This is a genomic window from Pseudomonas sp. BJP69 (assembly GCF_007633355.1).
Classification (GTDB): Bacteria; Pseudomonadota; Gammaproteobacteria; order Pseudomonadales; family Pseudomonadaceae; genus Aquipseudomonas; species Aquipseudomonas juntendi.
Genome location: NZ_CP041933.1, coordinates 5,185,601 through 5,242,084, shown reverse-complemented (window position 1 = coordinate 5,242,084; position 56,484 = coordinate 5,185,601). Strand labels below are relative to the sequence as shown.

Annotated in this window: 50 protein-coding genes (2 of these 50 only partly in view); 29 read left to right on the top strand and 21 right to left on the bottom strand. The window is 64.0% G+C overall.

Features of this window, described 5'->3' with window-relative positions:
• On the bottom strand, nucleotides 1-1,330 hold the 5' portion of the coding sequence (locus tag FPB55_RS24430; protein WP_144189473.1) for a coniferyl aldehyde dehydrogenase. The gene continues 101 nt to the left of window position 1, outside the view; the window shows 1,330 of its 1,431 coding nt (coding positions 1-1,330); it begins with the start codon at nucleotides 1,328-1,330; the stop codon falls past the left edge of the window.
• Between the two features lie 151 nt (nucleotides 1,331-1,481).
• Between FPB55_RS24430 and FPB55_RS24425 the strand changes: the two genes are divergently transcribed.
• Nucleotides 1,482-2,147, top strand: a complete 666-nt coding sequence (locus tag FPB55_RS24425; protein ID WP_029887460.1) for a TetR/AcrR family transcriptional regulator — start codon at nucleotides 1,482-1,484, stop codon at nucleotides 2,145-2,147.
• Between the two features lie 48 nt (nucleotides 2,148-2,195).
• Entirely contained in the window at nucleotides 2,196-3,050 is an 855-nt protein-coding gene (locus FPB55_RS24420) for a sulfurtransferase (RefSeq protein ID WP_064314825.1), read from the top strand.
• A 33-nt stretch (nucleotides 3,051-3,083) separates the two neighbouring features.
• Here FPB55_RS24420 and FPB55_RS24415 read toward each other — a convergent pair whose 3' ends face one another.
• The 6 genes from FPB55_RS24415 to FPB55_RS24390 all read right to left on the bottom strand — a co-directional run bounded on the left by FPB55_RS24415 (nucleotide 3,084) and on the right by FPB55_RS24390 (nucleotide 10,376).
• Nucleotides 3,084-4,076 carry a hydrolase gene (locus FPB55_RS24415; protein ID WP_115294988.1) on the bottom strand — a complete coding sequence of 331 codons (993 nt, stop codon included), beginning with the start codon at nucleotides 4,074-4,076 and terminating at the stop codon, nucleotides 3,084-3,086.
• 60 nt (nucleotides 4,077-4,136) lie between these two features.
• Complete coding sequence (locus FPB55_RS24410; protein ID WP_144189471.1) at nucleotides 4,137-5,534, bottom strand: pitrilysin family protein; 1,398 nt, start codon at nucleotides 5,532-5,534, stop codon at nucleotides 4,137-4,139.
• Nucleotides 5,531-6,865, bottom strand: a complete 1,335-nt coding sequence (locus tag FPB55_RS24405; protein WP_054881135.1) for a pitrilysin family protein — start codon at nucleotides 6,863-6,865, stop codon at nucleotides 5,531-5,533. The genes FPB55_RS24410 and FPB55_RS24405 overlap by 4 nt, the downstream gene beginning before the upstream one ends.
• A gap of 70 nt (nucleotides 6,866-6,935) precedes the next feature.
• Nucleotides 6,936-7,538 (bottom strand): 16S rRNA (guanine(966)-N(2))-methyltransferase RsmD, encoded by a 603-nt coding sequence (gene rsmD / locus FPB55_RS24400; protein WP_047149610.1) that lies wholly within the window; start codon nucleotides 7,536-7,538, stop codon nucleotides 6,936-6,938.
• On the bottom strand, nucleotides 7,538-9,028 hold the full coding sequence (locus FPB55_RS24395; RefSeq protein WP_115294980.1) for a pitrilysin family protein: 1,491 nt from the start codon (nucleotides 9,026-9,028) through the stop codon (nucleotides 7,538-7,540). The genes rsmD and FPB55_RS24395 overlap by 1 nt, the downstream gene beginning before the upstream one ends.
• Nucleotides 9,021-10,376 (bottom strand): pitrilysin family protein, encoded by a 1,356-nt coding sequence (locus tag FPB55_RS24390; RefSeq protein WP_029886168.1) that lies wholly within the window; start codon nucleotides 10,374-10,376, stop codon nucleotides 9,021-9,023. The genes FPB55_RS24395 and FPB55_RS24390 overlap by 8 nt, the downstream gene beginning before the upstream one ends.
• A 231-nt stretch (nucleotides 10,377-10,607) precedes the next feature.
• Here FPB55_RS24390 and ftsY point away from each other — a divergent pair, with 231 nt between their 5' ends.
• The 4 genes from ftsY to rpoH all read left to right on the top strand — a co-directional run bounded on the left by ftsY (nucleotide 10,608) and on the right by rpoH (nucleotide 14,742).
• Complete coding sequence (gene ftsY, locus FPB55_RS24380; RefSeq protein ID WP_029886167.1) at nucleotides 10,608-12,080, top strand: signal recognition particle-docking protein FtsY; 1,473 nt, start codon at nucleotides 10,608-10,610, stop codon at nucleotides 12,078-12,080.
• Nucleotides 12,081-12,082: 2 nt separating this feature from the next.
• The gene (ftsE, locus tag FPB55_RS24375; protein WP_009684915.1) at nucleotides 12,083-12,754 is read left to right on the top strand and encodes a cell division ATP-binding protein FtsE; all 672 of its coding nucleotides are present in this window, start codon (nucleotides 12,083-12,085) and stop codon (nucleotides 12,752-12,754) included.
• On the top strand, nucleotides 12,751-13,776 hold the full coding sequence (ftsX, locus tag FPB55_RS24370) for a permease-like cell division protein FtsX (protein WP_029886166.1): 1,026 nt from the start codon (nucleotides 12,751-12,753) through the stop codon (nucleotides 13,774-13,776). Before ftsE ends, ftsX begins: the two co-directional genes overlap by 4 nt.
• Nucleotides 13,777-13,887: 111 nt before the next feature.
• A complete protein-coding gene (gene rpoH, locus FPB55_RS24365) occupies nucleotides 13,888-14,742 on the top strand; it encodes an RNA polymerase sigma factor RpoH (RefSeq protein WP_009684917.1) in 855 nt (284 codons plus the stop codon).
• 75 nt (nucleotides 14,743-14,817) lie between these two features.
• Here the strand turns inward: rpoH and mtgA are convergent, their stop codons facing one another.
• The gene (gene mtgA / locus FPB55_RS24360) at nucleotides 14,818-15,528 is read right to left on the bottom strand and encodes a monofunctional biosynthetic peptidoglycan transglycosylase (protein WP_009684918.1); all 711 of its coding nucleotides are present in this window, start codon (nucleotides 15,526-15,528) and stop codon (nucleotides 14,818-14,820) included.
• A gap of 64 nt (nucleotides 15,529-15,592) precedes the next feature.
• On the opposite strand from mtgA, the gene FPB55_RS24355 reads away from it, so the two are divergent.
• From FPB55_RS24355 to trmB, 4 genes are all read left to right on the top strand, one after another.
• Entirely contained in the window at nucleotides 15,593-15,964 is a 372-nt protein-coding gene (locus tag FPB55_RS24355) for a DUF423 domain-containing protein (RefSeq protein ID WP_009684919.1), read from the top strand.
• Nucleotides 15,965-16,066: 102 nt separating this feature from the next.
• Complete coding sequence (gene thiS / locus FPB55_RS24350) at nucleotides 16,067-16,267, top strand: sulfur carrier protein ThiS (RefSeq protein ID WP_009684920.1); 201 nt, start codon at nucleotides 16,067-16,069, stop codon at nucleotides 16,265-16,267.
• 54 nt (nucleotides 16,268-16,321) lie between these two features.
• A complete protein-coding gene (locus tag FPB55_RS24345; RefSeq protein WP_009684921.1) occupies nucleotides 16,322-17,134 on the top strand; it encodes a thiazole synthase in 813 nt (270 codons plus the stop codon).
• 9 nt (nucleotides 17,135-17,143) lie between these two features.
• Entirely contained in the window at nucleotides 17,144-17,866 is a 723-nt protein-coding gene (gene trmB, locus FPB55_RS24340; RefSeq protein WP_009684922.1) for a tRNA (guanosine(46)-N7)-methyltransferase TrmB, read from the top strand.
• Nucleotides 17,867-18,708: 842 nt separating this feature from the next.
• Here trmB and FPB55_RS24335 read toward each other — a convergent pair.
• The 8 genes from FPB55_RS24335 to FPB55_RS24295 form a co-directional block, all read right to left on the bottom strand.
• On the bottom strand, nucleotides 18,709-19,035 hold the full coding sequence (locus FPB55_RS24335) for a DUF3392 family protein (protein ID WP_009684924.1): 327 nt from the start codon (nucleotides 19,033-19,035) through the stop codon (nucleotides 18,709-18,711).
• Between the two features lie 9 nt (nucleotides 19,036-19,044).
• Nucleotides 19,045-20,220 carry a radical SAM family heme chaperone HemW gene (gene hemW, locus FPB55_RS24330; RefSeq protein ID WP_144189470.1) on the bottom strand — a complete coding sequence of 392 codons (1,176 nt, stop codon included), beginning with the start codon at nucleotides 20,218-20,220 and terminating at the stop codon, nucleotides 19,045-19,047.
• Nucleotides 20,217-20,813 (bottom strand): RdgB/HAM1 family non-canonical purine NTP pyrophosphatase, encoded by a 597-nt coding sequence (gene rdgB / locus FPB55_RS24325; RefSeq protein WP_033690803.1) that lies wholly within the window; start codon nucleotides 20,811-20,813, stop codon nucleotides 20,217-20,219. Before rdgB ends, hemW begins: the two co-directional genes overlap by 4 nt.
• Before the next feature lie 128 nt (nucleotides 20,814-20,941).
• A complete protein-coding gene (gene metW, locus FPB55_RS24315; RefSeq protein WP_009684928.1) occupies nucleotides 20,942-21,562 on the bottom strand; it encodes a methionine biosynthesis protein MetW in 621 nt (206 codons plus the stop codon).
• Nucleotides 21,563-21,569: 7 nt separating this feature from the next.
• Nucleotides 21,570-22,709, bottom strand: coding sequence for a homoserine O-acetyltransferase (locus FPB55_RS24310; RefSeq protein WP_009684929.1), 1,140 nt, complete (start codon nucleotides 22,707-22,709; stop codon nucleotides 21,570-21,572).
• A gap of 88 nt (nucleotides 22,710-22,797) precedes the next feature.
• A complete protein-coding gene (locus FPB55_RS24305; protein ID WP_009684930.1) occupies nucleotides 22,798-23,388 on the bottom strand; it encodes a YggT family protein in 591 nt (196 codons plus the stop codon).
• A 10-nt stretch (nucleotides 23,389-23,398) separates the two neighbouring features.
• The gene (proC, locus tag FPB55_RS24300) at nucleotides 23,399-24,217 is read right to left on the bottom strand and encodes a pyrroline-5-carboxylate reductase (protein WP_047149608.1); all 819 of its coding nucleotides are present in this window, start codon (nucleotides 24,215-24,217) and stop codon (nucleotides 23,399-23,401) included.
• 38 nt (nucleotides 24,218-24,255) lie between these two features.
• Nucleotides 24,256-24,951: a YggS family pyridoxal phosphate-dependent enzyme gene (locus FPB55_RS24295; protein ID WP_009684933.1), complete on the bottom strand. Its 696-nt coding sequence runs from the start codon at nucleotides 24,949-24,951 to the stop codon at nucleotides 24,256-24,258.
• A 65-nt stretch (nucleotides 24,952-25,016) separates the two neighbouring features.
• On the opposite strand from FPB55_RS24295, the gene FPB55_RS24290 reads away from it, so the two are divergent.
• Nucleotides 25,017-26,012 carry a PilT/PilU family type 4a pilus ATPase gene (locus FPB55_RS24290; RefSeq protein WP_125854346.1) on the top strand — a complete coding sequence of 332 codons (996 nt, stop codon included), beginning with the start codon at nucleotides 25,017-25,019 and terminating at the stop codon, nucleotides 26,010-26,012.
• Between the two features lie 309 nt (nucleotides 26,013-26,321).
• On the opposite strand, the gene FPB55_RS24280 is transcribed toward FPB55_RS24290, so the two are convergent.
• Nucleotides 26,322-26,945: a C40 family peptidase gene (locus FPB55_RS24280; RefSeq protein WP_009684936.1), complete on the bottom strand. Its 624-nt coding sequence runs from the start codon at nucleotides 26,943-26,945 to the stop codon at nucleotides 26,322-26,324.
• Between the two features lie 166 nt (nucleotides 26,946-27,111).
• On the opposite strand from FPB55_RS24280, the gene FPB55_RS24275 reads away from it, so the two are divergent.
• A complete protein-coding gene (locus tag FPB55_RS24275) occupies nucleotides 27,112-27,531 on the top strand; it encodes an NINE protein (protein WP_009684937.1) in 420 nt (139 codons plus the stop codon).
• A gap of 96 nt (nucleotides 27,532-27,627) precedes the next feature.
• Here FPB55_RS24275 and FPB55_RS24270 read toward each other — a convergent pair whose 3' ends face one another.
• From FPB55_RS24270 to FPB55_RS24260, 3 genes are all read right to left on the bottom strand, one after another.
• Complete coding sequence (locus FPB55_RS24270; RefSeq protein ID WP_047149606.1) at nucleotides 27,628-28,326, bottom strand: SPOR domain-containing protein; 699 nt, start codon at nucleotides 28,324-28,326, stop codon at nucleotides 27,628-27,630.
• A 1-nt stretch (nucleotide 28,327) separates the two neighbouring features.
• Nucleotides 28,328-30,064 carry an arginine--tRNA ligase gene (gene argS, locus FPB55_RS24265; protein WP_009684939.1) on the bottom strand — a complete coding sequence of 579 codons (1,737 nt, stop codon included), beginning with the start codon at nucleotides 30,062-30,064 and terminating at the stop codon, nucleotides 28,328-28,330.
• A gap of 232 nt (nucleotides 30,065-30,296) precedes the next feature.
• On the bottom strand, nucleotides 30,297-32,516 hold the full coding sequence (locus tag FPB55_RS24260) for a primosomal protein N' (RefSeq protein ID WP_115295388.1): 2,220 nt from the start codon (nucleotides 32,514-32,516) through the stop codon (nucleotides 30,297-30,299).
• 167 nt (nucleotides 32,517-32,683) lie between these two features.
• Between FPB55_RS24260 and rpmE the strand changes: the two genes are divergently transcribed.
• The 3 genes from rpmE (at nucleotide 32,684) to FPB55_RS24245 (ending at nucleotide 35,170) form a co-directional block, all read left to right on the top strand.
• The gene (gene rpmE, locus FPB55_RS24255) at nucleotides 32,684-32,899 is read left to right on the top strand and encodes a 50S ribosomal protein L31 (protein WP_009684941.1); all 216 of its coding nucleotides are present in this window, start codon (nucleotides 32,684-32,686) and stop codon (nucleotides 32,897-32,899) included.
• A gap of 2 nt (nucleotides 32,900-32,901) precedes the next feature.
• Entirely contained in the window at nucleotides 32,902-33,723 is an 822-nt protein-coding gene (locus FPB55_RS24250) for a thermonuclease family protein (RefSeq protein ID WP_144189468.1), read from the top strand.
• Between the two features lie 178 nt (nucleotides 33,724-33,901).
• On the top strand, nucleotides 33,902-35,170 hold the full coding sequence (locus FPB55_RS24245; protein WP_009684943.1) for a malic enzyme-like NAD(P)-binding protein: 1,269 nt from the start codon (nucleotides 33,902-33,904) through the stop codon (nucleotides 35,168-35,170).
• Nucleotides 35,171-35,325: 155 nt separating this feature from the next.
• On the opposite strand, the gene FPB55_RS24240 is transcribed toward FPB55_RS24245, so the two are convergent.
• Nucleotides 35,326-37,779, bottom strand: a complete 2,454-nt coding sequence (locus FPB55_RS24240; protein WP_009684944.1) for a penicillin-binding protein 1A — start codon at nucleotides 37,777-37,779, stop codon at nucleotides 35,326-35,328.
• Between the two features lie 178 nt (nucleotides 37,780-37,957).
• Between FPB55_RS24240 and pilM the strand changes: the two genes are divergently transcribed.
• The 14 genes from pilM to gspD form a co-directional block, all read left to right on the top strand.
• A complete protein-coding gene (pilM, locus tag FPB55_RS24235; protein WP_054881139.1) occupies nucleotides 37,958-38,839 on the top strand; it encodes a pilus assembly protein PilM in 882 nt (293 codons plus the stop codon).
• Nucleotides 38,836-39,372 (top strand): PilN domain-containing protein, encoded by a 537-nt coding sequence (locus FPB55_RS24230; protein WP_009684948.1) that lies wholly within the window; start codon nucleotides 38,836-38,838, stop codon nucleotides 39,370-39,372. Before pilM ends, FPB55_RS24230 begins: the two co-directional genes overlap by 4 nt.
• A gap of 11 nt (nucleotides 39,373-39,383) precedes the next feature.
• Nucleotides 39,384-40,382, top strand: a complete 999-nt coding sequence (locus tag FPB55_RS24225; RefSeq protein WP_047149614.1) for a pilus assembly protein PilP — start codon at nucleotides 39,384-39,386, stop codon at nucleotides 40,380-40,382.
• Nucleotides 40,306-41,574, top strand: a complete 1,269-nt coding sequence (locus FPB55_RS24220) for a type IV pilus secretin PilQ family protein (RefSeq protein WP_050492206.1) — start codon at nucleotides 40,306-40,308, stop codon at nucleotides 41,572-41,574. The genes FPB55_RS24225 and FPB55_RS24220 overlap by 77 nt, the downstream gene beginning before the upstream one ends.
• Nucleotides 41,575-41,578: 4 nt before the next feature.
• Nucleotides 41,579-42,097 carry a shikimate kinase AroK gene (gene aroK / locus FPB55_RS24215; RefSeq protein ID WP_009684951.1) on the top strand — a complete coding sequence of 173 codons (519 nt, stop codon included), beginning with the start codon at nucleotides 41,579-41,581 and terminating at the stop codon, nucleotides 42,095-42,097.
• A 97-nt stretch (nucleotides 42,098-42,194) separates the two neighbouring features.
• A complete protein-coding gene (aroB, locus tag FPB55_RS24210) occupies nucleotides 42,195-43,292 on the top strand; it encodes a 3-dehydroquinate synthase (protein WP_009684952.1) in 1,098 nt (365 codons plus the stop codon).
• A 15-nt stretch (nucleotides 43,293-43,307) separates the two neighbouring features.
• Entirely contained in the window at nucleotides 43,308-44,897 is a 1,590-nt protein-coding gene (locus tag FPB55_RS24205; RefSeq protein WP_054881140.1) for an AAA family ATPase, read from the top strand.
• Between the two features lie 373 nt (nucleotides 44,898-45,270).
• The gene (gltB, locus tag FPB55_RS24200; protein WP_047149603.1) at nucleotides 45,271-49,716 is read left to right on the top strand and encodes a glutamate synthase large subunit; all 4,446 of its coding nucleotides are present in this window, start codon (nucleotides 45,271-45,273) and stop codon (nucleotides 49,714-49,716) included.
• 123 nt (nucleotides 49,717-49,839) lie between these two features.
• Complete coding sequence (locus FPB55_RS24195; protein ID WP_009684959.1) at nucleotides 49,840-51,258, top strand: FAD-dependent oxidoreductase; 1,419 nt, start codon at nucleotides 49,840-49,842, stop codon at nucleotides 51,256-51,258.
• 194 nt (nucleotides 51,259-51,452) lie between these two features.
• Nucleotides 51,453-52,517 (top strand): uroporphyrinogen decarboxylase, encoded by a 1,065-nt coding sequence (hemE, locus tag FPB55_RS24190; RefSeq protein ID WP_009684960.1) that lies wholly within the window; start codon nucleotides 51,453-51,455, stop codon nucleotides 52,515-52,517.
• A gap of 197 nt (nucleotides 52,518-52,714) precedes the next feature.
• Nucleotides 52,715-54,172 carry an N-acetylglucosamine-binding protein GbpA gene (gene gbpA, locus FPB55_RS24185; RefSeq protein ID WP_238706609.1) on the top strand — a complete coding sequence of 486 codons (1,458 nt, stop codon included), beginning with the start codon at nucleotides 52,715-52,717 and terminating at the stop codon, nucleotides 54,170-54,172.
• 51 nt (nucleotides 54,173-54,223) lie between these two features.
• Entirely contained in the window at nucleotides 54,224-54,736 is a 513-nt protein-coding gene (locus tag FPB55_RS24180) for a cytochrome b/b6 domain-containing protein (protein ID WP_029886142.1), read from the top strand.
• Nucleotides 54,737-54,741: 5 nt separating this feature from the next.
• A complete protein-coding gene (locus FPB55_RS24175; protein ID WP_029886141.1) occupies nucleotides 54,742-55,236 on the top strand; it encodes a type II secretion system protein N in 495 nt (164 codons plus the stop codon).
• Nucleotides 55,233-56,484: the 5' portion of a type II secretion system secretin GspD gene (gspD, locus tag FPB55_RS24170; RefSeq protein WP_144189467.1), read on the top strand. The gene runs 590 nt beyond the window's last position; the window shows 1,252 of its 1,842 coding nt (coding positions 1-1,252); the start codon lies at nucleotides 55,233-55,235; the stop codon falls past the right edge of the window. Before FPB55_RS24175 ends, gspD begins: the two co-directional genes overlap by 4 nt.

The following is a 56,484-nucleotide window of genomic DNA, read 5'->3' as shown; positions in this document are numbered from 1 at the left end:
TGGCCTTGCTGAAGGTCAGGAAGCCTTCGTGGCCGTGGTAGTGCCCCATGCCCGAGGGGCCTATGCCACCGAACGGCAGGTCGTCCTGAGCCACATGCAGCAAGGTGTCGTTCAGGCATACCCCGCCGGAATGGCTGTGCTGCAACACCTGTTGCTGTTCGCCACGGTCGTAGCCGAAGTAGTACAGCGCCAAGGGCCGCGGGCGCTGGTTGATGTAGGCCAGCGCGTCATCGAGCGTGTCGTAGGGCACCAGCGGCAGCAGCGGGCCGAATATTTCGTCCTGCATGACCTGCATGGTGTCGTTCACCTTGGTCAGCACGTGTGGCGGCAGGCGCCGCCCTTGGCGTGTCTCGTGGGCGTACAGGTCGGTCACCTGCGCACCTTTGCCGCGCGCGTCCTGCAGCAGGTGCTCAAGGCGTGCCAGTTGCCGGGGGTTGATGATGGCGCTGTAGTCAGGGTTGTCGGCAATGCGAGGGTACATGCGCCGCACGGCGGTGCCGTAGGCATCGGCGAAAGCATTCAGGCGCTCGCGCGGCACCAGCACGTAGTCGGGGGCGACGCAGGTCTGGCCGGCGTTGAGCGTCTTGCCGAAGGCGATGCGCTCGGCGGCTGTTTCCAGCGGTACGCTGGCCGACACGATGGCCGGGGATTTGCCGCCCAACTCCAGGGTCACCGGCGTCAGGTTTTGCGCGGCCGCCAGCATGACCTGGCGGCCTATGCTGGTGGCCCCGGTGAACAGCAAGTGATCGAACGGCAGGCGAGCGAACGCCTGGCCGACCTCGATCTCGCCAAGCACCACACTGACCAGGTCCTCGGGAAACACCTGTTGCAGCAGGGCCTGCAAGGCCTGGCCAGTAGCCGGGGTAGCCTCGCTGAGCTTGAGCATGACCCGGTTGCCAGCGGCCAGGGCACAGGTGAGCGGGCCGATGGCGAGAAACAGCGGGTAATTCCACGGCACGATGATGCCGACGACGCCTAGCGGCTGGTAAAGCACCCGCGCGCTGGCCGGCTGGAATGCCAGCCCCACGGCCCGCCTGGAAGGGCGCATCCAGCGTTGCAGGTGGCGCTCGGCATGGCGTATGCCCTGCACCGAGGGCAGAAGCTCGGCCAGCAACGTTTCATCGGCGCTGCGCCCGCTGAAGTCGGCATCGATTGCTGCGATCAGCTGCTGCTGGTTGGCCAGCAGGGCCTCGCGCAAGCTTTTCAGCCACTGCCGCCGTTGTGTTGCCGGCGGCAGAGGGTTGCCGTCGAACGCCTGGCGCTGGGCGCTGAATGTCGCCTCCAGGGCGTGGTCGGCATGCACGGCAGGCAAGGCGATGGGCGAGGTCACGGCGGTCTCCTGGCTGAGCTTGAAGTTTCTAGAGTCTATACTCTAATTTCTGCGTTGGCGCGAGTATTACCCTTGCAGAGACCGGTGTATCAGCCGGGTGAATCGCCGTAAGATGAACCTTTATCAACGCCTGCAGACTGGGAGCTTGAGCATGGCCCCGCGCATGAAGACCCGAGAGCGCATCGTGCAGAACAGCCTGGAGCTGTTCAACCAGCAGGGCGAGAGATGCGTCAGTACCAACCACATTGCCGCACACATGGAAATTTCGCCCGGCAACCTGTATTACCACTTCCCTAACAAGCAGGCGATCATCGCGGTGTTGTTCAGCCAGTACGAAGAGCTGGTGGACAGTTTCCTGCGCCCGCCGCAGGGGCGTGCGGCGACCGTGGAGGACAAGCGGTTCTACCTCAAGGCGCTATTGGCGGCGATGTGGAACTACCGCTTCCTGCACCGCGACCTGGAGCATTTGCTGGACAGCGATGCCGAACTGGCCGCCCGCTACCGGCGCTTCTCCGAGCGCTGCCTGCGCCAGGGCCAGGCGATCTATCGCGGCTTCGTCGAGGCAGGCATCCTGGCCATGGCGCCGGCGCAGATCGAATCGCTGACCATCAACGCCTGGATCGTGCTGACCTCGTGGGTACGTTTTCTCAGCACCACCCGCGAGCACTCCGCGCACCTGGGTGAAGAAGCCTTCATGCGCGGCGTCTACCAGGTACTGGTGCTGGAGCTGGGTTTCGTCACCGACAGTGCCCGCCACGCGGTGGACGCGCTGTGCCAGGAATTTCAGGTACCGTTCAACCAGGCCCTGGAGCTGTAGCCCGGGGCGCCAGTGTCATTGCTTTATGCCATTGATCAGGAGATTGTCATGCCCCTTGCGCAATTGATCACCCCGCAACAATTGGCCGAGCGTCTGGGCTCGCCCAAATCGGTGATCCTCGACTGCCGCTTTGCCCTTGAAGATGTCGACTATGGCCAACGCAGCTATGCGCAAGGGCACATAGCCGGTGCGCATTTTGCCGACCTGGACCGCGATCTCAGCGGGCCGGTGAGCAAGGGGCGTACCGGGCGCCACCCGTTGCCCGATGCGCAGCGGCTGGTCGAGCGCTTGCGTGAGTGGGGTGTGGACAACGACAGCGAAGTGGTGCTGTACGACGACGGCCCCGGCGCCTTTGCTGCCCGTGCCTGGTGGCTGCTGGTCTGGTTGGGCAAGCGCAGCGGCGTGGCGATCCTCGACGGTGGCCTGAAGGCCTGGCATGCAGCGCACCTGCCTCTGAGCCTGGACCCTGCACCCAAGCGCCAAGGCACGTTCAGCGGCAAGCCAGACCCCGCGCTGCTGATCGATGCCGACCACCTGGCCAAGCGCCTGGGCAATGCAGACCTGACCCTGATCGATGCGCGGGCGTTGCCGCGTTTTCGCGGCGAGGTGGAGCCCATCGACCCGGTGGCAGGGCATATCCCCGGCGCGCAGTGCGCGGCGTTTACTGACAACCTGGGGCCTGACGGGCGCTTTTTGCCGGCCGATCAGCTCAGGCAGCGCTTTGCCGAAAAGCTGGCCGGGCGGGCACCGGAGCACGTGGTGTCTTACTGCGGTTCGGGGGTGACGGCATGTCACAACCTGTTTGCACTGGCGCTGGCAGGCTACCCGTTGGGCAAGCTGTATGCCGGGTCGTGGAGTGAGTGGATCACTGATCCGGAGCATGGGGTGGCCACCGGCGAATAGGTACGTCTGCCGCGAGCAGGGCATGGAGGGATGTTACTGGCCCTCCACCAGCCACTGCGGAATCCGCCGTTCCAGGTAGTACCCGGGCCTGCGCAGGCTGCCATCGACAAAGCCCACATGGCCGCCGCGGCGGTGCAGCTCGAAACGGGTCTGGGGGGCCAGTTCCCGCGCGGTTGGCAAGCTGTGGCTGGACACGAACGGGTCGTCACTGGACTGAATGATCAGCGTTGGCGTGCGGTTCTGGCCAAGAAAGAAGTGGCTCGACGAGCGGCGATAGTAGTCGTGTACATCGCGAAAACCGTTCAAGGGTGCCGTGACCTTGCCGTCGAACTCCCAGAACGTGCGCAAGTTACTCAGCTGGCCCAGGCGGTCGAGTTCGGCCAACCGGTCATGCTGGCCCTGGGCATGGAAGTGCCGCTGCTTGAGTTGTACATACGCCAGCATTTCGCGCATGAAGTGCGCCTGGTACACCTTGGAAAATCCCTGGCCGATGCGGTCTGCGCAGTGGTCCAGACGAAACGGTACCGAGACCGCTACCGCAGCCTCCAGCTGGCTGGCGACGCCGCTTTCACCCAGGTATTTCAACAACACATTGCCGCCCAGCGAATAACCCACCGCATACAGCGATGCCAGTGGGCGCTGGGCGCGCAGGTGGGCGATGATCTCCGCCAGGTCTTCGCTGGCGCCGGAGTGATAGCTTCGGGGCAACAGGTTGGGTTCGCCCGAGCAGCCGCGCCAGTTCACCGCCACGCTAGCCCAGCCCCGCGCTTGCAGGGTTTGCTGCAAGCCCTTCACATAGGGTGAGTGAGAGGAACCGGTGAGCCCGTGCAACACCAGTACCAGCGGCGCCTGCGGCTGGTGTGGGCCATGCCAGTCCAGGTCGATGAAGTCGCCATCAGCCAGCCACAGGCGCTCCCGGTTGCGCGCAAGCGCCGGCAGCTTGCGCCACAGGGGGCCCCACAATGTTTGCAGATGCGGGTTGGACAGGCCGATGGCCGGACGGAAAGGGGCGCTGAGGCTAGGCATGCTGGGCGACTCGTGATGTGCCGGCCTAGAGTGCCACGAAACAGCGCCTTTGTACCTGCGCTATTGGTCGAGCGCGGTCGGTTTGGGTAATGGCAATTGCTCGGTAACCGGGCCGCTGGTGACGAATACCTGTGGGGCCTGCAACCAGACTTGCGCCGCTTCACGCAGATTGGCAGGCGTAAGCGCCGACAGTTTACCGAGGAAGGTGCCCAGGTGGTCTGGCGCCAAGCCTTGGTGGCTGTAGGTGGCCAAGGCCTGGGCCATTCTCGCGCGGTCTGCCAGGCTGTCGTGCAGTTTACCGGCGATCTGGTTCACCGCCATGTCGCATTCGGCCTGGCTGGGGCCGTGTTCACGCAGGCATGCCAGAATCGCCGACACCAGCGCGCCAGAGGCGTCCCGGTACTGGGGGGCGATATCCCAGTGGATCTGCAACTGGCTGGCGGCATCCAGCGGCCTCAGGTCGCAGGAGATGGCGTAGGTTAGGTTGCGCAGGGTGCGCAATTCCTGGGTAAGGCGCGACTCGTAGCTACTGCCCAGGATTGCGTTGAGCAGATACAGGGCCGGGAACACCGGATCCTGGGCCGATACGTTCGTTGCAAGGGTGAGCGTTGCCTGGGTGGTACTGCTGGCCGCAGCGAGATTCAGGTCCAATGCCTGGTAGTCGGGAACCGATGGCGTGCGTTGCGCCGCCCAGCCTTGCGGCAGGGCCCGAACCAGGTCGTCGACAAGCTGCCGTGCTTCCTCGCGGGTCAGGTTGCCCACCAGGCCGATGTCGAGGTTGTTGGCCGAATACGCCTGTTGGTGGAACGCCCGGATCTGGTCATCGCCAATGCTGGCGATAGTCTGCGCTGTCAGGGTGGCCGCGTAGGGGTGGCCGCTGAAGATATGCGCGGTGGCCGCCTTGGTAATCCGCAGCAGCGGATGGTTGCCATACCTGGCCTGGCTGAATACGAGCCGTTCGCCGATTTTGGCCACATCGCCCGCGCGCAATGCCGGGCGGGCCAGCATCTCGGTCAGCAGTTGCATCGCGCTGTCGCGCAGTGCCGGCAGGCTCAGGGCGCGCAGGGTGACAAGGGCGCTGTCGTCGCTGATCCTCCTGCCCAGGATGGCGCCGAAACCGGCCATATCCTCGGCGAACCGTGTGGCGTCGAGTTGCCCGGTGCCTTGGTCGAGGCTGTACAGCACAAGTGCCGCAAGCCCAGGTTGGGCGCCGTCGAGTACGCTGCCTGCGCGAAAGCGTAATGCCAGGTCGAACATGGGCCGGTCATGGCGTGCGAGGAAGCTGACGCGGGTGCCTTCTGCCGTTCGCCAGTGCTCAGGGTGGGCCTGCAGGTCTGGAATGTGGCCAAGGTCGATACCCTGTGCCGAGTGCAGGTTGGCCATGGCCGCCCAGGCGGTGTCGTCAGCCGGGCCGTTGCACGTCAGCGGCAAGGGGGCCGGGGAGGGTACCTGGATCATGCTGTTGCTCCTGGCTGAAGGTAGCTGGTGGTCAACCGTTCGCGCCCCAGGTAGGCAAGTGCCACTTGCTGCACCTGTTGGCTGTCGAGGTCGCGGATGATCTGGATGTCTTGGTCCACGGCCGCGACGGCGATGCCGGCAGCGGCGGCCTCGCCGATTCGCTCGGCTTGGGCCACCTGGCTGTCAGTGAACAGGCGGCGGGCAAGCATGCGCAATTTCGCGCGTTCAAGCTCAGCAGTGGGCACCGCAGTGTTGCGCAGTGCTTCGAGGTGCTGGCAAACAGCGTGTGCAGCCTGTTCTGGCGTGCTGTTCATGCTGTTCACGTACGCTGACAGGGTCAGCAGCGTGTCACCCTGCAACAAGGGCTGATAGGTAATGCTGATGCCGGTGAGCAGGCGTTTGTCGCGCACCAGGTCACTGTAGAGCCTGGCGCTGAACCCCTCGGCCAGCACCTCGCGGATCAACTCGAGGGCAGGGGCGGTGGCTGCATCCGCTGCGGTAGCCCTGCTCGGAACGTTGAACGACATGAACAGCCCTTCGCGTAACCCGGGCAGGCTCACGGTTTGCGTGCGCGCCTGCAACGGCTGGGCTTGCCGTGGTGCGGGGCGCTTCGGCACTGGCGCGCTCGGCAGGCTGGCGAAGTACTGCTCTACCTGGGTGCGCAGGGTTGCCAGGTCGATGCCGCCAACCACCACCAGCGTGGCGTTGTTGGGCCGGTACCAGGTTGCATACCAGGTTCGCAGCGTTTCCAGTCCAATATCGGCAAGGTCGGCCAGGGAACCGAAGCTCGGTTGCCCATAGGCATTGCCGCCATGGGCCAGCGCCAGGTGAAGGTCGTAAGCCTGTTGGTCTGGGTGGTTGTCGAACTTGAGGCGCCTTTCGTCCTCGACGGCTTTCTTTTCCCGGTCCAGTTCTGCCTGGCCGAAGGTCGCGCTGTTCATGGCATCGGCCATGATCTCCAACGCGACTGACAGGCGAGCGACCGGCAGCGTTATCTCATACGCCGTCGCCTCTTCATGGGTGCTGGCATTGGCGTTGCCGCCCAGGCGGGCGATCACTCGCGAGTATTGGCCGGCGGCAAGTTTGCTGCTGCCTTCGAAAATCAGGTGTTCCAGGAGGTGGGACAGGTTGCTGTGGCCCGCGGGCTCATGGCTGGAACCCACGTGATACCAGAGTTGCACGGCGGCCAGCTGGCTGGTGTGGTCTGGCCGCAGGTAGACGGACAAACCGTTGTTCAGGGTGAAGTGCTGCAGTGGCAAGGGGGCGGCTGAAGCCACAGATGCCAGTCCTGCCGAGACCTGGTCGAGGGTGACGGGCGCAGGTGAAGTCATCGCTGAAGTGCTCCGGTTGTGTGAACCGCAACAGCTTCAGCGAAATGGCACCCTAGGCAGCGCTACATAGTTAGCCCCGCTGCCACAGCGCGTAATACACCTGGCCGGTTTTTTTCTCGCGATGCAGGCGCCAGTTGCCGGGCAGTTGCAGGGCCGACGGCGCGGCTTCGCTCTCGGTGTAGACCCAGGCTTGCTCGCTGAGCCACTGGTGCTGCTCCAGCAGGTTGCAGGTGTTGGCCAGCAGGTCCTGGTGGAATGGCGGGTCGAGGAACACCACGTCGAACTGCTGCTTGGCCGGGTGCTGCAAGTAGCGCAGGGCATCGGTTTGCAGGATTTGCCCGCGCGGGCAGCGGAGGATTTCCAGGTTGTTTTTCAGGTTGGCGATGGCCGCCGGGTTGCTGTCCAGTGCCACGGCGTCTTCGGCGCCGCGGGACAGGGCTTCGAGCACGAGGGCGCCACTGCCGGTGAAGGCGTCCAGTACCCGAGCGCCCTCGATGTAGGGCGCCAGCCAGTTGAAGACAGTTTCGCGCACACGGTCGGGCGTTGGCCGCAGGCCTTCACCATCCGGCACCGCCAGGCGACGGCTGCGCCACTCGCCGGCGATGATGCGCAGGTGGCCCTGGCCCTTGCTTTGCCCGGTTTGCGGGCGGGCGGGAGGGGTGGATCTTGGCATTAGTGCTCCGGTACCCCGAGCGGCTGCTCGGAGGGCTTGTCAGTGGGTGCTGGCAGCGGTTTCTGTGGCACTTTCGGGCCAACGGTGACGATCACCAGTTTATCGGCTGACAGGTGTTTGTTCATGGCGGCCTTGACCTGCTCGACAGTGAGGGCCTGGGACTGCTGCATGAAGTCCTCCAGCCAGGTCAGCGGCAAGTTGTAGAAGCCGATGGCGCCCAGCTGGCCGACGATGCTGGCATTGCTGGCATTGGACAACGGGAAGCTGCCGGCCAGTTCGCGCTTGGCATCGTCCAGCTCCTGCTGGGTGGGGCCGGTCTTGAGGTAGTCGGCGAGAATGCCCTGCACCAGCTTGAGCGTGCCCTCGCTGAGTTCGGCGCGGGTTTGCAGGTTGATCATGAACGGGCCGCGCACCTGCATCGGGCTGAAGACCGAGTAAACGCCGTACGTCAGGCCGCGTTTTTCCCGCACTTCGCTCATCAGCCGGGTACCGAAGGCACCGCCGCCGAGGATCTGGTTACCCAGCGACAGTGCAGGCCAGTCCGGGTCCTGGCGGTCGATACCAAGCTCGGCCAGCATCAGGTGGGTCTGCTTGGACGGGAAATCGATGTGGGTCAGGCCGGGCTTGGCTTCGGCCGGTTGCGCCGGCGCGGGCAGCGCCGGGCCTTTGGGGAGCCCGGCGGACACCTGGGCGGCGATGGCTTCGGCTTCGGTGCGGCTGAGGTCGCCGACCAGGGCGATCACGGCGTTGCCACCGGTGTAGGCCTTGGCATGGAAAGCGCGCAGTTGGGCCAGGCCGATGCCGTTGATGCTTTCGGCAGTGCCGTCGCTGGGGTGGGCGTAGGGGTGGTCGCCATAGAGGTTGGCGAACAGCGCTTTGCCAGCGATTTTGCCAGGGTTCTGCTTCTCGTACTCGAAGCCGGCCAGCATCTGGTTCTTGATGCGCTTGAGCGCGTCTTCAGGGAAGCTCGGCTTGCCGGCGACCTCGGTGAACAGCTTGAGTGCCGGCTCGCGCTTGTCCTTGGCGCTGAGGCTGCGCAGCGAGGCCACGGCCATGTCACGGTAGGAGCCGTTGCCAAAGTCTGCGCCCAGGCTCTCGAAGCCTTCGGCGATGGCGGTCACGTCCTTGCCGGCCACGCCTTCGTTGAGCATGGCGTTGGTCAAGGCAGCCAGGCCTGGCGTGCCGCCGTCCTGGCTGCTGCCGGCGGCAAAGGTCACGCGCAGGTCGAACATCGGCAGCTCGCGCGCCTCGACGAACAGCACCCGGGCCCCTTCGGCGGTGTTCCAGTGCTGGATGTTCAGCTGGCGCCGGCTCGGCGCCTTGCCGTCCAGCTCGGCCAGCGACTGCAGGGTGTTGGCCGGCCGGGCCGCGGTGCTGTCGGCCTTGGCGGCGTTGTCGGCCAGGGCCGGGGCAGCCAGCACCGCTGCCAGCGCCAGGGCGCGGATACCGGTGGCCAACAGGGTTGGGCGTGGTGCGCGACGATCACTCATGAGCGGACTCCTCGGGCAGTACATGGGCAACGCTCAGGCGTTCGCGGGTGAAATAGGTGCGCGCGGCGTTCTGGATGTCCTGCGGGGTAACGCGCTTGAGCTCGTCCAGTTCGCTGTCGATCAGCTTCCAGGACAGGCCGACGGTTTCCAGTTGGCCGATGGTGGTGGCCTGGCTGCTGATGGAGTCGCGGTCATAGACCAGGCCGGCGATAACCTGGGCGCGAACGCGCTCCAGTTCTTCGGCGCTGGGCGGGGTGGTCTTCAGTTCGTCGAGCAGTTGCCACACGCCCTTCTCGACGTCGGCCAGGGTTTTCTGCTTCTGAACGTTCGGCGTGGCCGAAATAAGGAACAGGCTGTCGCCACGGGTAAAGGCGTTGTAGCTGGACGAAGCACCGGCAACCAGCTCCTGGCCACGCTCCAGGCGCGCCGGCATGCGGGCGCTGTAGCCGCCGTCGAGCAGCGCCGAGATCAGGCGCAGGGCGTGTACGGTGCGGGGGTCCTTGGCCGTGGCCAGGCCGGGCACGTTGAACCCGTAGATCAGGCTTGGCAGTTGCGTGCGCACGTGCAGGGTCAGCTGGCGCTGGCCGGGTTCTGCGAGCTCAAGTGGCAGCTTGGCCGGTGGCACGGTGCGCTTCGGAATGCTGCCGAAGTACTTCTGGGCCAGGCCTTTGACCTCGTCGGGGGTGACATCGCCGACCACTACCAGCGTGGCATTGTTGGGGGCATACCAGGACTCGTACCAGTGGCGCAGTTCCTCGACCTTCATGCGCTCCAGGTCGGCCATCCAGCCGATGGTCGGGGTATGGTAGCCGCTGGCAGGGTAGGCCATGGCGCGGAACAGCTCGAAGGCCTTTGCAGTGGGCTGATCGTCGGTACGCAGGCGGCGCTCTTCCTTGATGACCTCGATTTCCTTGCTGAATTCGTCGGCTGGCAGGCGCAGGCTGGCCAGGCGGTCGGCCTCCAGTTCCAGGGCTACGGGCAGGCGGTCACGCGCCAGCACCTGGTAGTAGGCGGTGTAGTCGTCGCTGGTGAAGGCGTTCTCTTCGGCGCCCAGGTCGCGCAGCACGCGTGAAGCTTCGCCGGGGCCGAGCTTGGCGCTCCCCTTGAACATCATGTGCTCCAGGGCGTGCGACAGGCCGGTCTGGCCCGGGGTTTCGTAGCTGGAACCGACCTTGTACCAGATCTGCGAGACCACCACCGGGGCGCGGTGGTCTTCGCGCACCACGACCTTGAGGCCGTTGTCGAGGATGAATTCGTGGGTGGGTTGCACATCGGCGGCGAAGGCCGCGAGCGGCAGGCAGAGCGTGCCGAGCAACAGGCCAGCGGCGCGGCGGGCTAGAGCATTCATACGGTGTTTAACCTGTTCGGCGGCCCGCTGGGTTTAGCGTCGACGGGCCAGGAGGTGCTAGGATACTGATCCGGTTGCCTGGCGACCATGCCTGTCGCCGTTCTGGCCCACAGGACACTAAGACAAAACATTGCGCATGAACCAGCCGGCTTCAAGATAGTCTGTTCTGCGTAGAGAGAATTCCCGATCCGCCGTAGCTGGCGCATCGCTACCCTGAGATAGCCGTCTTCCATGTTTGGTTCCAACGACGACAAGAAAGCGCCGGCCGAGGCTGGTGAAAAGAAAGGCCTGTTCAGCTGGTTTCGCAAGAAGCCGCAACAACCTGTGGACGCTGGCGTTCCCGCCAGTGAAGCCCCCGCTGTCGAGCAACCTGTAGCCGCTCCGGTCGAGGCCCCCGCTGCTGAAGCGCCGCAGCCTGAGGCGCCCGCGCCTGCCCCGGCAGCCGAAGCGCCGGCGCCGGTCGCTGTGCAGCCGTCGCCGGCCGCTGAACCCGAGCCGCTGGTTTCCCCGCCGCCGGTAGCGCCCGCGCCGCAACCCGTTGCCCCTGCGCCGGTGCCAGCGGCTGTGGTGGACGTCGCCCGTACCGAGCCTGCGCCGGTCAGCAACCTGGTACTGCCGGTGGCCGAAGAGCCGGTAGCGCTGGTGCCGGACCTGGAACCCAAGGCGCCACCGGCGATCCCCGAGCGCCCTGCACCTGAGGTGGTTGCCCCGCCGGCCGTGGCTGCCACAGCCGTCGAGGTCGCGCCAGAGCCAGCGGCAGCGCCGGCCGAACAGGCCAAGCCTGGCTTCTTTGCCCGCCTCAAGCAGGGCCTGTCGAAGACCAGTGCCTCCATTGGCGAGGGGATGGCCAGCCTGTTCCTGGGCAAGAAAGTCATCGACGACGACTTGCTCGACGAGATCGAAACGCGCCTGCTGACCGCCGACGTGGGCGTGGAAGCCACGTCGACCATCGTCCAGAACCTGACCCAGAAAGTCGCCCGCAAGCAACTGGCCGATGCCGACGCCCTGTACAAGTCGCTGCAGGAAGAGCTGGCGGCATTGCTGCGTCCGGTCGAGCAGCCACTGAAAGTGCAGGCGCAGAACAAGCCCTACGTGATCCTGGTGGTAGGCGTGAACGGCGCCGGCAAGACCACCACCATCGGCAAACTGGCGAAAAAACTGCAACAGGAAGGCAAGAAGGTGATGCTGGCCGCCGGCGATACCTTCCGCGCCGCAGCGGTCGAGCAGTTGCAGGTGTGGGGTGAGCGTAACCAGATTCCGGTCATCGCCCAGCACACCGGTGCCGACTCCGCATCGGTCATTTTCGACGCCGTGCAGGCCGCCAAGGCCCGCGGTGTGGATGTGCTGATCGCCGACACCGCCGGCCGCCTGCACACCAAGGACAACCTGATGGAGGAGCTGAAGAAGGTGCGCCGGGTCATCGGCAAGCTCGACGCCGAGGCGCCGCACGAGGTGCTGCTGGTGCTCGACGCCGGTACCGGGCAGAACGCCATCAGCCAGGCCAAGTACTTCAACCAGAGTGTCGAATTGACCGGCCTGGCCCTGACCAAGCTCGATGGCACCGCCAAGGGCGGGGTGATCTTCGCCCTGGCCAAGCAGTTCAAGTTGCCGATCCGCTTCATCGGTGTCGGCGAAGGCATCGACGACCTGCGCACCTTCGAAGCGGAGCCTTTCGTCAAGGCTCTGTTCGCCGAGCGAGACTGACCATGATCCGATTCGAACAGGTTGCCAAGCGCTATCCCAATGGTCATGTCGGGTTGCATGAGCTGAGTTTCCGGGCGCGCCGGGGCGAGTTCCTGTTCGTCACCGGCCACTCGGGCGCCGGCAAGAGCACCTTGCTGCGCCTGCTGCTGGCCATGGAGCGCCCGACCAGCGGCAAGCTGATGCTGGCCGGGCAGGACCTGGGCCAGATCAGCAACGCCCAGATCCCGTTCCTGCGCCGGCAGATCGGCGTGGTGTTCCAGAACCACCAACTGTTGTTCGACCGCACGGTGTTCAACAACATTGCCCTGCCGCTGCAGATTCTGGGCTTGTCCAAGGCCGAGATCGCCAAGCGCGTCGATTCCGCCCTGGAGCGCGTGTCGCTGGCCGACAAGGGCGAGCTGTTCCCGGCTGACCTGTCCACCGGGCAGCAGCAGCGGGTCGGCATTGCCCGGGCAATCGTCCACCAGCCTGCGCTGCTGCTGGCCGATGAACCCACCGGTAACCTCGACCCGCGGCTGGCCGCAGAAATCATGGGGGTATTCGAGGACATCAACCGCCTGGGTACTACGGTTTTGATCGCCAGCCACGACCTGGCACTGATTGCGCGCATGCGTCACCGCATGCTGACCTTGCAGCGCGGCCGCTTGATCGGCGATGGGGAGGCCGGGCAATGAGCACTACACGTACGCCAAAGGTTTCCGAGCGCGTTGCGCCGAAGCCAGCCGACCCGCAGCCGGCGAAGAAAAAACGCGGCGAAGACGATGACGGCCCGGATTTCCGCACGTTGTTGCACGCCTGGCTGGAAAGCCACCGTGCCAGCCTGGCTGACAGCCTGCGCCGGCTGGGCAAGCAGCCGATCGGCAGCTTCTTCACCTGCCTGGTGATGGCCGTCGCGCTGAGCATGCCGATGGGCCTGTCGTTGTTGCTGAAGAACGTCGAGCAACTGGGCGGTTCGTGGCAGCGCGCGGCGCAGATTTCGCTGTACCTCAAGCTGGATGCCGGCAGCCGTGATGGCGAGGCGCTGCGTGACGAGATCAAGGGCATGCCCGGCGTGGCAGACGCGCAGTATGTCAGCCGCGAGCAGGCGCTGGAGGAATTCCAGCAGCAGTCCGGTCTGGGCGAGGCCTTGCGCGAGCTGCCGGAAAACCCGCTGCCTGGTGTGGTGGTAGTCACCCCGACCGAGGTCGACAAGCCCGCCCTTGAAGCCTTGCGTCAGCGCCTTGCGGAGCTGCCGCGGGTGGATGTGGCGCAACTGGACCTGGTCTGGGTCGAGCGGCTGGCGGCGATCCTCAAGCTGGGTGACCGGTTCGTCTTCGGTCTGGCGGTGATGCTTATTTCTGCACTGCTGTTAGTAATCGGTAACACAATTCGTCTACATATCGAAAACCGCCGCATCGAGATCGAAGTGATCAAGCTGGTCGGCGGCACCGACGCCTACGTACGCCGGCCTTTCCTGTACATGGGCGCATTGTATGGCCTGGGTGCAGGGCTGCTGGCGTGGGGGATCCTGGCGTTTGGCCTGAACTGGCTGAACGAGGCGGTGGTAGGGCTTTCCGGGCTATACGGCAGTGACTTCGCCCTGGGCGGAGTGCCGGGGTCCGATGGTCTGTCGCTCTTGATCGGAGCGGTGTTGTTGGGGTATATCGGTGCATGGATTGCAGTCGCCCGCCACTTGAACGAGCTGGCACCGCGATAGTTTTTACAGGCCAGCATTGACATTTTGTTCACGATGGAACTTGTACCGTCGTTCCAGGTCAATGTTGGCAGCGCCCAAAAAGCGCGAGTCTAGTAAGTCGGAGGTTCTTGAATGACCACATCGTTGCAACCTGCCTATGCCTTGGTACCCGGTGCAAACCTGGAAGCCTATGTGCACACGGTCAACAGCATCCCGCTGCTGACGGTCGAGCAGGAGCGTGATCTGGGCGAGCGTCTCTATTATCAGCAGGATGTCGAGGCCGCTCGTCAAATGGTGATGGCCCACCTGCGTTTCGTCGTACATATCGCCCGTAGCTATGCTGGCTATGGGCTGGCCCAGGCTGACCTGATTCAGGAAGGCAACGTTGGCCTGATGAAGGCCGTCAAACGCTTCAACCCTGAAATGGGCGTGCGCCTGGTGTCGTTCGCCGTGCACTGGATCAAGGCCGAGATCCACGAGTTCATCCTGCGCAACTGGCGCATCGTCAAGGTGGCTACCACCAAGGCCCAGCGCAAGCTGTTCTTCAACCTGCGCAGCCAGAAGAAGCGCCTGGCCTGGTTGAACAACGACGAAGTGCATCGTGTGGCGGAGAGTCTTGGCGTCGAGCCGCGTGAAGTGCGCGAGATGGAGAGCCGCCTCAGCGGGCAGGACATGGCGTTCGACCCGGCAGCGGAAGCTGACGACGACAGCGCGTTCCAGTCCCCTGCGCATTACCTGGAAGACCACCGGTACGACCCGGCGGTGCAACTGGAGGATGCCGACTGGAGCGACAACTCCACCAGCAACCTGCACGAAGCGCTGCAAGGGCTGGACGAGCGCAGCCGCGACATTCTCTACCAGCGCTGGTTGGCTGAAGAGAAGGCCACCCTGCATGAGCTGGCAGACAAGTACAGCGTTTCGGCTGAGCGGATTCGCCAGCTGGAGAAGAATGCGATGAACAAGGTCAAGGCACTGATCGCAGCCTGATCGGGCCTTTGTTGCACAGAAAAGCCGCTGGCTCCGACGGAGCGAGCGGCTTTTTCATTTGTGCCGGCACTGCATTCAAAGCTTTCTGGATGAGTCGAGCTGCATCAGGTAGCTGGGGCCACCCAGCTGGCTCATTTGCCGACGAATCCACCCGGCACGGCTTGCCACATAGGCGCTCGGCCGGCTGGCACTCCACTTGATCGGGCTGGGCAATACTGCGGCCAGTTGCGCTGCCTGCTGGCGGGTGAGCTGGCTGGCATCGACACCAAAGTGATAGCGAGCCGCCGCCTGGGCGCCGAATACGCCTTTGCCCCACTCGGCGCTGTTCAGGTAAACCTCGAGAATGCGTTCCTTGGACCAGAGCAGTTCGATCAGTGCCGTGAACCAGGCTTCCAGCCCTTTGCGGAACCAGCTGCGCCCCGACCACAGGAACAGGTTCTTGGCCACTTGCTGGGTCAGGGTGCTGGCGCCACGAATGCTGCCGCCGCGCTCGTTGTAGGCCAGCGCAGCCTGGATAGCCGGGATGTCGAAGCCCCAGTGGCTGGCGAACTTCTGGTCTTCGCCGGCAATGACCGCGACCTTGAGTTCATCGGAGATGTTCTGCCACGGCTCCCAGTCGCGCTGCAGGTCGATGGGGTCGCCATTGACCCAGGATTGCACCTTGCGCTCGACCATCAGCGCCGTGCCGGGCGGGGGCACCCAGCGGAACACCAGCACCAGCACGATGCTGCAGGCAGCGAACCAGAGCAGGGCACGGAAGAGGCGGCGAACAAGGGATGGCAGCATGACGATGGCTTGGCCGTACGGGTGGAAGGGGTCATTATACAGACCCGATCCAAGGAGTCGTCCCATGCTTCGCAGCTTCCTGATGCTTGCCGCCTTTTTCGGCTTTACCGGAGTCGCACTGGGTGCCTTCGCCGCCCACGGCCTGAAAAACCGGCTGACGGCCGACTACCTGGCGGTGTTCCACACCGGCGTGACCTACCAACTGGTGCATGCGCTGGCGATTCTTGCGGTTGCCGTGCTCTCGGCGCACCTGCCCGGGCGCCTGGTGGGCTGGGCCGGTGGGCTGTTTGCGGTGGGTATCGTGCTGTTCTCCGGCAGCCTGTACCTGCTGGCCCTCAGCGGCCTGACCAAGCTGGGCATCATCACCCCGATCGGCGGCCTGTGCTTCCTGGCCGGCTGGCTATGCCTGGGGTTGGCGGCCTGGCGGCTGGGCTGACCAGCTGGTCCACAATCGCGACTAATGGCGCGCACCGCCCTTGGGTTGCGGGGCGGTTCGGCGCTAGAATGCGGGCCCCAAAGAATAATGGTGGCCGTGCGCATGCGCATTCAACTGAACGGTGAACCTTACGAACTGCCTGCCGGCGAGAGCGTTGCAGCCCTGCTGACGCGCCTGGAGCTCAGTGGGCGCCGCATTGCCGTGGAACTGAACCTGGATATCGTGCCGCGTAGCCAGCACGAGAGCACCCTGCTGAACGACGGCGACCAGGTCGAAGTGGTCCACGCGATCGGTGGCGGCTGACAGCAGCCTGGTGGTTCACAAGCAAGCCCTGCAACCTTTTCCCGAGGAACAACGATGAGCAACGTTCGCAGCGACAAGCCCTTCATTCTGGCCGGGCGCACGTTCCAGTCGCGCCTGCTGGTCGGCACCGGCAAATACCGTGACATGGAAGAGACCCGCCTGGCCACCGAGGCCTCGGGTGCCGAGATCGTCACCGTGGCCGTGCGCCGGACCAACCTTGGCCAGAATGCGGGTGAGCCGAACCTGCTCGACGTGTTGTCGCCCGACAAGTACACCATCCTGCCCAATACCGCAGGCTGCTTCGACGCCACCGAGGCCGTGCGTACCTGCCGCCTGGCCCGTGAGCTGCTGCAAGGCTACAAGTCCCACGAGTCGCGGACCTTGGTCAAGCTCGAAGTGCTGGCGGACCAGAAGACCCTGTTCCCCAACGTGATCGAAACCCTCAAGGCCGCCGAAGTGCTGGTCAAGGATGGTTTCGACGTGATGGTCTACACCAGCGATGACCCGATCATTGCCCGCCAGCTGGCTGAGGCGGGCTGCATCGCGGTGATGCCGTTGGCCGGCCTGATCGGCACGGGCCTGGGTATCTGCAACCCGTACAACCTGCAGATCATCCTGGAAGAATCGAAAGTCCCGGTGCTGGTCGATGCCGGCGTGGGCACCGCTTCCGACGCCACCATCGCCATGGAAATGGGCTGCGAGGCGGTGCTGATGAACTCGGCCATTGCCCACGCCCAGCAGCCGGTGTTGATGGCCGAAGCCATGAAGCACGCCATCGTCGCCGGTCGCATGGCCTACCTGGCCGGCCGGATGCCGAAAAAACTCTATGCCAGCGCCTCTTCGCCGCTGGATGGTCTGATCAAGTAAGAGCCCCAGATGACTGATTCGCAAGATACGCCGATCGCCGCCGACGGCGACCAGCGCCCACACCGCCGCATCAAGAGTTTCGTGATGCGTGCAGGGCGCATGACCGAAGGCCAGCAACGCGGCCTGGACCAAGGCGGCCCGCTGTACATCCTGCCGTTGGCCGACAGCCCGGTGGACTACGACCAGGTATTCGGCCGTTGCGCGCCGCGTACCCTGGAGATCGGCTTCGGTATGGGGCATTCCCTGCTGGAAATGGCCGCCGCCGCGCCGGAGCAGGACTTCATTGGTGTGGAAGTACACCGCCCCGGTGTTGGTGCGCTGCTCAATGGTGTGCTGACCCAGGGTTTGAAGAACCTGCGGGTGTATGACTGCGATGCCATCGAAGTGTTGAACCGCTGCGTGGCCGACAACAGCCTCGACCGCCTGATGCTGTTCTTCCCCGACCCTTGGCACAAGGCGCGCCACCACAAGCGCCGTATCGTGCAGCTGGAGTTCGCCGAGCTGGTGCGGCGCAAGCTCAAGCCCGGTGGCGTGTTCCACATGGCCACCGACTGGGAGCCGTATGCCGAGTACATGCTGGAAGTGATGAGTGCTGCGCCGGGCTACCGCAACCGCGCAGCAGACGGTACCTACGTGCCACGCCCCGAAGAGCGCCCGATCACCAAGTTCGAACGCCGCGGCGAGCGGCTGGGGCATGGGGTGTGGGATTTGAAGTTCGAGAAGGTGGACTGATCGGCTGAATCGGCCTTTCGGTACGCTGAGGCCTGTAGAAATGCAGGCCAAAAAAAACCGCTCTGAGATGAGCGGTTTTTTGTGTGAGCAAAAGGACTGAGTATCCTTCGCTTCAAGGCTTCACTGAAAGCTCTACACAGTCAGGTGATCATAGGCACCTTCAGAAGCAGGGTCAATGTGCGGAAATACCCGGCATCAAGTGTGTCGAAGCAGTTAACAGTCTCGGTCAAGTAGACCGGGTATCATCTAGCTGCTCCTGTGAGAGTCCATTCAGTGATGGGTCGGGTAGGAGAAGAATTCTGCTTTCCGGCCCCTTCGACATGGCCTGAGAACCGTGCCGGTGACTTCTTCGAAGGGCCATTAACCTGGCCACTTCACTGAACGCTCTACACAGCTTTCGAAGGCATCGAAGTACCGGTTAGATGCTGGAAGATTGGCCCGCCAACACGGAGGCCAATGCACATGAAGCGATTGCTTGACGCGCTGAGCCGTGTCTGGAGGCTCGCCCGGATTTTGATCTTGCTCAAGACCGTTCGGGACTTCATGCGCGACCACTTCGATGACGCCCGTTAAAGGCTAGTCAAGTGGTAGGGCTGCCCTGGTTTGCCGGGGCAGCTTTTGGAATCTGCGCCCCGCTTGTTTCCTGCGCTGATCAACTAGCGCGATCGGTGTAGGAGCGGCCTTGTGTCGCGATGGGCTGCAAAGCAGCCCCTGCTATCTCAAGCCTTCTGCTGGCAGTGCCGACCTCTTCGCGGGTAAACCCGCTCCTACAGTGATCGCGCATGCTTCCAGAAACTGGGCAAAACAGAATGTCCCACAAGCGTTCAGCCCCAGGCTGTGTCTCAGCCGCGCCGGTCGGCCACCACGCCAATCAGCACCACGACCACCAGCAACACCGGCGCCAGTGCGTAGTTGTTGAACTGGCTCAGCCCCTTCACCACCCAGGGTGTGGCATAGATCAGTGCCGCGCCGCTGCCGACCATCACCATCACCGCCATGAACGGTACGCGTAGGGCGCCACCCAGGCTGCCCAGCCGTTGTTCGGCCCAGCCTTTGACGTCGCTGCCGAACAGCACCAGCAGGCAGCCTACCAAGGCCAGCGAAATTTCTGACAGGTTGCCGCGGCTCCAGCGGGAAACCGTCGCGAGCAGATCAAGTACCAGATCCATGGGTCATCCTTAGGTCAAGAAATACTGCAGCAGGTCATTGAGGAATAGCTGGCCCCTTGGCGTGGCCACCAGTCGATCCGGTTCGACCTGCAAAAGGCCCTTTTGTTCGGCTGCCCGACGGGCTTCGCGCAACTGCTCCAGCGGCAAGCCGGTGCGCTGGGTGAACAGCTGGGCTTCCACGCCATCGGTCAGGCGCAGGGCGTTCATCAGGAACTCGAACGGCAACTCGTCGACTGGCAGCAGCTTCTCACCGGCTTTGTACGGTTTGGCCAGGTTCAGGTAGTCCTTGGGCAAGCGAGTCTTCCAGGTGCGCAGGATACGGCCGTCAGCGAAGGTCAGTTTGCCGTGGGCGCCGGCGCCGATGCCGATGAAGTCGCCAAAACGCCAGTAGTTGAGGTTATGCCGCGCAGCGCGGCCGGCCTGAGCATAGGCCGAGACCTCGTACTGGCGAAAACCATGCTCGGCCATCAGCGCCTGGCCGGCTTCCTGGATGTCCCAGAGAATGTCGTCCTCGGGCAGCTCCGGCGGCTGGTTCCAGAATACCGTGTTGGGCTCGACGGTCAGTTGGTACCACGACAGGTGCGTGGGCCCCAGGTCCATAGCTTGGCGCAGGTCGCCCAGGGCGTCTTCCAGGGACTGGTCGGGCAGGCCGTGCATGAGGTCCATGTTGAAGTTGTCGAACCCGGCCGCGCGCGCCATGCCGGCTGCCCGGACGGCTTCGTCACCATTGTGGATGCGCCCCAGGGCCTGCAACTTGGCCGGCTGGAAGCTCTGCACGCCAATGGACAGGCGGTTGATGCCGGTTTGCCGGTAGGCCTTGAACTTGTCCTGCTCGAAGGTGCCCGGGTTGGCCTCCAGGGTGATCTCGATGTCCGCTGCGAACGGTATGCGCTGCTCCACGCCGCGCAGCAGGCGGCCCAGGGCGCCTGCACTGAACAGGCTGGGCGTACCGCCACCGAAGAAGATCGAGCTGATCGGCCTGCCTTGCACCGCCGCCAGCTCCTGGTCCAGGTCGGTCAACAGCGCCGCGACGTAGGCGTCTTCCGGCAGCTCAGGGCCGGCCGCGTGGGAGTTGAAGTCACAGTAAGGGCATTTGCGCACGCACCACGGAATGTGGATGTACAGCGCCAGCGGCGGCAGGCTGGTAAAGCCCGCCGCGCCAGGGGTAGCCAGCGTTGCGATCATGCCAGGCCCAGGCGTTGGCGCAGCAGGGCCATGGCGCGGGCGCGGTGGCTGAGCTGGTTCTTGTCCACAGGTGCCAGGTCGGCGCTGGAGCAGTTGCGTTCGGGCACCCAGAACAGTGGGTCATAGCCAAAGCCATGCTCGCCACTGGCCTGGAACAGAATGCGCCCTTGCCACAGGCCCTCGCAGAGGATCGGGAGCGGGTCATCCGCGTGGCGTACCAGTGCCAGCACACAGACGAACTGTGCACCGCGCTCGGCTTCTGGCACGTCTTTCAGCGCGTCGAGCAGCTTGGCATTGTTTGCCGCGTCACCCTTGCCATCGGCATAGCGCGCCGAGTAGATACCCGGCGCACCGCCGAGGAAGTCCACGGCCAGGCCGGAATCGTCGGCCAAGGCCGGCAGGCCGGAAATACGTGCAGCGTTGCGCGCCTTGAGGATGGCGTTCTCGACGAACGACAAGCCGGTTTCTTCCGGCTCTACCTGGCTGAATTCGCCAATCGAGCGCAGTTGCACCGAGTGGCCGAGCATGGCCTGGAGTTCCTTGAGTTTGCCGGCGTTGTGGCTGGCCAATACGAGTTGCTGGAAATTCATCATTCGCCTGGGAACACTTCCTGGTTGAAACTGAGGGAGTTGCTGATGCCGCCGGTTTCGATAATCTGCTTGAACCCTAGCGGGCTGCTGCGCACGGGGCGACGCATGGGCGCTTCCTCCCGGTGTGTGTGTCAGACCGCGAGCTGGTGCTCTTGCAAGCTCGGGCTGCTGACGCGGTAGATGCCGATCTCACCCAGAAGATTAGGCCAAAGCCGGCCACCCCACCCATTGCGGTGCAGGTGGTCGACTGCCAGGCGGTCGAGCACCTTGGCCCGGCGCTCATGCACCAGCTCTTCAAAGTCGGCGAACGTGCAGAAGTGAATGTTCGGTGTGTTGTACCAGGTATAGGGCATGAAGTCCGATACCGGCATGCGGCCTTTGGTCGCCAGGTACCAGCGGCAACGCCAGTGCCCGAAGTTGGGGAAGGTGATGATGCACTGGCGGCCCACGCGCAGCATCTCGTCGAGGATGCGATCGGGGTACTCCACGGCCTGCAGGGCCTGCGTCATGATCACCACGTCGAAACTGTTGCTGGCGAAGTTGCCCAGGCCTTTGTCCAAGTCTTGCTCGATGACGTTCACACCCTTGGCCACGCAGGCGGCGATATTGTCGGGGTCGATCTCCAGGCCATAGCCGGTGACCTGCTTGCGGTCACGCAGCGAGGCCAGCAGTTCGCCGCTGCCGCAGCCCAGGTCGAGTACCCGGCTGCCGGCGGGGATCCAGTCGTGGATGATTTCCAGATCGGCTCTCATGCTGTCCTCAGATGGCAATGCGGTTCATGTAGTTCGAGAAACCCTGCATGTAGCGAGGTGTGGGGATCAAGAAGGCATCGTGCCCATAAGGTGAGTCGATCTCCAGGTAGCAGACGTTCTTGCGCGCTGCCATCAGGGCGTCGACGATCTCCCGCGAACGGGCCGGAGAGAAGCGCCAGTCGGTGGTGAACGACATGATGCAGTAGTCCGCCTTGACGTTGGCCAGGGTGGCTGCCAGGTCGCCGCCGTGGGCGGCAGCCGGGTCGAAGTAGTCCAGCGCCTTGGTCATCAGCAGGTAGGTGTTGGCATCGAACCGCCCGGAAAACTCCTCGCCCTGGTAGCGCAGGTAGCTCTCGACCTGGAACTCGACGCTGTGAAAGTCATAGTTGAGCTTGTCGCTCTTGAGCTCGCGGCCGAATTTTTCACCCATCGAGTCATCGGACAGGTAGGTGATGTGGCCGACCATGCGCGCCAGCATCAAGCCCCGCTTGGGGATCACGCCCTGGTCCTGGAACGAACCGCCGTGGAACTCGGGGTCGGTGAGGATGGCCTGGCGTGCCACTTCGTTGAAGGCGATATTCTGCGCCGACAGTTTCGGTGCCGAGGCGATGTCGACGCAGTGGCGCACGCGCTCCGGGTAGGTCATGGTCCACTGCAGCGCCTGCATGCCACCCAGGCTGCCGCCAACGATGGCTGCCCACTGCTGGATGCCCAGGCGATCGGCCAGGCGCGCCTGGCTGTGCACCCAGTCTTCCACCGTCAGTACCGGAAACTCGGCGCCGTAGGGTTTGCCAGTGGCCGGGTTGACGCTGCTGGGGCCGGTGCTGCCGTTGCAACCGCCGAGGTTGTTCAGGCTGACCACGAAGAAACGGTTGGTATCGATGGGCTTGCCAGGGCCGATGCAGCTGTCCCACCAACCCGGTTTACGGTCGGTGGCAGCATGATAGCCGGCGGCATGGTGGTGGCCAGACAGCGCATGGCAGATCAGCACGGCATTGCTCGCGCTGGCATTGAGGGTGCCGTAGGTCTCGTAGACCAGCTCGTAACTGGCCAGGGAGCGGCCGCAGGCCAGCGCCAGCGGTTCATCGAACCGGGCGGTTTGCGGTACTACCAGACCGACGGAATCTTCGGGAAAGACAGTGGACATCGACCCTGCTCACGCTTGACGGAGGCGTAAGTCTAAAGAGCGCTACCCCCAGCGGCAAGCAAAGGCTTGCCGCTGGGGGCATGCGGGGTCAGATCATGCGCCACAGCTCCTGGGGCATGCCGGCATAGGCAGCCAGCGGCGGCATGACGAACGACTGGATCACCTGAATCGCCAGGAAGGCGAAGATCGGCGAAATGTCCATGCCGCCCAGGTTGGGCACGATACGGCGGAAGGGGGCCAGCACCGGCTCGCTGATCTGGTAGGCCAGTTCGGCGGCGGGGTTGTGGCTGTTGGGCGCAACCCAGGAAACGATCACCATCACGATCATCGCCACCCAGAAGATCTTCAGGAACAGCGAGGTAATGCCGATGATCGCCCACATCAGCAGGTGCAAGACGTCACCGAAGGTGCCATAGGTGACCATCAGCACAAAGGCCATCAGCAGCGCCTGGATCAGCACCGACAGCAGCAGCGACGAGGTGTCCAGGCCGCCAATGCTGGGGATGATGCGGCGGATCGGCTTGAGCAGCGGCTGGGTGGCGCGCACCGCGAACTGGCACAGCGGGTTGTAGAAATCGGCCTTGACCAGCTGCAGTACGAAGCGCAGCAACACGATCACCAGGTACAGGCTGACCAAGGTTTGCACCACGAAAATCGCGGCGCCGGAGAGTGCATTCATCGATAACTCCTTATTTGCCCAGTTGTTCGGCCAGTTCGGCGGAGCGTGTCGCGGCAGCCTGCAGGGCCTGCTCGACGATCGCCTCGAAGCCGCTGGCCTGGAACGACTTGATCGCCGCTTCAGTGGTACCGGCGGGCGAGGTGACACGGCGGCGCAGTTCGGCGGCGTCTACATCGCTGGCGACCGCCATGCGGGCAGCGCCCAAGGCCGTGTGCAGGGTCAGTTGCGAGGCGGTTTCACGCGGCAGCCCAAGCTTTTCGCCTGCGGCAGTCATGGCCTCGATCAGCAGGAAGAAGTAGGCCGGGCCACTGCCGGAAACCGCGGTCACGGCGTCCAGTTGCTGTTCCTGCTCAAGCCACAGGGCCGTGCCTACCGCCGACAGCAGTTGCTCGGCCTGCTGGCGCTGTGCGGCCGACACCTCGGCGGTGGCGTACAGGCCGCTCACGCCCTGGCGCAGGAGCGCGGGGGTATTGGGCATGCAGCGCACCACGGGGCGCGCGCCCACCCAGCTTTGCAGGCTGGCGCAGGTGATGCCGGCAGCGATGGAAACGATGAGTTGGCCATCACGCAGGCTGGGTTGCAGGGCCTGGCAAACCGCTTTCATGACCTGCGGCTTGACCGCCAGCACGATCACGTCGGCGCCGTCGATGGCCTGGGCATTGTCCTCAAAGGTTTGGATGCCGTGTTCGGCCTGGATGCGGCTGCGGGTCTCGGCGCCCGGATCGCTGGCGCGAATCTGCGAGGCGTCCAGGCCCTGGGCACGCAGACCTCCGATCAGGCTGGCGGCCATGTTGCCGGCGCCGATAAAGGCAATACGAGTCTTGCTCATGTCAGGTCCTTGTGGAAAAGAGTGAGTAAAGCATGCAATCAGCCCTGGCCGGGGTTGAGTGGGGCGCGGGCGCCGAACAGGGCGGTACCGATGCGTACCCAGGTCGCACCTTGTGCAATGGCCGCTTCCAGGTCGTGGCTCATGCCCATGGACAAGGTGTCCAGCCCCAGGTGCTGCTGTTCCAGCAGGTTACGCAGGCTGGCGAAGGCGGCCTCCTGAGCGGCGCGGTCGTCGGTGGGTTCGGGGATCGCCATCAGCCCGCGCAGGCGCAGGTTGGGCAGGGCCGCCACGGCCTTGGCCAAGGCCGGCAGTTCGGCGGCGGCGCAGCCGGACTTGCTGTCTTCGCCACTGACGTTCACCTGCAGGCAGATGTTCAGCGGTGCCAGCCCGGCAGGGCGCTGTTCTGAAAGGCGTTGGGCGATTTTCAGGCGGTCCACGGAATGCACCCAGTCGAAATGCTCGGCAATGGCTTTGGTCTTGTTCGATTGAATGGGGCCAATGAAGTGCCAGATCAAGGGCAAGTCGCCGAGTGCCTGCTGCTTTGTCAGGGCTTCCTGTAGGTAATTTTCCCCGAAATCGCACACGCCAGCGGCGTACAGCTCGCGGATCGCAGCGGCTGGCTTGGTCTTGCTCACGGCCAGCAGTTGGACGCTGGCCGGCTCACGCCCGGCTGCCTGTGCAGCACTGGCGATACGGGCGGAAATCGCGGAAAGGTTGTCTGCTAGGGTGGACATGGAGGGTGGCCGGCTAGTGTTGGGTTTGCGGCATTCTACCTACTTGAAAGCCTTTGGGGAGTCTCATGGATGTGACCGACCTGTTGGCACGGGCCGTGGCGGTGCAGGCTTCGGACCTGCACCTGGCGGCCGGCCAGACACCCATGCTGCGCCTGGACGGTGAGCTGCAGCGCATGGCCATGCCGCCGCTCGCCGCGGGCGCCTTGGTCGCGGGCATGGCAACCCTGCTCGATGACACGCAGCGCGAGCAGTGGGCGCAAGGGGCTGAACTGGACCTGGCGCTGGCGCTGCCTGCCCTAGGGCGCTTTCGCGTGAACCTGTTTCGCCAGCTGAATGGGCCTGCGGCGACCTTCCGCCTGATCCCAGGGCGTATTGCCACGCTGGATGAGCTAGCGCTGACCGATGTGTTTCAGGCGGTGGTCCAGTACCGCGATGGTCTGGTGCTGGTGGCTGGGCCGACCGGCAGTGGCAAGTCCAGCACACTGGCAACGTTGCTGGACCAGCTGAACCGCGAAAAGGCGCTGCACATCATTACCCTGGAAGACCCTGTTGAAGTTATCCACAGCAGCCAGCGTAGCCTGGTCAACCAGCGCGAGGTCGGCCGCCACAGCAGCGGCTTTGCCCAGGGGCTACGCAGCGCGCTGCGCCAGGACCCGGACGTGATCATGATCGGCGAGTTGCGCGACCTGCAGACCATTCGCCTGGCCTTGCAAGCGGCCGAGACCGGGCACCTAGTGCTGGCGACGGTACATGCGCGCTCGGCGGCCAGCAGCATCGAGCGGCTGGTGGAGGTATTTGCAGCCGATGAAAAGCCGTTGGTGCGGGCGATGCTGGCGGAGTCGTTGCAAATGGTGGTGGCGCAGGTGCTGGTACGCCGCGTGGGCGGTGGGCGGGTTGCAGCGCGGGAAGTGTTGGTGGCGACGCCGGCGGTGCGCAACCTGGTGCGCGAGGGGCGGATGGCGCAGTTGTGTTCGGTGATGCAGGCGGGTGGTGCGCAAGGGATGCGGACGATGGAGGGGGCACTGCGTGGGTTACGAGAGAAAGGCCTGGTTGACGATTGATAGTGCCTCTACAGGCTCTCTCGCCAGCAAGCCAGCTCTCATAGAACAGTACATAACTTATTGATTTAGCGGGATCTTTGTGGGAGCGGGCGTGCCCGCGAACACCGGCGTAGCCGGTGCCTGCCACCGCGTCGCCTGCTTCGCGGGCACGCCCGCTCCCACACAGGCCGCGTCGCGGTTACGAATCGAGTTCTCTGTGCGACAGCGCAGCCCGTAGGGCTGTGTGATCTCCCACAGGTTCACCACAGTTCTACAGATTTGTGGGGGAGCTGGCTTGCCGGCGATCGGGCCATTGCAGGTGGAAAAAGCCTAGCGCTTGGCCAGGCTCAGCTGCTGCTCTTTCGGCAGCACCCGTTTGGCGACCACGTAATGCTTCTGCCAGTAAGGCTTGCTCAGGTTGTCGATGCTTACCCGCTTGCCGCGGCGTGGCGCGTGGATGAAACGGTCGTTGCCCAGATAGATGGCCACGTGGTTCACCCGCCGGCTTTTGATGTTGAAGAAGATCAGGTCCCCTGGCTTCAACTCGCCCTTGGCCACTTTCACCCCATGGCCCTGGGCCATGGCATTGGAGGTGCGTGGCAGGTCTACGTTGGCCACGTCGTTGAAGGCGTATTTGACCAGGCCACTGCAGTCAAAGCCCTTTTTCGGGCTGCTGCCACCCCAAACGTAGGGGGTACCGAGTACATTGACCGCGCGGCTGAGCACATCGCTGCTCTGCTTGGGCGACATCGCGGCCACCTTGCTACCGCGCGTGCTGGCGGCGCTGACAGTGCGAGCATGGGGCGCAGTCTGCTTGACCGCTGCATGCCTCACGGCGGCATTGCTGGTGTAGCCGGTGAAGCCATTGGGAAGACGTTGCTCACGATTGGTGGCGTGGGCGGCCAGGGGCAATAATAGGCAGAGGGTCAGCCATGTCTTGAGTAAAGGCGGCATAGATGAAGCTCTTATGAATAGTTATGTGTTGGGCGCGCAACTTTATAACAGCTTTTTGATCAATTTATGATCCGTTGGTCGATTGGCAGGGTGCCATACGTCGGCCTGTGACAAAAAAGTCACATATTTTCTTAGAAAATTTTTCCATAACCCACGAGGGCTAGGCATGAACAGTTATCAACAGGGAACGCCCTACCACGACACGCACAGCAAGACCATCGGCTACCTGCTGTGGATTTTCGGCTTCACCGGGTCGCATCGTTTCTACTACGGCAAGCCGATAACCGGCACCCTCTGGTTCTTCACCTTCGGCCTGCTGGGTATCGGCTGGCTGATCGACCTGTTTCTGATCCCGGCCATGGACCGCGAGGCGGACCTGAGGTTCCAGTCTGGGCGCATCGACTACAACATCGCCTGGGTCCTGCTGACGTTCCTCGGCGTGTTCGGCCTGCACCGGCTGTATCAGGGCAAGTGGGTGACCGCGATCATCTACTTCCTGACCGGTGGCCTGTTCCTGGTAGGGGTGCTGTACGACTTCTGGACACTCAATAGCCAGGTGTCCGAGCGCAACGCGGGGCGGGGCTGAGAGGGCAAGGGCTGCTTTGCAGCCCTGTCGCTAGGCAAGGCCGCTGCACCGGGGCGGCTCAAGTCTGACGGGGGCGCACAGCGCCCCGTTCAAAGGTTACTGGCGGGTCTGGCGCTGTTGCAGCAACAGGTTGGCAAAACCAGCGCCGGCCAACTGTTTCTGCGCACCGGTCAGCTGTTCGCGGTTGCTGAACGGGCCGACCATCACGCGGTACCAGGTTTCTTCCTTGACCGTACCCGACTCCACCTTCACTGACTGCCCCAGCAGAATGATCTGGGCCCGCACCTTGTCGGCGTCGGCCTGTTTGCGGAACGAGCCCGCCTGCAGGAAGTACTGGGTGGTCGCTGCCGGCTTGATCACTGGCGGGGCCGGAGGCGGGGTTTGGCCAAGCAGTGCTGCCTGGGCCCGCGCCGTGTCGATTTTCGCCGCTTCAGCGGGGGTAACCGGTGTGACCGGCTGGGCCGGGACCGGGGGTGTTTTCTCCGGTACGGCCTCTGGCGGCACGATGACTTCCGACTCCGGCAGCAAGGTGTAGAAGTCGTACTTCGGTTTCACCGGCTGTTGCGGTGTGGCCTGCGCAGGCTTGCTGGCTTCGGCCACTTTGTCGGCCTTCTGCTGCTCGGGTTTGGCCCGCTTGATGTCATCGCCGCCGGGTTCGAGCTTCATCAGGAACACGATGAACGCGCCAACGGTCAGGCCGACCGCCAGCCATACCCAGCCGGGAATCGGCTGTTTGGCTGGCGCTGTCTGGCGGCTGGCGCCGCGTTTGGGTGCGGGTTTTTTCTTGGCAGCCAACTTACATGCGCTCCAGGGTTTCCAGGCCGAGCAGTTCCAGACCTTGTTTGAGGGTGCGGCCAGTCAGGGCGGCCAGGCGCAGGCGGCTCTGTTGCTGCTCGGGAGTTTCAGCGGCGAGGATCGGGCAGTTCTCGTAGAAGCTGGAGAACAGGCCGGCGAGGTCGTACAGGTAGCTGCACAGTACGTGCGGTGTGCCTTTCTCGGCAACGCTGTTCAGGGTTTCGCCAAACTGCGCCAGGCGTGCGGCCAGGTCCTGCTCGTGGGCGGCCTGCAGCACGATCTTGCCATCGGCTTGGTCAAAGCGCTTGCCCAGCTTGCGGAACACGCCAGCTACACGGGTATAGGCGTACAGCAGGTAAGGCGCGGTATTGCCTTCGAAGTTGAGCATCAGCTCGAAGTTGAAGCTGTAGTCGCTGGTGCGGTGTTTGGACAGGTCGGCGTATTTCACCGCGCCAATACCCACCACTTCGCCGATGCGGCGCAGTTCGTCGTCGGCCAGGCTCGGGTTCTTTTCCTTGACCAGCGCGTAGGCCCTTTCCTTGGCCTCGGTCAGCAGGTCGATCAGCTTCACGGTGCCGCCGTCGCGGGTTTTGAACGGGCGGCCATCGGCGCCGTTCATGGTGCCGAAGCCCATGTGCTCCATTTGCATCGGGTGGCCGACGAAGCCTGCGCGGCGGGCCACTTCGAACACCTGGTTGAAGTGCAGGGCCTGGCGCTGGTCGACGAAGTACAGGGCACGGTCGGCCTTGAGCACATTGCTGCGGTAGCGCACGGCGGCCAGGTCGGTGGTGGCGTACAGGTAACCGCCGTCGGCCTTCTGCACGATCACTGGCAGCGGGTCGCCGTCGCTGTTCTTGAACTCGTCGAGGAACACGCACTGGGCGCCCTGGTCTTCGACCAGCAGGCCCTTGGCCTTGAGGTCGGCCACGACATTGGCCAGGTCGTCGTTGTAGGCGCTTTCACCCATCACGTCCGCCATGGTCAGCTTGACGTTGAGCAGTTCATACGTCTTTTGGCAGTGCGACAGCGAAATGTCCTTGAAACGTGTCCACAGGGCCAGGCATTCCGGGTCACCGGCCTGCAGCTTGACCACCAGGCCGCGGGCACGGGTGGCGAATGCCTCGGACTCGTCGAAACGCTGCTTGGCCGCGCGGTAGAAGTTTTCCAGGTCCGACAGCTCATCGCTGGTGATCGGGTTTTCCTGCAGGTAGGCCATCAACATGCCGAACTGGGTGCCCCAGTCGCCTACGTGGTTCTGGCGAATGACGGTGTCGCCCAGGAACTCCAGCACCCGCGCCACGCTGTCACCGATGATGGTCGAGCGCAGGTGGCCGACGTGCATCTCTTTGGCCAGGTTGGGGGCCGACAGGTCGACCACCACTTTTTGCGCCGGGCCGGCCTTGCGCGCGCCGAGGTGGGCGTCGGCCAGGGCAGCGTCCAGGCGGTTGGCCAGGGCGTCGGTATTCTGGAAGAAATTGAGGAAGCCAGGGCCTGCGATCTCGACCTTGCTGATATCGGCGCTGGCCGGCAGGGCGTTGATCAGTTTTTCCGCCAGGTCGCGCGGCTTCATGCCGGCCGGCTTGGCCAGCATCATCGCGATATTGCTGGCGAAGTCGCCGTGGGTCTTGTCCCGGGCGTTTTCCACCTGGATCGCCGGCGACAGCCCTTCAGGCAGCACACCGTCGGTGACGAGTTGGGTGAGGGCTTGCTGGATCAGCTGGCGAATGGTGTCTTTCATGGGGGTCTCTTTTCGACCGCAAGCGCGGTGCAGCGCTTGGATGCGCAGGTGGAAAAACTGGGCATTATCCGTGCCTGGGAGCGGGTTGCCAACCTTTGGGCTTCACGTTGGAAGGCGCGAGTAGCAAGTCGCAAGTAGCAAGTAGCAAGAAAAAGCTTGGTGGCGCCGCCTGACTCCGTTCCGCTCTTGCTTGCAGCTTGCAGCTTGCAGCTTGCAGCTTGCAGCTTGCAGCTCAATAAAGGTCGACCGGGTCGACATCCAGCGACCAGCGGACCTGGCGCCCGCTCGGCATCTGCTCCAACACTAGCAACCAGGCACTGATCAGTCGATGCAAAGGCGCCCGGGTGTTGGCCTGTATCAACAACTGCGCGCGGAAACGCCCGGCGCGCCGCTCCATGGGGGCCGGAACCGGGCCCAGCAGCTCGATGCCTGGCAGCCGCTGTTCGGCGACCAGGCGCTCGGCGGCGGCGCAGGCCTCGTCCAGGAAACCTTCAGCCTGCCCCGGCTTGTGCGCTTCTGCGCGCAGCAAGGCCAGGTGCGAGTAGGGCGGCAGCCCGGCGGCACGGCGTTCGTCCAGGGCCTGTTCGGCAAAGGCGAAGTAGCCTTGTTCGGTCAGTTGCACCAGCAGCGGGTGATCGGCCAGGTGGGTCTGGATGATGACCTTGCCCGGTTCCTCGGCACGCCCGGCGCGCCCGGCGACCTGCACGATCAGTTGCGCCATGCGCTCGCTGGCGCGGAAGTCGCCCGAGAAAAGCCCCCCGTCGGCGTCGAGGATGGCCACCAGGGTTACCCGCGGGAAATGGTGCCCTTTGGCAAGCATCTGGGTACCGACAAGGATGCTCGGCTGGCCTTTCTGGATGGTACTGAACAGCTGGTGCATGGCGTCCTTGCGCGCCGTGCTGTCGCGGTCCACACGCAGAATCGGGTAGTCCGGGAACAGCACTTTCAGGCGTTCTTCGGCGCGTTCGGTGCCCGCACCGACTGGGCGCAGGTCGACGTGGTCGCACTGCGGGCACTGGTGTGGCAGGCGTTCGTCATAGCCGCAGTGGTGGCAGCGCAACACCCCGGAGCGCTGGTGCACGGTCATGCGCGCGTCGCAGCGCGGGCATTCCGACAGCCAGCCGCAATCGTGGCACAGCAGCGTAGGGGCGAAGCCGCGGCGGTTGAGGAACACCAGCACTTGCTGGCCGGCTTCCAGTGTCAGGCGGATGGCCTGCTGCAGCGGGCCGCTGATGCCACTGTCCAGCGGCAGGCTTTTGACATCCAGGCGCAGCATGCGCGGTGGGCGTGCGCCGCCCGCGCGCTGATTCATGCGCAACAGGCGGTAGCGGCCGGTGAGGGCGTTGTGCAAGGTTTCCAGCGAGGGCGTGGCGGAGCCGAGCAGGATCGGAATGTTCTCCTGGTGCGCCCGCACCAGCGCCAGGTCGCGGGCATGGTAGCGCAGGCCCTCCTGCTGTTTATAAGAACCGTCGTGTTCTTCGTCGATGATGATCAGGCCAGGGTTTTTCATGGGCGTGAACAGCGCTGAACGGGTGCCGATGATAATGTCGGCTTCGCCATCGCGTGCCGCCAGCCAGGCGTCCAGGCGGTCCCGGTCGTTCACCGCCGAATGCAGCAAGGCAATCCGGGCGTTGAAGCGTTGCTCGAAGCGCGCCAGGGTTTGCGGGCCGAGGTTGATCTCCGGGATCAGTACCAGCGCCTGCTTGCCGGCCTCGAGGGTTTCGCGGATCAGCTGCAGGTAGACCTCGGTCTTGCCGCTGCCGGTCACGCCGGCCAGCAGGAAGGCCGCAAAACCGCCGAAGCCCTCGCACACCGCCTCGAAGGCATCGCGTTGCTCGTCATTGAGCGGCAGCTCCGGCTGTGCCAGCCAGTGTTCGTGGCGCAAGCCCGGCTTCTGGCGGCGGACTTCGATCTGCACCAGTTCCTTGGCCAGCAGCAGGTCGAGGCTGTCCTTGTTCAGGTTGAGCTTGGCCAGCAGGCTGTGCGCCACCCCGTGCGGGTGCTGCGCCAGGGTCTTGAGGGCATCGCGCTGGCGCGGTGCCCGGGCGATGCGCGGGTCGTCCAGGCGGGCGTCGGGGGCAATGTGCCAGAAGCGCTCCTGGCGCATTTCTGCGGGCTCGCCCTGGCGCAGTAGCGTGGGCAAGGCCCAGCTCAAGGTGTCACCCAGGCTGTGCTGGTAGTACTGCGCGGTCCACAGGCACAGCTTGAACAGCGAAGGCGGAATCGGGGAGACCGGGTCGAGCAAGGCGCTGGCCGGCTTCAGCTTGTCGGCGGGCACCTCGCTCTGCGCGCACACTTCGACCAGTACGCCGATCATTTCGCGGCGGCCAAAGGGCACGCGAATGCGCATGCCCGGGGCCAGGGCCAAGCGCGCCATGCTCGCTGGCGCCTTGTAGTCGAACAGGCGCCGCAACGGCGAGGGCAGGGCAAGGCGCAGGATGACGTCGGACACGCAGAAAGTCTCGGAGGGCATTACAAGAACTGGCGAGCCTAGCAGACGACGGTCGGTGCAAGCGACATCTTGCACTGACGGTGTGCTCTGGTATTATTCGCCGCCTAATTACGTGCGGTATTCAACAATTGGTGTTGGGTGGCGGCACGCAGCTCGAGGAAGTGACCATGAAAGAAGGTATCCACCCGAACTACGAAGCTGTTGCAGTCACCTGCAGCTGCGGTAACAAGTTCGAAACCCGTTCGACCCTGGGCAGCACCCTGTCGATCGACGTTTGCAACCTGTGCCACCCGTTCTACACCGGTAAGCAGAAAGTCCTGGACACCGGTGGCCGCGTACAGAAGTTCGCCGACCGCTTCGGTATGTTCGGTACCAAGAAGTAATCATGCGCATGGCGAGTCCTTCGGGCTTCGCATTGTTGCTGAAAAAGGCGCCCCTCGTGGGCGCCTTTTTTGTGGGTGCGATCTGGCATTTGCCCGCCCTGGCCTTCTGCCCGCTGCCGGGCAAACCCGAGCAGGTTCGGGTGCGGCAGGTGGTCGACGGCGACACCGTGCGTCTGGTGGATGGCCGCAGTGTGCGGCTGATCGGCATCAACACCCCGGAGATCGGTCGCAAGGGGCGTGGCAGCGAGCCCTATGCCGAAGCTGCCAAGCGGCGCCTGCAGGCGTTGGTCGAGGCCAGTGACGGGCGTGTAGGGCTGGTTCCCGGTGTGCAAGCCAAAGACAAGTATGGGCGCACACTGGCGCACATTTATGGCCGTAATGGCGACAATCTCGAAGCACAATTGCTCAGTGAAGGCTTGGGCTACCGGGTGGCCGTCGCCCCCAATGTGCGCCTCAGTGGCTGCCAGCAACGCGCCGAGCAGGCCGCACGCCAGGCCGGCGCCGGCCTTTGGCGGCAGTCGCCCGTGGTGCCGGCAGACGCCATCAGGCAGCCTGGTTTTGCTGTGCTCAGTGGCCGAATCATGAGCATCGAACGCAACCGTGGTGGTGTCTGGTTGAACCTTGACCGTGCCGTGGTGGTGCAGGTCTCCGCTCGTCTGCAGCGTAACTTTCCGGCCAGTTTCTTCGCTAACCTCAAAGGGCGCCAGGTCGAGGTGCGTGGCTGGGTGGTGGACCGTTCCCGCAAGGGCGGCCTCAAGCCAGGGCAGCGGCGCTGGGTATTGCCACTGACCGACCCGAGCATGCTGGCGCGTACTTCTGGCTAAAAAATGTAGACAGTTCGCTATTGGATTGTACACACTGTTAGCCGTATGCCCCCGTGGGTTTTAGCGGAAAGTCGTAGGCTAAAGGCCTTGACACAAGTGACCGACCAGTCTTGTGACTACCCGGCTCTTTGCGTATCCTCGGCGGTCCGTCAGAACAGTAAATAGCGGAATGCCCACCATGTCAGACCTGAAAACTGCCGCTCTCGAATATCACGCTCAACCTCGCCCGGGGAAACTGAGCGTCGAACTTTCCAAGCCAACTGCCACTGCCCGTGACCTCGCCCTGGCCTACAGCCCAGGTGTTGCCGAGCCGGTGCGTGAAATTGGCCGGGATCCAGAGCTGGCATACAAATACACCGGCAAAGGCAACCTGGTTGCGGTGATTTCCGATGGCACTGCCATCCTCGGTCTGGGTGACCTCGGCCCACTGGCTTCCAAGCCGGTCATGGAAGGCAAGGGCGTTCTGTTCAAGCGTTTCGCAGGTATCGACGTATTCGACATCGAAGTCGAATCGGAAAGCCCGCAAGCATTCATCGACACCGTTCGCCGCATCTCGATCACCTTCGGTGGTATCAACCTCGAAGATATCAAGGCGCCAGAGTGCTTCGAGATCGAACGCACGCTGATCGAACAGTGCGACATTCCGGTGTTCCACGATGACCAGCACGGTACCGCCATCGTTACTGCGGCCGGCATGATCAACGCCCTGGAAATCGCCGGCAAGAAGCTCGAAGAAGCCAAGATCGTGTGCCTGGGTGCCGGTGCAGCTGCCATCTCCTGCATGAAGTTGCTGGTGAGCATGGGTGCCAAGGTCGAGAACATCTACATGATCGACCGCAGCGGCGTAATCCACGCTGGCCGTGACGACCTGAACCAGTACAAGGCCCAGTTCGCCCACGCGACCGACAAGCGCACCCTGGCCGACGCCCTGGAGGGTGCCGACGTGTTCGTTGGCCTGTCCGGCCCGAACCTGCTGAGCGCGGAAGGCCTGAAGTCGATGGCGGCCAACCCGATCGTGTTCGCCTGCTCCAACCCTGATCCGGAAATTTCGCCAGCGCTGGCTCACGCCACCCGCAGCGACGTGATCATGGCCACCGGCCGTTCGGACTACCCGAACCAGGTCAACAACGTACTGGGCTTCCCGTTCATCTTCCGTGGTGCCCTGGACGTACGCGCCAAGCGCATCAACGAAGAAATGAAAATCGCTGCGGCCATCGCCCTGAAAGACCTGGCCAAGCTGCCGGTACCCAAGGAAGTGTGCGATGCCTACGGCGTGCAAGCGCTGGAGTTCGGCCGTGAGTACATCATTCCGAAGCCCCTGGATGCCCGCCTGATCACCGTCGTTTCCGACGCCGTGGCCAAGGCTGCCATCGAGTCCGGCGTTGCTACCCTGCCGTATCCAAAGCACTACCCGCTCAAGAGCGTGGATGACGTGTTCAACGGCTGATTGCTGTTGTAGCGGTGTAAAAAGCCCCGGCTCACTCGAGCCGGGGCTTTTTTATGCGCGGTGGGAATGCGTCGGGGCCGGCAGGTGAGGGGCAGGGGGCGCCAGTGTCGACGCCCGTAGGGTCGAACGCCGCCGTGCACCTGCCCCGGATTGCCTCAGAACAGGTCCATCGGCGTCGCTTCATCCGCTGGCAATGGGCTGCCCGGCACGGCCCCATTGCCCAGTTCGTCCACCGATGGCGGCGAATCCTCGGCCTTGAACAGCTCGAAGTAGGCATTGGGTGTGCCCGGCGAAGCTGCCCGGCCGCTGACGGGGTCTACGCGCAGGCTGAGAATGCCTTCTGGCTCGGCCGGCGCATGTGCAGGCTTGTTCTTGAGTGCCGCACCCATGAAGCTCATCCAGATCGGCAGCGCCGCCGTGCCGCCGTACTCCCGGTGGCCCAGGGTTTCCGGCTGGTCGAAGCCAACCCACACGGTAGTCACGTAGTCGGCGTTGTAGCCAGAGAACCAGGCGTCCTTGGACTCGTTGGTGGTACCGGTCTTGCCTGCCAGGTCGGTGCGGCCCAAAGCCAGCGCCCGGCGGCCGGTGCCGCGCTTGATCACGTCCTGCAGCATGCTGGTGAGAATATAGGTGGTACGCCCGTCGATGATGCGCTCGGCAACCGCTGGTGGCTGCGCTGCCGCAGGGGTTTGGCCGGGGGCCGCCGGTGCCTCGCCGGGCATGCTGGCGGTGCTGATCGGCTGCTCGGGGGCGGCCAGGCCGGCCTGGTCTTCAGTACCTTGGGGTACGCGAGCCGGGTTGGCGGTGAACAGCGTTTCGCCACTGCGGCTCTCGATACGGTCGATCAGGTAGGGGGCAATCTTGTAGCCACCGTTGGCAAAGGTGCTCCAGCCTGTAGCGATTTCCATCGGCGTCAGGGTGGCGGTACCCAGGGCCAGCGACAGGTTGCGCGGCAGGTCCTGCTTGTTGAAGCCGAACTTGGCGATGTAGTCGATGGTGCGGTCCACGCCCATGGCCTGCAGCAAGCGGATCGAAACCAGGTTGCGCGACTTGTACAGCGCTTCGCGCATGCGGATCGGGCCGAGGAACGTGTTGGTATCGTTCTTCGGTCGCCACACCTTATCGACCGATTCGTCGACGAATACGATCGGCGCGTCGTTGACCAGGCTGGCGGCGGTATAGCCACTGTCCAGTGCAGCGCTGTAGATGAACGGCTTGAAGCTTGAGCCCGGTTGGCGTTTGGCCTGCATCGCCCGGTTGTAGTTGCTCTGCTCGAACGAGAAACCGCCGACCAAGGCGCGGATGGCGCCGCTGTTAGGGTCGAGGGTGACCAGTGCACTCTGTGCCCCCGGCACCTGGCTGAACTTGAAGGTGCCATCGTCCAGGCGTTGCAGGCGCACCAGGTCACCGACCTGGGCGACATCGGCGGGCGATTGCGGGGTGCGGCCCTGGGCGTTGCTGTTGATGAACGGGCGCGCCCATTTCATGGTGTCCCAGGCCACATGCACCTGCTGGCCGTCACGGGTCAGCACCGCAAGGCCGGTTTTTTCGACCCGGGTGACGATGCCGGGCTCCAGCCCGCCCAAGGTGCGTTGCTTGCCCAGTTCCTGGCGCCAGGCAGCCTCGGTGCGCCCCGGGAAGCGGGCTTCAGGGCCGCGGTAGCCGTGGCGCTCGTCATAATCGGACAGGCCATTGAGGATGGCCTTGTTGGCCATTTCCTGCATGTCGCTGGGCACGGTGGTGGTAACGCGGAAGCCTTCGGTGTAAGCCTCGCTGCCGTAGCGGCCAACCATTTCCGCGCGAGCCATTTCCGCGACGTACGGTGCATTCACCTCGGGCGTCGGCACGTGATAGCTGGCGTTGAGTGGCTCGTCCAAGGCGGCCTGGTAGCTGGCCTGGTCAATCTTGCCCAGCTTGTACATGCGGCCCAGGATCCAGTCGCGGCGCTCTTTGGCGCGCACCGGGTTGGCCAGGGGGTTGAAGCGCGAGGGCGCCTTGGGCAGGCCGGCGATCATCGCCATCTGTGCCAGGCTCACGTCACGGATCGACTTGCCGTAGTAGACCTGGGCCGCGGCGTCGATACCGTAGGCGCGGTTGCCGAGGTAGATCTTGTTCACGTACAGCTCAAGAATCTCGTCCTTGGTCAGCTCCCGCTCGATCTGCAGGGCCAACAGAATTTCGTTGGTCTTGCGCGAGAAGCTGCGCTCGCTGGTCAGGAAGAAGTTCTTGGCCACCTGCATGGTGATGGTGCTGCCGCCGGTCTGAATGTGCCCGGTTTTCACCAGCTGGGTGGCCGCGCGCATCAGGCTGCTGGGGTCCACGCCGTAGTGGTTGAGGAAATTGTCGTCCTCGGCTGACAGCAATGCCTGAATGAACTGTGGGGGAATGTCTGCGAAACGGATCGGCGAACGGCGCATTTCGCCAAATTCGGCAATCAGCTTGCCATCGCTGCTGTACACCTTGAGGGGGATCTGCAACTGGATGCTTCTGAGCGAATCGACCGAGGGCAGGTTGGGACTAAGATACAGAAACGCACCGCTCACACCGAGTACGAGCGCGCAAATGACTGCGACGGAAGACCACCAGAAGAACTTCAGCAGACGTATCAAGGCTTTTCGGTGTCCAGGTTGAAAGTGGATTGCACGCAGGTCCGGCGGACCAAAAAACGCTGGGCATTATACGCATTTTTTCGCCTTTCCGGGCCACCGGCCAGGCAGCCCGTCGCCCTGACGGATGGTCCCGGCCCAGTGTTGCCGCGGGGGCGCGACATACAGCAAGGAATTCGCAATGCTTGGACGCTTCGGCAAGGATGCCGGTTCACTGGTAGGGGTGGAAATTACCGCTCACGCCATTCATCTGGTGCAACTGCAACAGCGCAAAGGCGGCTGGCGGGTGCTGGGTTGGGCCCATGAGCCGCTGCAGCTCGGGGCAGGCAATGACTGGGCAGCAGCGCCCGAGCAGGTCTCGGCGGCATTGCAGCGCGCTCATCGGCGCAGCGGCCTCGGCGAGCGGCGGCTGGCTCTGGCGCTGCCCGCCAGCCAGGTCATCTGCAAGCTGTGTCACCTGCCAGTGGGGCCCGGTGAGGAGCAACTGGAGGCGCAGTTGCTGGCGGATGCCGAACGGTTGTTTCCGTTCCCGCTGGAAGACCTGGCCCTGGACTTCCAGGTCCTGGGGGCTTCAGGTGTTCAGCCAGCCTGCAGCGAGGTGCTGGTTGCAGCGTGTCGGCAGAGTGCACTGGCACCCCTCCAAGCGCTGGTGCAGCAGGCGGGGCTGCAACTGGAGGCGGTCGAGGTCGACAGTATTGCCCTGCGCCGCATGCTGCCTGCGGGTGAGCAGGCTGGGGCGGCGTTGCTGCGTATCGAACCCCACCGGGCGACTGTTCATGCCTGGGCGCCTGGCGGGGCGCTGCAGCGTCGGGAGCTGCGGGCAGCTGACGGGGATATGGCCGCGCAACTGCCCGAGCGGCTGCCCGCGCTGCTCGCCGAAGGGCTTTTACCTGCCAGGTTGTGGGTCAGCAACTGGTCGCCGCTGCAGCCGGGCTGGCTGCAGGCCCTGGGCCAAAGCCTGGCGCTGCCGTGCCAAGAACTGCCTGCGCTGGCCGGGCTTGCCCAGGTCGATGGGCCGATGCTGCTGGCGAGTGCCCTGGCGCTTGGAGGGGCGCGACCATGATGCGGCTGAACCTTCTGCCGTGGCGCGAACGCCAGCGCCAGGCGGCCATGCGCCGGTTTCGCAGCCATCTGGTGGCTGGCGCCTTGCTGGCATTGTGCGCCGTGACGCTGGTCGACCAACAGGCACGCCAGCGCGGCCAGCAACAAGCGTTGGCCAACGCCCAGCGCCAGGCAGCCCTGGAAACCCTGGGCCTGGAGGCTCAGCCACTGGCTGATGTGCGTGCCCAGCATGCCGCACTGCTCGGCCGCCTGGCGGTGCTGGAGGGCCTGCAGGCTCAGCAGGGGGTTCTGCCTGGCGTATTCGCCGACCTCGAAAGGGCACTGCCATTGGGCATGCAGTTGCTGGGCCTCAGCCTGGAAAACGGCCGCCTGGAGTTGACCGGGCTCGCCACCTCCGGCGCCGTACTGGCCCAGTTCATGCGCGACCTCGAGCGCTCCGGCGTGCTGCTGGACCTGGAGCTCAAACACATCAAGAGCCAGCCAGGCGGCGATGAGTTCTTGCTGGCTGCGCGCGTGGCGGCGTTCTGGTCGTGACCAGGGTGCAACTGCTCGCATGGCTTGGCGCAGCCGAGCGCTCCAGCCGCTTCCGGCGGCTGGCACCTGTGGCACTGGCGGTGCTGCTGTTCGGCCTGGGCTGCGCGATTCGCCTGCCGGGCATGTTGCAGCAGCAGGGTGAAGAAGAGGGCAAGCACGCCGAGCTGAACCGGCAGCAGGCTGCCACGCAGGCGCAGATTGCCGAGTTGCAGGGGGTGCGGGCACAGCTGGCGAGCGATGGGCAGCGCTTGCAAAAGGCACAATGGCAGCTGGCTGCCGGCGAAAGCATGAGCGACCTGCTAGACCGCCTGTCGGGTTCGGGGCGCGAGCACGGCCTGCTCGTCGAGCGCCTCGATGTGCACGAGCAGCAGCAGCGGCATGGCTTCAGCGTAGTGCCACTGGAGTTGCAGGTGGTGGGCAGCTACCCAGCCTTGCGGGGCTGGCTGGACGAGTGGTTGGGGCAGGCGCGTGTCATGCACGGTCGCAGCATGCGCCTGGCAGCCGGCGGTGGCGAACCAGGCCTGCTGCGTTTGCAACTGCGGGTCGATGCCTATCACGCGCCGGTTGCCGGGGCGGCAGTCGCCATGCTTGCGCGGCTGCCTGCCAGGCCGGCAACGCGGGCACCGGCCATGGATCCGTTCGCCGCGTTGGCAACGCACCTGTCGGGTGGTTTGACCCGCGCGCCCCTGGCCCAGTTGGAAATGGTCGGCAGCCTGACGCGTGGGCAGGAACATCAAGCGCTGCTGCGGGCGGCCGGCAGGCTCTACCGCGTCCGCCTTGGGGACCGGGTAGGGCGTGATCAAGGGATAGTGATGCACATCGGCCCGCGCCAGGTCGAAGTGCGCGAACGGTTGTTCATGGCGGGGGTGTGGCATGAACGCACGGCGTTCATCACCCTCGCAAAACGCCTGGGCAAGGAGGCCCCGGATCAGAATGAGAACGAGGATGATCTACCTGCTGGCGGCCCTGCTGCCCATGCCTCTGGCGACCGCGACGCCTTACCAGGGTGAACCGCTGTCGCTGCACTTTCAGGATGTCGAGATTCGCTCGGTTTTGCAGGTACTCGCCGACTATGCCGGCGTCAACCTGGTCGCCAGTGACGACGTGCAGGGCAATGTCACCCTGCGCTTGCAGGATGTGCCGTGGGATCAGGCGCTGGACCTGGTCTTGCGCAGCAAAAGCCTCGCCCGGCGCCAGGAGGGCAATGTGCTGCTGGTGGCGCCGGCGGCCACGCTGGCTGCGCAAACTGCCGAAGCGCGTGCGGGGCAGGTGCTGGAGGCGCAGTTGCAGCCCATGCGCCGGGAGCTGTTGCCTGTTCACCATGCCAAGGCTGCCGAACTTGCGGAACTGCTCAAGACCAGCCTGGCCGACGAAAGCCTGCTCGCCGGTTGGGGCAGCCTGAGTGTCGATGAGCGCACCAATACCCTGGTGGCCTACCTGCCGGCCGAACGCCTCGATGAACTGCGGCAACTGGTGGCGCAGCTGGATGTGCCGGTGCGTCAGGTGGCGATCGAGGCGCGCATCGTCGAGGCCAACGTCGATTACGAGAAAGCCCTTGGGGTGCGCTGGGGCAGCCCTTTGTATGGCGACAACCCGCTGCCGGGCAAGTCGCTGTTCGTCGACCTGGGTGTCGAGCGGGCTGGCAGCAGCATCGGCCTTGGCCTGCTGCGCGGGGATGTGCTGCTGGACCTTGAGCTCAGCGCCATGGAAAAAAGCGGCAATGGCGAGATCATTTCGCAACCCAAGGTGGTCACGGCCGACAAGGAAACGGCCAGGATCCTCAAGGGCACCGAGGTGCCCTACCAGGAAACCACCAAGAGCGGCGCCACCTCGGTGTCGTTCCGCGAGGCCTCGCTGTCGTTGGAGGTGACCCCGCAAATTACCCCGGACAACAAGGTAATCATGGCTGTCAGGGTGACCAAGGACGAACCGGATTACGTCAATGCCTTGAACAACGTGCCGCCGATCCGCAAGAACGAGGTGAATGCCAAGGTTCGCGTGGCCGACGGCGAAACGATCGTGATTGGCGGCGTGTACTCGACTTCGCAAAACAATGTGGTCGACAAGGTGCCATTTTTGGGTGATCTGCCGTATGTTGGGCGGCTGTTTCGACGCGATGCATTACAAGAGAAAAAATCCGAGCTGCTGGTCTTCCTGACTCCGCGTATCATGAGTGACCAGGCGATTGCTGTGAGTCGTTGATTCTGTGCGAAATTTGATACTTGTGGGGCCCATGGGTGCTGGTAAAAGCACCATCGGCCGCCTATTGGCCAAAGAGCTGCGCCTGCTGTTCAAGGATTCCGACAAGGAAATCGAACTGCGTTGCGGCGCCAACATCCCGTGGATTTTCGACAAGGAAGGCGAGCCGGGTTTCCGTGATCGCGAGCAAGCGATGATTGCCGAGCTGTGTGGCCTCGACGGCGTGGTCCTGGCCACCGGTGGCGGTGCCGTCATGCGCGAAGCCAACCGCCAGGCGCTGCACCAGGGCGGCCGGGTAATCTACCTGCACGCCTCGGTCGAACAGCAGGTCGGCCGCACGGCGCGCGACCGCAATCGCCCGCTGCTGCGCACCGCCAACCCCGAGGCCACCTTGCGGAACCTGCTGGAAACCCGCGACCCGCTCTACCGCGAGATCGCCGACCTGGTCGTAGAAACCGACGAGCGGCCACCACGCATGGTGGTGATCGACATCCTCGAGCGCTTGCAGCAGTTGCCGCCCCGTTAACCCGGGACTATTCTCGGCCACCAGCGCCGAGGCGAGGTTCAACGTTACCGCGCAGGTCGCCAGAACGGCACCGCGCCCAAGAACATTGTGGGGATACATGCAGACACTGAAGGTCGACCTGGGCGAGCGTAGCTACCCGATCTACATTGGCGAAGGCCTGTTGGACCAGCCCGAGCTGCTGGCGCCGCACATTGCCGGCCGGCAGGTTGCCATCGTCTCCAACGAGACCGTCGCGCCGCTGTATCTCGACCGCCTGGCCAAGACCCTGGGGGCCTACTCGGTGCTGCCAGTGGTACTGCCCGATGGCGAAGCCCACAAGAACTGGGAAACCCTGCAACTGATCTTCGATGGCCTGCTGACGGCGCGGCATGACCGCCGTACCACCGTGGTCGCCCTGGGCGGCGGGGTGGTCGGTGACATGGCCGGCTTTGCCGCTGCATGCTATCAGCGGGGCGTGGACTTCATCCAGGTGCCGACCACCCTGTTGTCCCAGGTCGACTCCTCGGTAGGCGGCAAGACCGGCATCAATCACCCGCTGGGCAAGAACATGGTCGGCGCCTTCTACCAGCCCAACGCGGTGCTGATTGATACCACCAGCCTGAAGACCTTGCCGGCGCGCGAGCTTTCGGCAGGCCTGGCCGAAGTGATCAAGTACGGGCTGATCTGTGACAAGCCCTTCCTCGCCTGGCTCGAAGACAATATGCAGGCCCTGCGTACCCTCGACTCGGCAGCCCTGACCGAAGCCATTCGCCGCTCGTGTGCGGCCAAGGCCGCAGTGGTGGGCGCCGACGAACGCGAGTCTGGCGTGCGGGCCACGCTGAACTTGGGGCATACCTTCGGGCATGCCATCGAAACCCACATGGGCTATGGCGTGTGGCTGCACGGCGAAGCCGTGGCGGCGGGCACGGTCATGGCCCTGGAAATGTCCATGCGCCTTGGCTGGCTCGACCAGGCCGAGCGCGATCGCGGAATCCGCCTGTTGCAGGACGCAGGTTTGCCGGTGGTGCCACCACAGGAAATGACCCCGGCGCATTTCATGGAGCACATGGCGGTCGACAAGAAGGTGCTCGACGGGCGTCTGCGTCTGGTGCTGCTGCGCCAGATGGGCGAGGCCGTGGTCACCGACGACTATCCGAAAGAGACTCTACAGGCCACGCTGTCGGCGGATTACCGCGCGATCGTGGCCCAGCTTTGAGGTTGTGACAGCGCAATGACCAGTTTGCATGCCGATGAGGCCTTTCTCGACCATTACCAGTTGAGCCACGATCCGTTCGCACCGCGGGTGCCCGGCTTCAAGTTTTTCCCTGCCCAGCGCAAGCCTGTGCTCGGCCAGCTGCACCACCTGGCTCGCTACAGCCAACTGATGCTGGTCGTCACCGGCCCGCAGGGTAGCGGCAAGACCCTGCTGCGCCAGGCGCTGGTGGCCAGTACCAACAAGCAGGCGGTGCAGAGCGTCGTGGTGTCCGCCCGTGGTGCCAGCGATGCTGCCAGTGTATTGGGCCAGGTCGCGCAGAACCTGGACGTGGCCCAGCCGGAGATGCAGGCGATCCTGTCCAAGGTGGTGCAACTGGCACTCACCGGGCAGGAAGTGTACTTGCTGGTGGACGATGCGGAACAACTCGACGAGTCGGCACTCCAAGCGTTGCTGGAATTGGCGGCGGGGGTGCCGGAAGGGCGCCCGCACGTGTTCCTGTTTGGTGAGCCTTCGCTGATTGCAGGGTTGGACGAGCTCAATGTCGAGGAAGAACGCTTCCACATCATCGAGCTGGCCCCCTACAGTGAAGAGGAAACCCGCGAATACCTGGAGCAGCGCCTGGAAGGCGCAGGCCGGGGCATCGAGGTGTTCAGCCGTGAACAGATCGTCGATATCCATGAAAACTCCGACGGCTGGCCTGGCAACATCAACCAGGTCGCCCGTGACACTTTGATCGAAGCCATGATCGCCAGCCGGACGACGGCCAAGCGACCATCCATGGGGTTCAAGATGCCAAAAAAACATGTGCTCGCGTTGTCTGCCGTGGTCGTGGTTGCCGTTGCAGCTGCCGTGTTGATGCCCAAGAAAGGCGAAAAAGCGCCGGCCGACGCACCGGCTGCCCAGGCTCAGTTACCGCTTGGCGACGGCAAGCAGGGCGCCAACATCGAGTTCTCTGGCTCGTCCCAGCCGGTGCCGCTGCCATTGGGAGGGCAGTCACAGCCGGTGATGCGCGAGCCGCTGGCCCAGGCCGCAGGCATGGGTGAGGGGGAAGAAGGCAGCCCGGCTGGCGATACCGCCCTGCAGCCTGGCAACCCGCCGCCGACCGTGACCACCATCGCCCCGCCGCAAGGCGTAGCGGCGGGCCCCGCGCCGACGCCTGCGCAACCCGTGCAGCAGGTTGCGCCTGCGCAAAAACCGGTCGCAACCCAGCCTGCCAAGCCGGTTGCGACGGCCAAGCCGGCCCCGGCACCGACCCAGGTCGCCGTGGCCAAGCCGGCCGCCAAGCCTGCTGAAAAGCCAGCCGCTGGCGGCACTGGCAACAGCAGCTGGTACGCCGGGCAGAAACCGGGCAATTACGTGGTGCAGATCCTCGGCACCAGCTCCGAGGCCTCGGCGCAGGCGTACGTGAAAGCCCAGGGTGGCGACTATCGCTACTTCAAGAAAGACCTGCAAGGCAAGCCGCTGTATGTGGTCACTTACGGCAGTTTCGCCAGCCGCGATGCTGCGGTTGCGGCAATCAAGAACTTGCCAGCGAAGGTCCAGGCTGGTAAACCTTGGCCACGTACCGTCGCCAGCGTCCAACAAGAGCTGGCCTCGGCCCGCTGATACCTGCCGGGCGGCACCACCCCGCTGCCCTGTTGCTAAGCGAATTCTAGCTTTCGACTAGCCTGCTGCGCCCGAGCGCGGCAGGCTTTTCTGTCCCAGACTGCCGGCCACAAGCCCCGAGTTGCAGTCATGGCTGAAACGCTTCAGACTCGAGTCAAGCGTCTATCACGGCGCATGACGCAAAAACATTCAAAATGGCGACATAAATTTTCAATGGTGAGACATGAAAATTTGTGAGCATCGCTGTCGCTGTGCAACAATGGTTTTCCATGGCCACCGCAAAAAAGCTGGCGTTTGATCGGCGTGGATGGTAAGTGGTTGTTAAAAAAGAGATTTGCCTCCGTTGAGAGGTGAACCTGGTGAGAATGTGTCTATGAAAACAGGTCTGTACCATCCCGAAGAATTCAAGGACAACTGTGGTTTTGGCCTGATCGCCCATATGACGGGCGAGGCGAGCCACCACCTTCTGCAAACCGCCATGCAGGCACTGACTTGCATGACCCACCGCGGTGGCATCAACGCCGACGGCAAGACCGGTGACGGTTGCGGTCTGCTGATTCAGAAGCCCGATCAGTTCCTGCGCGCCATGGCCCAGGAGCATTTTGCCGTCGAGTTGCCCAAGCAGTACGCCGTTGGCATGGTGTTCTTCAACCAGGACCCGGTCAAAGCCGAAGCTGCACGTGCCAACATGGATCGCGAGATCATCGCTGCCGGGCTGAAGCTGGTTGGCTGGCGCAAGGTGCCGATCGACACCAGCGTTCTCGGCCGCCTGGCCATGGAGCGCCTGCCGCAGATCGAGCAGGTGTTCATCGGCGGTGAGGGCCTGAGCGACCAGGAATTCGCCATCAAGCTGTTCAGCGCCCGGCGCCGTTCGTCGGTTGCCAACGCCGATGACGCCGACCACTACATCTGCAGCTTCTCGCACAAGACCATCATCTACAAAGGCCTGATGATGCCGCGCGATCTCGCGGCGTTTTACCCGGACCTGGGTGACGAGCGCCTGCAAACGGCGATCTGCGTGTTCCACCAGCGCTTCTCGACCAACACCCTGCCGAAGTGGCCGCTGGCGCAGCCGTTCCGCTTCCTCGCTCACAACGGCGAGATCAACACCATTACCGGTAACCGCAACTGGGCCATGGCCCGTCGCACCAAGTTCGCCAACGACCTGATCCCCGACCTCGCAGAGCTTGGCCCGCTGGTCAACCGCGTCGGTTCGGACTCCTCGAGCATGGACAACATGCTGGAGCTGATGGTCACCGGCGGTATCGACCTGTTCCGCGGCGTGCGCATGCTGGTACCGCCAGCCTGGCAGAACGTCGAGACCATGGACGCCGACCTGCGCGCGTTCTACGAATACAACTCCATGCACATGGAGCCGTGGGACGGTCCGGCCGGTATCGTCATGACCGAAGGCCGCCATGCGGTGTGCCTGCTCGACCGTAACGGCCTGCGCCCGGCGCGCTGGGTGACCACCACCAATGGCTACATCACCATCGCCTCTGAAATCGGCGTGTGGGGCTACCAGCCTGAGGAAGTATTGGCCAAGGGCCGCGTGGGCCCGGGCCAGATCCTTGCCGTGGACACCGAAACCGGGCAGATCCTCGATACCGATGCCATCGACGACCGCCTGAAGTCGCGCCACCCGTACAAGCGTTGGCTGCGTCAGCACGCCACGCGTATCCAGGCGACGCTGACCGACGACCAGGGCGTGGCCAGCTACGACGCTGACCAGCTCAAGCAATACATGAAAATGTTCCAGGTCACCTTCGAAGAGCGTGACCAGGTGCTGCGCCCGTTGGGTGAGCAGGGCCAGGAGGCCGTTGGCTCGATGGGTGACGACACGCCGATGGCTGTGCTGTCGCAACGTGTGCGTTCGCCATACGACTTCTTCCGCCAACAGTTCGCCCAGGTGACCAACCCACCGATCGACCCGCTGCGCGAAGCGATCGTGATGTCGCTGGAAATCTGCCTCGGCGCTGAGCGCAACATCTTCCAGGAGTCCCCGGAGCACGCCTCGCGGGTGATCCTCAGCTCGCCAGTCATTTCCCCGGCCAAGTGGCGTTCGCTGATGAACCTGGAGCGTGCAGGCTTCGAGCGTCAGCTGATCGACCTCAACTATGAGCAGAGCGTCGGCCTGGAAGCGGCGATCCGCAACATTGCCGACCAGGCTGAAGAAGCCGTGCGCGCGGGCAAGACCCAGCTGGTGCTGAGCGACCGCTACATTGCCCCGGGCAAGCTGCCTGTGCATGCTTCGCTGGCCGTGGGTGCCGTACACCACCGCCTGACCGAGCAGGGCCTGCGTTGCGACAGCAACATCCTGGTGGAAACCGCCACAGCCCGCGACCCGCATCACTTCGCCGTGCTGCTGGGCTTCGGTGCGTCGGCCGTCTACCCGTACCTGTCCTACGAAGTGCTCGCCGACCTGATTCGTACCGGTGAAGTGCTGGGCGACCTGGACGAGGTGTTCAAGTACTACCGCAAAGGCATTTCCAAAGGCTTGCTGAAGATCCTGTCGAAGATGGGCATCTCCACCATCGCCTCGTACCGGGGTGCGCAGCTGTTCGAAGCCATCGGCCTGTCCGAAGAAGTGGTCGGCCTGAGCTTCAAGGGGGTGTCCAGCCGCATCAAGGGTGCACGCTTCGAAGACCTGGAAAGCGACCAGAAGCTGCTGGCAGCCGAAGCCTGGAGCGCGCGCAAGCCGATCCAGCAAGGCGGCCTGCTGAAGTTCGTGCACGGTGGCGAGTACCACGCCTACAACCCGGACGTGGTCAACACGCTGCAGGCTGCAGTGCAGCAGGGTGACTACGCCAAGTTCAAGGAATACACCACGCTGGTCGACCAGCGCCCGGTGTCGATGATCCGCGACCTGCTGAAGGTCAAGGTGGCCGACCAGCCGTTGGCGCTGGAACAGGTCGAGCCGCTGGAGGCCATCCTCAAGCGCTTCGACTCCGCCGGTATTTCCCTTGGCGCCCTGTCGCCGGAAGCGCACGAAGCTTTGGCCGAGGCGATGAACCGCCTGGGCGCGCGCTCCAACTCCGGTGAGGGTGGCGAAGACCCGTCGCGCTACGGCACCATCCGCAGCTCGAAGATCAAGCAGGTGGCCACCGGCCGCTTTGGTGTGACCCCGGAATACCTGGTGAACGCCGAAGTGCTGCAGATCAAGGTGGCCCAGGGCGCCAAGCCCGGCGAGGGCGGCCAGCTGCCAGGTGGCAAGGTCAATGGCCTGATCGCCAAGCTGCGCTATGCGGTACCGGGCGTGACCCTGATCTCGCCGCCACCGCACCACGACATTTACTCGATCGAAGACCTGGCCCAGCTGATCTACGACCTCAAGCAGGTCAACCCGCAGGCCCTGGTGTCTGTCAAGCTGGTGGCAGAGGCCGGCGTGGGCACCATTGCCGCCGGTGTGGCCAAGGCTTATGCCGACCTGATCACCATTTCCGGCTATGACGGTGGTACCGGTGCGTCGCCGCTGACCTCGATCAAGTACGCCGGCGCCCCGTGGGAACTGGGCCTGGCCGAAACCCACCAGACCCTGCGCGGCAACGACCTGCGCGGCAAGGTGCGGGTACAGACCGACGGTGGCCTGAAAACCGGCCTGGACGTGATCAAGGCTGCCATCCTCGGCGCCGAAAGCTTCGGCTTTGGCACCGCGCCCATGATCGCCCTGGGCTGCAAGTACCTGCGCATCTGCCACCTGAACAACTGCGCGACCGGCGTAGCCACGCAGAATGACAAGCTGCGCAAGGACCACTACATCGGCACCGTCGACATGGTGATCAATTTCTTCACCTTCGTCGCCGAAGAAACCCGTGAGTGGCTGGCCAAGCTGGGCGTGCGCAGCCTCGGCGAACTGATCGGCCGTACCGACCTGCTCGACGTGCTGCCAGGCGACACCGAGCGTCAGCGGTACCTGGACCTGTCGCCGCTGCTGGGCAGCTCGCACATTCCGGCAGACAAGCCACAGTTCTGCGAAGTCGACAGGAACCCGCCGTTCGACGAAGGCCACCTGGCCGAGAAGATGGTGGAAATGGCCATGCCGGCCATTCGTGACCAGGCCGGTGGCGAGTTCAGCCTCGACATCTGCAACTGCGACCGTTCCATCGGCGCGCGTGTATCGGGCGAGATCGCCCGCCTGCACGGCAACCAGGGCATGGCCGCGGCGCCGATCACGTTCCGCTTCAAAGGGACCGCGGGCCAGAGCTTCGGTGTGTGGAACGCCGGTGGCCTGAACCTGCACCTGGAAGGTGACGCCAACGACTACGTCGGCAAGGGCATGACCGGTGGCAAGCTCACCATCGTGCCGCCTGCTGGCAGCCCGTTCGCCACCCAGGACAGCGCCATCCTCGGCAACACCTGCCTGTACGGTGCCACTGGCGGCAAACTGTTTGCCGCCGGTACTGCCGGCGAGCGCTTCGCTGTCCGTAACTCCGGCGCCCACGCTGTTGTCGAGGGTACCGGCGATCACTGCTGTGAATACATGACCGGCGGCTTTGTCTGCGTGCTGGGCAACACCGGTTACAACTTCGGTTCTGGCATGACTGGCGGCTTCGCCTACGTGCTCGACATGGACAACAGCTTCGTCGACAAGCTCAACCACGAGCTGGTGGAAATCCAGCGTATCAGTGGGGAAGCCATGGAAGCTTACCGCAGCCATCTGGCGCGGGTCCTTGCCGAGTATGTGGAGGAGACCGGCAGCGAGTGGGGGCGTGAGCTCTCGGAGAACCTGGACGACTACGTGCGGCGCTTCTGGCTGGTCAAGCCCAAGGCAGCCAACCTGAAGCAACTGCTGTCCAGCACTCGCGCCAACCCGCAGTAACAACAGCTGCAAGTGGCAAGCCTCAAGCTGCACGCAGAAGCAGCACGAGGTTTGCCCGGCTTAAGTGATCGTCTTGCAGTTTGCAGCGTGTAGCTTGCAGCTGCTGTAAAGAGGTTTTGAAAAATGGCTGAACGTCTGAACAACGACTTCCAGTTCATCGAAGTGGGCCGCAAGGACCCGAAGAAAAAGCTGCTGCGCCAGCGCAAGAAAGAGTTCGTGGAAATCTACGAGCCGTTCAAGCCGCAGCAGTCCGTGGAGCAGGCGCACCGTTGCCTGGGCTGCGGTAACCCGTACTGCGAATGGAAGTGCCCGGTGCACAACTTCATCCCCAACTGGTTGAAGCTGGTTTCCGAGGGCAACATCCTGGCGGCAGCGGAGCTGTCGCACCAGACCAACACCCTGCCCGAAGTGTGCGGCCGGGTGTGCCCGCAAGACCGCCTGTGCGAGGGTGCCTGCACCCTGAACGACGGCTTTGGCGCGGTGACCATCGGCTCGGTGGAGAAGTACATCACCGATACCGCCTTTGCCATGGGCTGGCGCCCGGACATGTCCAAGGTCAAGCCCACCGGCAAGCGCGTCGCCATCATTGGCGCAGGCCCTGCTGGCCTGGGCTGCGCCGACGTGCTGGTGCGCGCCGGGGTTACCCCGGTGGTATTCGACAAGAACCCGGAAATCGGTGGCCTGCTGACCTTCGGTATTCCCGAGTTCAAGCTGGAAAAGAGCGTGCTCAGCAACCGCCGCGAAGTGTTCACCGGCATGGGTATCGAGTTCCGCCTCAATACCGAGGTGGGCAAGGACGTGACCATGGAACAACTGCTCGCCGAGTACGACGCAGTGTTCATGGGCATGGGTACCTACACCTACATGAAGGGTGGCTTCCCGGGTGAGGACCTGCCGGGCGTACATGACGCGCTGGACTTCCTGATTGCCAACGTCAACCGCAACCTGGGCTTCGAGAAGTCGCCTGAAGACTTCATCGACATGCAGGGCAAGAAGGTTGTGGTGCTGGGCGGTGGCGACACTGCCATGGACTGCAACCGTACCTCGATCCGCCAGGGTGCCAAGGCGGTGACCTGCGCCTATCGCCGTGACGAAGCCAACATGCCGGGTTCGCGCAAAGAGGTGAAGAACGCCAAGGAAGAAGGCGTGAAGTTCCTCTACAACCGCCAACCCATCGCCATTGTCGGCGAGGACAAGGTCGAGGGTGTGAAGGTGGTCGAAACCCGCCTGGGCGAGCCGGATGCCCGTGGCCGTCGCAGCCCCGAGCCGATTCCGGGTTCCGAGGAAATCCTGCCGGCCGATGCCGTGGTGATCGCCTTTGGCTTCCGCCCAAGCCCGGCGCCATGGTTCGAGCAGCATGACATCCAGCTGGACAGCCAGGGCCGTGTGGTGGCGCCGGAGAAGGGCAAGTTCAAGCACCAGACCAGCAACCCGAAAGTGTTTGCCGGTGGCGACATGGTGCGCGGTTCGGACCTGGTGGTGACGGCGATCTTCGAAGGGCGCACTGCTGCTGAGGGTATCCTGGACTACCTGGAAGTCTGATTCTCGACCTGTTCGCGGGCACGCCCGCTGCCACAGGGTTCGGCGCAGAACCTGTGGGAGCGGGCGTGCCCGCGAAGCTTTTGTATACAAAAACGCTTGATCTGTGGCATCCAATAGACAAAACGCATGGCCATGGCCGTGCCTTTTGCGCTGGCGTCTGAGAAAATGCCCGCACTATTTTTCCGGATGCCGACATGACTGCCCTGAAGAACGATCGTTTCCTGCGTGCACTGCTCAAGCAACCCGTAGACGTCACCCCGGTGTGGATGATGCGCCAGGCCGGGCGCTACCTGCCGGAGTACCGCGCCAGCCGTGCCAAGGCAGGCGATTTCATGAGCCTGTGCATGAACCCGCAGTTCGCCTGCGAGGTTACCTTGCAGCCGCTGGACCGCTACCCGCTGGACGCGGCGATCCTGTTCTCCGACATCCTCACCATCCCCGATGCCATGGGCCTGGGCCTGTACTTCGAAACCGGCGAAGGCCCGCGTTTCAGGAAGGTCGTCAGTACCCCGGCCGATATCGAAGCCCTGCCGGTTCCCGACCCGCAAAAAGACCTGGGCTACGTGATGGATGCGGTCAGCACCATCCGCCGCGAACTCAACGGCCGCGTTCCGCTCATCGGTTTTTCCGGTAGCCCCTGGACCCTGGCCACCTACATGGTCGAAGGCGGGTCGTCGAAGGACTTCCGCAAGACCAAGGCCATGGCCTATGACAACCCGCAAGCGCTGCACCTGCTGCTGGACAAGCTGGCCCAGTCGGTGACCAGCTACCTCAACGGGCAGATCCTTGCCGGTGCCCAGGCCGTGCAGATCTTCGACACCTGGGGCGGCAACCTGTCAGCGGCGGCCTACCAGGAGTTCTCCCTCGCCTACATGCGCAAGATCGTCAGCGGCCTGATCCGCGAGCATGAAGGGCGCAAGGTGCCGGTCATCCTGTTCACCAAGAACGGTGGCCTGTGGCTTGAAAGCATCGCCGAGGCCGGTGCCGATGCTCTGGGCCTGGACTGGACCTGTGACATTGGCGACGCCCGTCGCCGTGTGGGCGACAAGGTAGCCTTGCAGGGCAACATGGACCCGACCGTGCTGTACGCCAAGCCAGAGGCCATCCGCCAGGAAGTGGCGCGCATCCTGGCCAGCTACGGCCACGGCAACGGCCACGTGTTCAACCTGGGCCACGGCATCACCCCGGAAGTCGACCCGGCGCACGCAGGCGTGTTCATCAACGCGGTGCACGAGCTGTCGGCGCAATACCACGTTTGAGTTTCCAGGCTCCCCGAACCAGGGTTTGGGGAGCCTGTGCCTGCCGCTGCCGTGCATTTCCGAAAATGTGCCGAACGTTCAGCCGTATTCCTACATATAGGCACAGATGTTTCTTCTAATGTCCGACCTCCCTTGAGCAGAGGGCACATTCGCCGCGCGTGAATGTGCCCTTTTGCATTCAACCTTCGGAGTTCGTGATGAATACAAGAAAAACCCTGCGCAGAAGCGTTGTTGCCACCGGTGTGTGGATGGCTATCGCAGGTGCAGGTTTGCAGGTTCAGGTTGCCCAGGCACACGGCCATCTGGCTGACCCGCCTTCACGGGCAGCGCTGTGCCATGCCAACCACAAGAACCTGAACAGCAACTGTGGCGGCGCTCAGTACGAACCGTGGTCGGTCGGTGAGGCCATTGGGCGTTTCCCGGCGGCCGGCCCTGTTGATGGGAAAATTGCCAGCGGTGGTATCCGTGGCGATTTCGGTGCCCTCGACGAGCAGTCGGCCAACCGCTGGCATCTGACCCCCATCGTTGACCGGAACATTCAGTTCGACTGGCATTACCAGGCGCCGCACCCGGTAACCACGTGGGAATACTTCATCACCAAAGCCGACTGGAACCCCAATACCGCACTGAGCCGCGCCTCGTTCGACGACGCGCCGTTCTGTGTAGTCGATGGCAACAACCAGGTGCCTGCCAGCGGCACTGGCACCAACCCCAAGCATAGCTGCACCTTGCCAGCCGACCGTGCCGGCCAGCACGTGATCCTGGGTGTCTGGAAAGTGGGGGATACCGACAAGGCCTTCCATAGCGTGGCTGACGTCGATATTCAACTTGACGGCGGGCCAGCGCCCGAATGGCCGCGCCTGGCCGAGATCAGCGCCAGCCGAGACCTTGAAGTGGGCGACCAGGTGACGTCCCGCGCATTCGATGCCAATGGCGAGCGTCCGTCGCACCATGTGAGCGTCACCATCGACAACGCCGAAGAAGGTATCGCTGCCAACTGGGCTTACAAGCTCGCCAGGCAGATCAACGAAACCCAGACGCTGGTCCGTGCCGGGCAAATGGATGCCGACGGCAACATCGAGCCTGTCCAGGGCTCCAACAGCATCTTCGCCAAAGCCGAAAGTGGCCTGACCAACTACATCCTCGACTTCAAGGCCGCTGCCGGTGAGCCCGCCACCCTGCACCTGCATGATGTCAAACCTGAGTACACCATCGCTGATGGCCAGAGTAGCGTGGACTTTACCGTCATGACCAACAAGGCCTTGACCGTATCGGCGCGGCTGTTCGACGCCAGCAACAAGCAGGTCGCCTACGCACGGCAACTGGTCAACGGCAGCGCGCCGTTCGCCTTGAACGTCGCCAGCGTGCCAGGTGAGCACACCCTCAAGGTCGTCGGCGTGGACAAGCGCGAGCTGCTGCAGGATGAGCGCACGGTCCAGCTCAAGGCGTCGGGTGACGGCTCGTACGACTTTGTCTTCCCGGAGTCGCTGTCCAGCTACCAGGCCGGCACCAAGGTACTGCAGCCCAAGAATGGCAAGGTCTACGAGTGCCAGCCCTTCCCGAACTCGGGTTACTGCGTGCAGTACTCCGCCAATGCCGCCCAGTTCGAGCCAGGTACCGGCTCTCACTGGAACATGGCTTGGACCGAGAAGTAATGCAGCACACCTGGCCCCTCGACGGGGGGCCAGGCCCTTCGAGTACTGTTTATGCAAGCACGAAAATATGCCTGGCAGCAGATCCTCCTGCACTGGGTCTCTGCCTTGGTCATCATTTGGGTACTGCTCAGCGGCTTCTACGTGGCGCACCTGAACGTCACCCCGACCACGTTTCACTTGGTTGCGTTCGTCAACGTGGCCATGACCACCCTGTTCATCCCGATATTCCTGCTGCGCTGGCTGCTGCGGCGGACCCTGTTCAAACCCGGCAGCCTGGAGGGTGCAGCCAGGGGGGAGCGGATCGCCCATCTTGTCCATGAAGGTTTGTACTGGACCACCGCGATCGTGCTGCTGTCCGGCGTATTGATGATGGACCGGCCCATCGACGTGTTCGGCTGGTTCACCCTCGCGCCGCTGTTGAGCGAACCGTTCTGGCACGGCCTGTGGTTCAAGGTCCACATCTGCGCGTGCCTGCTGCTGGCCCTGGGCGTGTCGGTGCACATTGGCGCCGTGGTGCTGCATGAGCTGGCCGGGCGCCGTGTACTGCGGCGCATGCTGCCCTGATTCGGATGAAGCGCTCATCGCATGTGATCTGGCTGGCGCTGGTGCTGGTAACGCTCGCCGGGCTGATAGCGCGGGAACGGCTGTATCCGTTAACTGCGCCCCCGCTGCTGCCGGCCTCGGCGCTGGCCACGGCAGCCGCCCCGGAGCAACCGTTCTCGACGACCGCCCTGGCCTTGGCATTCGGCTTTCAGCCTGAGCGCCAGCGGTCTAGCCGGGCGGACATCACGCTCAAGGCCTGCTTCGTATCCAGCCAGGGCGGGGCGCGGGCGTTGGTGAAAAGCGCTGGGGGCGAGGCTGTCTACCGGGTGGGTGAGCGAATTGCGGGCCACGGTGTGCTGCGCCGTATCGATGTGCGCTCCATCGTGCTGTGGGTCGACGGCCGCGAGGAAGTCGTGGCGTTGGCTACCCCTGGCCCCAGCGTTTTTCTGCCCATGGGGGCGGCCCCTCGCCCGCGCCCGGTTTCTGATCCTTCATCCCGCCTGTTGCGGGAGGTGCAATGACTTTCAAGCGATATTTGCAAGGCGCCTCGTTCGGCGCCTGTTTGACCCTGTGCTGTTCCCTGGCGCTGGCTGAAATGCCCACCTGGCAACTGGCGATGAGCGATGCCGACGTACGCGAGGTGGTGCGTGAGGTGGGGGAAATCCTCGACCAGACCATCATCCTCGACCCCCGCGTGCAGGGGCGCATCACCGTGCTTTCCAACGAAGCCCTGGACCGCGAAGGCATACGCCGGCTGTTCTACTCGGTGCTCAATGCCCAGGGCTTTGCCGCCGTGAATGATGGCGACCGTTTGCTGGTGCTGCCGGCCAGCGAAGCCAAGGCCTGGGCCAACCAACAGGTGGAGGCCATACCGGCCGCGTTCACCACGCGCGTCTTTACCTTGTCGGGCAGCGTCGCTGCCGACCTGGCCGGCCTGTTGCGGCCGTTGGTGTCCAGCAGCGGCTACATTGGCCCCTCCAGCTCGGCCAACGCCTTGGTGGTGACCGACTCTGCAGCCAACCTTGAACGCTTGGAGAGCCTGGTCTTGCAGCTGGACAGCGGCCAGCGGCACGACTATGAGCTGGTGACCCTGCATAACGCCCAGACCGAGGCCGTGTTCGCCGTGGTCGAAGCGGCCGCCGGGGGGCCGGACAGCGGTGTGCAGGTGGTGGCCGACGCCAACGGTAGCCGCCTGCTGATCCTCGGCCCGGCCAAGTCCAGGCAGCGCCTGGCACAACTGACCCGTTCGCTGGATGTGGCGGCACCCGCCACCGCGCAGAACTGGCGTGTGGTGCGCTTGCAGCACAGTAACGCCGAGCAGCTTGCCGACGTGCTGGGTGAGGTGGGCAAGCGCCTGGATGGCGCGCCGGGCACCCGTGACTTGGGCGCCAACCTCACTGGCGACGCCGTGGTCAAGGCCGATGCCGACCAGAATGCGCTGGTGCTGCTGGGCGAGCCGCAGACACTGGGCAGCGTCGAGCAGATCATCCAGCAATTGGACCAGCCACGGGCGCAGGTCCTCATCCATGCGGCAATCGTCGAAGTCAGCGGCAGCATCGATGAAGCGTTGGGTGTGCAGTGGGGCGTGGGCACCGGCGGGCTCAACGGCGGGGTCTCGTTCAGCGAAAGTGGCACCGGGCTGGCCGACCTGCTGGGCAAGGAGGCCAAGCTGCCGGGTGGTGCTGCCCTGGCCATTGGCACGGACCGTTTTGCCGGGCTGATATCGGCCTTGGCCAGCAGCAGCCGCAGCAACCTGTTGTCCACGCCAA

Excerpts from the sequence above, each read along its gene's own strand:
- FPB55_RS24290 (WP_125854346.1), top strand. The coding sequence starts at position 25,017 with ATGGATGTGACCGACCTGTTGGCACGGGCCGTGGCGGTGCAGGCTTCG.
- FPB55_RS24390 (WP_029886168.1), bottom strand. The coding sequence starts at position 10,376 with ATGAATGCTCTAGCCCGCCGCGCCGCTGGCCTGTTGCTCGGCACGCTC.
- FPB55_RS24250 (WP_144189468.1), top strand. The coding sequence starts at position 32,902 with ATGCGCATGGCGAGTCCTTCGGGCTTCGCATTGTTGCTGAAAAAGGCG.
- FPB55_RS24405 (WP_054881135.1), bottom strand. The coding sequence starts at position 6,865 with ATGACTTCACCTGCGCCCGTCACCCTCGACCAGGTCTCGGCAGGACTG.
- FPB55_RS24275 (WP_009684937.1), top strand. The coding sequence starts at position 27,112 with ATGAACAGTTATCAACAGGGAACGCCCTACCACGACACGCACAGCAAG.
- rpoH (WP_009684917.1), top strand. The coding sequence starts at position 13,888 with ATGACCACATCGTTGCAACCTGCCTATGCCTTGGTACCCGGTGCAAAC.
- ftsX (WP_029886166.1), top strand. The coding sequence starts at position 12,751 with ATGAGCACTACACGTACGCCAAAGGTTTCCGAGCGCGTTGCGCCGAAG.
- FPB55_RS24175 (WP_029886141.1), top strand. The coding sequence starts at position 54,742 with ATGAAGCGCTCATCGCATGTGATCTGGCTGGCGCTGGTGCTGGTAACG.
- gltB (WP_047149603.1), top strand. The coding sequence starts at position 45,271 with ATGAAAACAGGTCTGTACCATCCCGAAGAATTCAAGGACAACTGTGGT.
- FPB55_RS24220 (WP_050492206.1), top strand. The coding sequence starts at position 40,306 with ATGAGAACGAGGATGATCTACCTGCTGGCGGCCCTGCTGCCCATGCCT.
- FPB55_RS24295 (WP_009684933.1), bottom strand. The coding sequence starts at position 24,951 with ATGTCCACCCTAGCAGACAACCTTTCCGCGATTTCCGCCCGTATCGCC.
- pilM (WP_054881139.1), top strand. The coding sequence starts at position 37,958 with ATGCTTGGACGCTTCGGCAAGGATGCCGGTTCACTGGTAGGGGTGGAA.
- FPB55_RS24180 (WP_029886142.1), top strand. The coding sequence starts at position 54,224 with ATGCAAGCACGAAAATATGCCTGGCAGCAGATCCTCCTGCACTGGGTC.
- FPB55_RS24415 (WP_115294988.1), bottom strand. The coding sequence starts at position 4,076 with ATGCCTAGCCTCAGCGCCCCTTTCCGTCCGGCCATCGGCCTGTCCAAC.
- proC (WP_047149608.1), bottom strand. The coding sequence starts at position 24,217 with ATGAGCAAGACTCGTATTGCCTTTATCGGCGCCGGCAACATGGCCGCC.
- ftsY (WP_029886167.1), top strand. The coding sequence starts at position 10,608 with ATGTTTGGTTCCAACGACGACAAGAAAGCGCCGGCCGAGGCTGGTGAA.
- FPB55_RS24280 (WP_009684936.1), bottom strand. The coding sequence starts at position 26,945 with ATGCCGCCTTTACTCAAGACATGGCTGACCCTCTGCCTATTATTGCCC.
- metW (WP_009684928.1), bottom strand. The coding sequence starts at position 21,562 with ATGAGAGCCGATCTGGAAATCATCCACGACTGGATCCCCGCCGGCAGC.
- rdgB (WP_033690803.1), bottom strand. The coding sequence starts at position 20,813 with ATGATGAATTTCCAGCAACTCGTATTGGCCAGCCACAACGCCGGCAAA.
- gbpA (WP_238706609.1), top strand. The coding sequence starts at position 52,715 with ATGAATACAAGAAAAACCCTGCGCAGAAGCGTTGTTGCCACCGGTGTG.
- argS (WP_009684939.1), bottom strand. The coding sequence starts at position 30,064 with ATGAAAGACACCATTCGCCAGCTGATCCAGCAAGCCCTCACCCAACTC.
- hemW (WP_144189470.1), bottom strand. The coding sequence starts at position 20,220 with ATGATCGCAACGCTGGCTACCCCTGGCGCGGCGGGCTTTACCAGCCTG.
- trmB (WP_009684922.1), top strand. The coding sequence starts at position 17,144 with ATGACTGATTCGCAAGATACGCCGATCGCCGCCGACGGCGACCAGCGC.
- thiS (WP_009684920.1), top strand. The coding sequence starts at position 16,067 with ATGCGCATTCAACTGAACGGTGAACCTTACGAACTGCCTGCCGGCGAG.
- FPB55_RS24245 (WP_009684943.1), top strand. The coding sequence starts at position 33,902 with ATGTCAGACCTGAAAACTGCCGCTCTCGAATATCACGCTCAACCTCGC.
- mtgA (WP_009684918.1), bottom strand. The coding sequence starts at position 15,528 with ATGCTGCCATCCCTTGTTCGCCGCCTCTTCCGTGCCCTGCTCTGGTTC.
- FPB55_RS24230 (WP_009684948.1), top strand. The coding sequence starts at position 38,836 with ATGATGCGGCTGAACCTTCTGCCGTGGCGCGAACGCCAGCGCCAGGCG.
- FPB55_RS24345 (WP_009684921.1), top strand. The coding sequence starts at position 16,322 with ATGAGCAACGTTCGCAGCGACAAGCCCTTCATTCTGGCCGGGCGCACG.
- FPB55_RS24355 (WP_009684919.1), top strand. The coding sequence starts at position 15,593 with ATGCTTCGCAGCTTCCTGATGCTTGCCGCCTTTTTCGGCTTTACCGGA.
- FPB55_RS24195 (WP_009684959.1), top strand. The coding sequence starts at position 49,840 with ATGGCTGAACGTCTGAACAACGACTTCCAGTTCATCGAAGTGGGCCGC.
- aroB (WP_009684952.1), top strand. The coding sequence starts at position 42,195 with ATGCAGACACTGAAGGTCGACCTGGGCGAGCGTAGCTACCCGATCTAC.
- rsmD (WP_047149610.1), bottom strand. The coding sequence starts at position 7,538 with ATGCCAAGATCCACCCCTCCCGCCCGCCCGCAAACCGGGCAAAGCAAG.
- rpmE (WP_009684941.1), top strand. The coding sequence starts at position 32,684 with ATGAAAGAAGGTATCCACCCGAACTACGAAGCTGTTGCAGTCACCTGC.
- ftsE (WP_009684915.1), top strand. The coding sequence starts at position 12,083 with ATGATCCGATTCGAACAGGTTGCCAAGCGCTATCCCAATGGTCATGTC.
- FPB55_RS24205 (WP_054881140.1), top strand. The coding sequence starts at position 43,308 with ATGACCAGTTTGCATGCCGATGAGGCCTTTCTCGACCATTACCAGTTG.
- FPB55_RS24425 (WP_029887460.1), top strand. The coding sequence starts at position 1,482 with ATGGCCCCGCGCATGAAGACCCGAGAGCGCATCGTGCAGAACAGCCTG.
- FPB55_RS24420 (WP_064314825.1), top strand. The coding sequence starts at position 2,196 with ATGCCCCTTGCGCAATTGATCACCCCGCAACAATTGGCCGAGCGTCTG.
- FPB55_RS24410 (WP_144189471.1), bottom strand. The coding sequence starts at position 5,534 with ATGATCCAGGTACCCTCCCCGGCCCCCTTGCCGCTGACGTGCAACGGC.
- hemE (WP_009684960.1), top strand. The coding sequence starts at position 51,453 with ATGACTGCCCTGAAGAACGATCGTTTCCTGCGTGCACTGCTCAAGCAA.
- FPB55_RS24335 (WP_009684924.1), bottom strand. The coding sequence starts at position 19,035 with ATGGATCTGGTACTTGATCTGCTCGCGACGGTTTCCCGCTGGAGCCGC.
- FPB55_RS24305 (WP_009684930.1), bottom strand. The coding sequence starts at position 23,388 with ATGAATGCACTCTCCGGCGCCGCGATTTTCGTGGTGCAAACCTTGGTC.
- FPB55_RS24395 (WP_115294980.1), bottom strand. The coding sequence starts at position 9,028 with ATGAGTGATCGTCGCGCACCACGCCCAACCCTGTTGGCCACCGGTATC.
- FPB55_RS24310 (WP_009684929.1), bottom strand. The coding sequence starts at position 22,709 with ATGTCCACTGTCTTTCCCGAAGATTCCGTCGGTCTGGTAGTACCGCAA.